Raw genomic sequence first — 56,848 nt, 5'->3', positions numbered from 1 at the left:
CGATCGTCCTCATCAAGACCAGCGTGGACCGGATTCCCGAGATCGCCGAGTCGATCGCCGCGCTCGAATCCGTGAGCGAGGTCTTCTCCGTCACCGGTACGTATGACTTGATCGCGATGGTGCGGGTGCGGCAGCACGAGGATCTGGCCGAGGTGATTCCTGGGCGGATCTCCAAGATCCCCGGGGTCGAGGGGACGGATACGCATGTGGCGTTCCGGACGTACTCCCAGCATGACCTGGAGGCTGCGTTCGCGATCGGGCTGGACTCCTAGCCGGCGCGCAGCCGCTTCCACAGGGTGACCAGCGCGCCCCAGTTCACGACCTCCCAGGCCGGTACCTCGGTGCGGTGCGGGTTGCCGTCTCCGTCCTTGCCCAGCAGCACAAGCCGGACGTCTCGTGGCCGCAGCCACCATGACGACGGCACGGGAAAGTCCGGCAGGTTGACGGCGGGATACGGCTCCCGCATCTCGGCCCAGCGGTACACCAGCAGCCCGCCCGGTACGAACACCCCGTGCGCGTCCGCCGTGAGCGGGCCGAAGGTGACCTGCCGGCCCTTCTCGATCCGGTCGAGCATCGCCGGTGCCTGGGCGGCGGCCACCCGCTTCCGGACGTGCTCGGCGGCGTACCGGATGCCCCGGTTCTCGAACGGCTCGGCGACCATCGGCCTCAGCTCGGTCCGCCGCTCGTCGAGCAGGAAGCCCTGTTCCGTCCCGTCGCCGAACCGCAGCAGGTGTCGATGGGCCAAGGTGTACCAAGCCCTGTCGTTCTGCTCGTTGCTGGTGACGATCACGTCGACGGTGGAGCGCCAGCGCGTCACGTCCGCCCAGCGACGGACCCGCACACCGGACCCGAGGACGAGCCCCTCCTCGTACAGGTAGACCCGCTTCCCGCCGAGGAGACGCGGCGCACGCCGCACGACCGCCTCGCCCAGCAGCTCGCCCAGGCCTTCGGCCGCCGCCGCTCCACTCACCCCAGGTGGAATCCCCACCCCTGGATGGTCACACGGCAGGCACGCAACGGCCGTCCTCCGTGCGGTAGTTCCACTTGGCGCCGTCGGTCACGAGCTCCCGTACGGCCGTGATGAAACGGTCCACGTGCTCGTCGGGAGTGCCCGCGCCGAAGCTCACGCGGATCGCGTTGAGGGACTTCTCGCCCGGCGCGGCCTCGGGGGCGCCGCACTCTCCCTGGGTCTGAGGGTCGGACCCCAGGAGGGTGCGGACGAGGGGGTGGGCGCAGAAGAGGCCGTCTCGGACTCCGATGCCGTACTCGGCGGAGAGGGCGGCGGCGAAGTGGGAGCTGTTCCAGCCGTCGACCACGAAGGAGATGACCCCGACTCGTGGGGCGTCGTCGCCGAACAGGGAGAGGACCTTGACCTCCGGGACCTCCGCCAAGCCCGCCCGTACCTTTTCGATCAGGTGCTGCTCTCGGGCCACCAGGGTGTCGAAGCCCGCCTCCGTGAGCGCCTTGCAGGCCGACGCGATGGAGTAGGCACCGATCACGTTGGGAGAGCCCGCTTCATGCCGCGCAGCGCTCTCGTGCCACTCCACGTCCACTCCCCCGTCCTCGCGCCGCGTGACCTTGCGGCTGGCGCCGCCACCCGCGAGGTAGGGGTCGGCCGCCTGGAGCCAGTCGGCGCGGCCGGCGAGGACGCCCGAGCCGAAGGGGGCGTAGAGCTTGTGGCCGGAGAAGGCGATCCAGTCGACGTCGAGGTCCTGGACGGACACCGGGTGATGCGGGGCGAGTTGGGCGGCGTCCAGGACGATACGGGCGCCGTGGGCGTGAGCCGCGGCGGCCAGTTCACGGACCGGCCACAGTTCGCCCGTGACGTTCGAAGCGCCGGTGACGCAGACCAGGGCCGGGCCCTGAGGGTCGCGGGCGGCAAGGGCCTGCTGCAGGGTGTCGACAGCCTGGCCCGGGGTGCGCGGGGCGTTGAGGTAGGTGACCCGGGCGTCCTTCCAGGGGAGCAGGGACGCGTGGTGCTCGGTCTCGAAGACGAAGACCTGGCAGTCGGCGGGGAGGGCCGCGGCGAGGAGGTTCAGGGAGTCCGTCGTGGAGCGGGTGAAGATCAGCTGGTCGTCGGGGCGGCAGTCCAGGAACTCCTCGACCGTCCTGCGTGCGTTCTCGAACAGGTCGGTGGAGAGCTGCGAGAGGTAGCCGGCGCCTCGGTGCACGCTGCCGTAGTACGGGGCGTAGGCCGCCACGTCGTCCCAGACGCGCTGGAGGGCGGGGGCGCTGGCCGCGTAGTCGAGCGCCGCGTAGGTGACTTCGCCGCCCGTGACGAGCGGGACGGTGACATCCCGGCCGAGAACGGGCAGCGGTGCACAAATGGTCTGGGTGGCGGCAACGGTGGAGACAGACATGGCGAACTCCCGTGAGAGGCAGGCGAATTCACTGCGCGAGCGGACAGGGCTTCGGCGCAGGAAAGGGTGAAGGGGGATGTGCGGAGTGGGGGCTTCGCGTCCTATCGCATTCGCTTGCTCACAGAGAGCTCCCTCGATGACCAGGACCCCTGGTGTCTTTCGAGGGGCCCGCGCTTGCCGCAGACCTCGCTGCCTACGGCCTGGTCTTCACCCGGGGCACCCCGCCACGGACGGAGGGTTGCCGGACAGTCGGCCGGGGCCTCATGACTGTCACTCATGACCTGGTCAGAAAACCTACGCGAGGTGATCGTCGTCCCGCAACCCGTGTCCGGATCGCGGGACGACGACCGCCCTACCGCTATGCGTTGCTGGCGGCCGCCCAGCGCTCCAGCGTGCGCTTCGCGGCCCCGGAGTCGATCGACTCCCGCGCCTTCTCCATCCCGGCCCTGATCCGGTCCGCCAGCGGCCCGTCCCCGGCCTCGAGCGCCACCAGGGCCGCCGCCGAGTTCAGGAGTACGGCGTCCCGTACCGGGCCCGTCTCGCCGTCCAGGAGACGGCGGGCCACGTCCGCGTTGTACTCGGGGTCGGCGCCGCGCAGGGCTTCCACGGGGACCAGTTCGAGGCCTACGTCCCGAGGGTCGAAGGCCTCCTCGGTGACCTTGCCCTCGCGGACGATCCACACCCGGGAGGTCGCCGTGGTCGTCAGCTCGTCGAGGCCGTCGTCTCCGCGGAACACCAGGGCGGAGGAGCCGCGTTCGGCCAGCACGCCCGCGATGAGCCCGGCCATGCGGGTGTCGAAGCAGCCGACCGCCGACGAGGTGACCTTGGCCGGGTTGGTGAGCGGACCGAGCAGGTTGAACGCGGTCGGCACCCCCAGGTCCCGCCGGACCGCGCCCGCGAACCGCATCGTGGGGTGGAACTTGGCCGCGAAGCAGAACGTGATCCCGGCCTCCTCCACCACCTGCGCGACCCGCTCGGGCGACAGCTCCAGGTTGATGCCGAGCCGCTCCAGCACATCGGAGGAACCACTCGCCGAGGACGAGGCGCGGTTGCCGTGCTTGACGACCTTCGCACCGGTGCCCGCGATCACGATGGCGGACATCGTCGAGATGTTGACCGTCTTGGCCCGGTCGCCGCCCGTACCGACGATGTCGACGGCCGGCCCGGGGATGTCCAGCGGCTTCGCGTGGGCGTACATCGTCTCGACGAGGCCGTTGATCTCCTCGACGGTCTCGCCCTTGGCCCGCAGCGCCACCAGGAAGCCCGCGATCTGGGCGTCGGCCGCCTCACCGCTCATGATGCGGTCCATCGCCCACGCCGTGTCGGCGGTGCTCAGGTCCTGTCCGGCCAGCAGCGCGCTCAGTACGTCGGGCCAGGAACGGGCCGCCGCGGTGTCGCCTCCAGCGGGGGTCACAGCGCTCATACGGCCGCTCCTGAGTGTCGTAGAAGGATGGTTCAAATACGCGTCCCCACCCTATCCAGGGCGGGGCACGGCGAAGGGCCCCGTCCGGTGTTCGGACGGGGCCCTTCGACTGTGGCGTGGCGACGCCTCAGCGATCAGTGGTGGCCGTGGCCGCTCGTGATCTCCTTGTACTCCTCGACGGTGGGCTTGGGGATCTGGGACTCCTCGCCGTAGTACGCCTCGCTCAGCTTGGCGCGCAGCTTCTCGGAGCCCTTCACCTTGCGCTCGACACCGTTCTCGTCGACGGTCGCCCCGATCGCGGCCGGCACGTACTGCTCGTGCGCGGTGAGCGTGTGCAGCGCGTCCTGGCTGAGCGGCTCGTGGATCTCGACGAACTCACCGTGCGGCAGGCGCTTGATGATGCCCGACTCGCGGCCGTGCAGCACCTTGTCCCGGTCGCGGCGCTGGAGGCCGAGGCAGACCCGCTTGGTGGCGATGAAGACCAGCACCGGCACCACGAAGAAGCCGACGCGCACAGCCCAGGTGATCGAGTTGATCGACAGATGGAAGTGCGTGGCCCAGATGTCGTTGCCGCCACCGACGAGCAGGACGAAGTACCACGAGATCCACGCGGCACCGAAGGCCGTGCGGGTCGGGACGTTGCGCGGGCGGTCCAGGATGTGGTGCTCGCGCTTGTCGCCGGTGACCCAGGCCTCGATGAACGGGTAGACCGCGATCGCGACCAGGACCAGCGGGAAGATGATCAGCGGGATGAACACGCCCAGGACGAGCGTGTGACCCCAGAAGTTGATCTCCCAGCCCGGCATGAAGCGGATCAGGCCCTCGGAGAAGCCCATGTACCAGTCGGGCTGAGCGCCCGTGGACACCATGTCCGGACGGTACGGGCCCATGGCCCAGATCGGGTTGATCGAGGCGATCGCCGCGACGGCCGCGATGACACCGAAGACCAGGAAGAAGAAGCCTCCGGCCTTGGCCATGTAGACCGGCAGCAGCGGCATGCCGACGACGTTGTTGTTCGTCTTTCCGGGGCCCGCGAACTGCGTGTGCTTGTGGTAGAAGACCAGGATCAGGTGGCCGACCACCAGGCCGAGCATGATGCCCGGCAGCAGCAGGATGTGGATCGAGTAGAACCGTGCGACGAAGTCGCCGCCCGGGAACTCGCCGCCGAAGAGGAAGAACGACAGGTACGTGCCGACGATCGGCACGGACAGGACCGCGCCCTCCATGAAGCGGACACCGGTGCCGGAGAGCAGGTCGTCCGGGAGCGAGTAACCGGTGAAGCCGGTGAACATGCCCAGGACGAACAGCAGGAAGCCGAACAGCCAGTTGACCTCACGCGGCTTGCGGAACGCGCCCGTGAAGAACACCCGCATCATGTGCACGAACATGGCGGCGAGGAAGATCAGCGCCGCCCAGTGGTGGATCTGCCGGATCAGCAGACCACCGCGCACATCGAAGGAGATGTGCATGGTCGAGTTGAACGCCTCCGACATCAGCTGCCCCTGGAGCGGGACATAGCTGCCGTGGTACGTCACCTCGTTCATCGACGGGTGGAAGAACAGCGTCAGATACACACCCGTGAGGATGATGATGATGAAGCTGTAGAGGCAGACCTCGCCCAACATGAACGACCAGTGGTCGGGGAAGATCTTGCGCATGTTGGACTTGGCGAGGGAGTAGATCCCGAGCCGTCCGTCCGCCCAGTCGGCGATCTTCTCGCCGGCCGGTGCCTTCTCGCGCGAGCGCCCCGGCGCGCCGGCGCCTGATGGGCTCGTGGAGTTGTTCGCCGTAGTACTCATCCGCGCTCCCAGAATGCAGGACCGACGGGCTCCTCGAAGTCGCCGAGCGCCTGGAGGTAGCCCTCGTCGCTCACGCCGATGCGCAGCTGCGGCAGGGCGTGACCGGCCGGGCCGAAGATCACTCGGGCACCGTCGGAGAGGTCGAAGGTGGACTGGTGGCACGGGCACAGCACGTGGTGCGTCTGCTGCTCGTACAGGGAGATCGGGCATCCCACGTGGGTGCAGATCTTCGAGAAGGCCACGATGCCCTCGTGCGCCCACTCCAGCTCGCGCTTGTCCTTGATGTTGTCCGGCTGGAGCCGGACGATCATCAGCGCCGCCTTGGCGATCTCGGTCTGGAACTCCTCGTCGGTCTCCTCCAGGCCCTCGGGCTTGGCGAAGGTGAGCGAGCCGACGGCCACGTCCGAGGGACGCAGCGGCAGGTTCGTGTTCATGTTGACGAGCAGCTTGCCCTTGGACCAGATGGTGTGGCGGAGCTTCGTCCCCGGCAGCGGGCCCAGGTCGCGCAGCAGCATGACGCCGGAGAGCGGGAACAGGGCCAGCGCGCCGAACATCGTGTTGCGGATCAGCTTGCGACGGCCGAGCGCCGACTCCTTGGCACCGTCCTTGAAGTCGGCCATGACCTTGGCCTTGACCTCGGGGGGTGCCTCGATCGCGTGCCGCTCGTCGGCGATCTCCACGTCGGACATCAGGGTGCGGGCCCAGTGGACCGCGCCCGCGCCGATGGTGAAGAGCGCTCCGCCGAGGGTCAGACCCAGCGCGAAGTTGAGCGCGTTGATGTGACCGATCGGGAAGACGAAGATCGCCTTGTCGTGCGGGATCGCCACGTAGGAGGCGATGAAGCCGACCGTGAGGAGCATCGACAGCGTGAACAGGAAGGCCACGACGCGCTCGGACCGCTTGGCGGCCCGCTCGTCGATGTCCTGGACACGGTGCTCGTGCGGCGGCAGCCCCGGGTCGGCGAACGGGTTCTGCTCGTCCGCTACCGACACCGCGCCGTGCGCGTCCTGCTCAGCGGGCAGGTTCTCTTCTGGAATGTCTTGGCTACTCATGACTTCTTGGCCTTTGCGGTCCGAGCGGCGACCCAGACGGCTACCGCGATCAGCGCGCCCAGACCGAAGATCCAGGCGAAGAGACCCTCACTGACCGGACCGAGACCGCCCAGCTCAAGCCCGCCGGGGCTCTCGGTGTTGTCGCCGTTGACCGCGTTGAGGTACGCGATGATGTCCTTCTTGTTCTTCGACGACAGCGTGGTGTCGGGGAAGGAAGGCATGTTCTGCGGGCCGGTCTGCATGGCCTCGTAGATGTGCTTCGGGGCAACGCCTTCGAGGCTCGGCGCGAACTTGCCGTGCGTCAGCGCGCCGCCCTTGCCGGTGAAGTTGTGGCACTGGGCGCAGTTGGTGCGGAACAGCTCGCCACCCTTGGCGATGTCCGAACCGGCGGGCCCGTACTCGTTCTTCGTCGGGATGACCGGGCCGGCGCCCAGCGAGGCGATGTACGCCGCGAGCTGGTCGATCTCGGCCTGGGAGTAGATGACCTTCTTGGCCGGGATCTGAGCGCCCGGCTGCTGCGCCGGCATCCGGCCGGTGCCGACCTGGAAGTCGACCGCCGCAGCGCCGACACCCACCAGGCTCGGACCGTCGGAACTGCCCTGACCGCCGGTGCCGTGGCAGCTGGCGCAGCCGACGGCGAACAGCTTCTTGCCCTCGTCGATGGCGAGGGACTGGGCGGACTCGTCGGCCTGCGCCTTGCTCGCGGGCGCGAACGCGGCGTACAGCCCCCCAGTTGCCGCCAGCGCGAAGAGTAGGACGACGACCGCCGCCAGCGGATGGCGTCGTCGGGTGGAGAGCTTTTTCACGGATTACCCCGGTGTCAGGATCTTCTGCGTCGATGCTTCTGGAATGTGCGCTTCTTGGCTGCGCGCGGGATCGGGCCCGACTACTTGATCAAGTAGATCGTGGCGAAGAGGCCGATCCAGACGACATCGACGAAGTGCCAGTAGTAGGACACGACGATGGCCGCGGTCGCCTGTTCGTGAGTGAACCTCTTCGCCGCGTAGGTACGTCCGAGGACGAACAGGAAGGCGATGAGGCCGCCCGTCACGTGCATGCCGTGGAAACCGGTGGTCAGGTAGAACACCGAGCCGTACGGGTCGGAGGACAGCGAGATGCCGTCCTTCTTCACCAGCTCCGTGTACTCGAAGATCTGACCGCCGATGAAGATCGCACCCATCACGAACGTGATGATGAACCAGCCCCTGAGCTTCTTCACATCCCCGCGCTCGGCCGCGAAGACGCCGAGCTGGCAGGTGAGGGAGGAGAGCACCAGGATCGTGGTGTTGGTCGCGGAGAACGGAATGTTGAGATGGCTCGCCATCTCCTTCCAGTGGTCCGGACCGGTCACCGATCGCAGGGTGAAGTACATCGCGAAGAGGGCCGCGAAGAACATCAGCTCGGAACTCAGCCAGATGATGGTTCCGACGCTGGTGAGGTTCGGCCGGTTGACCGACGGGTGCGCGTGCCCGGTTTCTACTGTCGTTGCTGTCGCCACGACCGACATTATGTCGGTCGCTTATCCCGCCCTCACTCCGGGGGGTGCCGTTCGGAGTGTTCGCAGCGTGTGTACTGCCCGTATGGCCCATCGCAGGGGTGTTCCAACAGGTGTTGACGGGGTGTTCAAGGGAGTAGCATCCGCGCAACGGACCTTGGGAGGAAGAATGCAGGCGACCGCCACGGTGCTGGTCTACAGCGATGACTCCAACACCCGCGAGCAGGTGCGGTTGGCCTCCGGCAAGCGGCCGGCGTCCGACGTGCCGTTGGTCGAGTTCCTCGAGTGCGCTACGCCTGCGGCGGTTCTGAAGGAACTGGACCGGGGTGGGATCGATGTCTGTGTGTTCGACGGGGAGTCCTCGCCTATGGGGGGCATGGGGTTGTGCCGCCAGGTGAAGGACGAGATCTTCAACTGCCCGCCGGTGCTGGTGCTCATCGGGCGGCCGCAGGATGCGTGGCTCGCCACGTGGAGCCGCGCTGAGGCCGCGGTGACCCTTCCGGTGGATCCGGTTGAGTTCGCGGCCTCTCTTGCCTCTCTGTTGCGTGAGAAGCGGGCGTTGAGCGCCTAGTGGGGTGGGGCGCCGGGTTCTTGGCGACTGCGGGTCCGTTGTGGCTGGTCGCGCAGTTCCCCGCGCCCCTGGGTGGGTCACCTCTAGGTGGGTCACACTGACTCGGGGCGAAGCCTCGCCGCATCCTCCGGCCTCGGCCCATCCGGCGTTCCGCCCACCAACGCGCTGCCGCCTCGCCAGTTCTTCCAGCCGAGGTTCCAGTCGCCGAAGCCGTTGCCGAAGGGTTCCATGTCGTCGCCGTTGGAGTTGACGACCTTGACGACGTCACCCTCGTGGATGGTGTCGAAGAACCACTCGGCGTTGCTGGTGCTCATCCCGGTGCAGCCGTGGCTGACGTTCGCGGAGCCCTGGGAGCCCACCGACCAGGGCGCGGCGTGGACGTACTCGCCGCTCCAGGTGACGCGGGTCGCGTAGTACACGGGGAGGTCGTACGAGTCCGAGGAGCCCTCGGAGATGCCGACGGTGGTTCCGCGCATCCGTACGAAGTACTCCTTGCCCAGTACGACCTTGACGCCGTTTCGGGTCTCGAAGCCGGGCTTGCCGGTGGTGACGGGGATCTCGTTGATCTCCTCGCCGTTCCTGTAGACCGTCATCTCGTGGGACGCGGCGTCCGTCACGGCGACGATCTTGTCGCCCGTGGTGAGCTTGAGGGCCTTCGAACTGCCGCCCCACAGGCGGTCGCTGATCTTCACGCCGTCGAGGTTGCTGTGCACCTGGACGGTGGCGTGGGCGGGCCAGTAGTCCTTGGGGCGGTAGTGGAGTTCCTTGTCGTCGACCCAGTGCCAGGCGCCCTCCACGGCGGGCACGGAGTCCACCCTGAGGGCGCGTTCCACGATGGCCCGCTGTGCCTTGTCCTTGACGGGCGTGTTCAGTTCGGCGGTGACCGGCTGGCCGACGCCGTACTGGCCCGCGTCCGGACCGAACTTCACGGTCAGGCTCTTCTTGGTGGTCGGCCTGCTGGTGTCGAAGGTGAGGACCTTGCGGCCGGGGGCGCCGTCCTCGTCCTCCGTGCTCACGCTGACCGTGTAGTGGGCGTTGGCGGCCAGCGGGGAGGTGCTGTGCCAGCGAGTGCCGTCGGCGGCGAGTTCGCCCGTGACATAGCGTCCCGTGGCGTCCACGGCGGTGACGTCCGTGATGCGGCCGTCGTCACCGGAGGCGGTGACGGCCAGGGGCTTGTCGGGGTCGACCTTCTTGCCCTTGCCGGACGGGCCGTTGAAGGAGATCTGCCCCGCCGCGTCGTACGGCTTGGCCGACAGCGGGTTGCCGCCGTCGGACCCGCAGGCGGTGACGCCCGCGCCGAGGGAGATCACCAGCAGGGTGCAGCTGACGACGGTGCGGGTGCGCGGGCGCGCCGGTGTCGAGAGGGTGAGCGCGCGGAGGCCCGAAGGGCTGAGCACGGTCGCCCTCTCGACACCGGCTTTTGCGCCCCTAAAGAACACTTTGTGGCTCATGAGGCGAGGCTATGAAGCTTCGTCAGCCCCGGCGCGGTGAGTAACCCGGACGAGGGACCGGCGTTGCGGCAAAAGCACGAGCCCGGACCCTCCTGACGGAGTGTCCGGGCTCGCGAGTGCTCTGCGCGTGCTACTGGGTGCGGTCTTCACCGCGGTAGTACTCGAAGACCCAGCCGTACAGGCCGATCATGATGATCGGGGCGGAGAAGTACAGCAGCCACCAGCCGATCGCGATCGACAGGAAGGCCAGTGCGCCACCGACACCGAGGGCGAGGGGCTGCCAGCTGTGCGGGCTGAAGAAGCCCACCTCGCCGGCCTCGTCCGCGACGTCGGCCTCCTTGTTGTCCTGCGCGAGCGTGTCGATCCGCCGGGCCGTGAAGCCCAGGTAGAAGCCGACCATGATGCACAGGCCGAAGGCCATGAAGAGGGCCGTGGTACCGGCCGCCTCCTTGGACCAGACGCCGTAGACGATCGCCGTGGCGAGCACGAAGACGGCCAGCCACATGAACATCCTGCCCTGGACCTTCACTTGCCCGCCTCCTTGCCGCCAGTGAGGGCCTTGTCACCGTGATGCGCGTTCTCGAGCTGGTCGAGAGCGGCGATCTCCGGGTGGTGCAGGTCGAACGCCGGGGATTCGCTGCGGATCCGCGGCAGGGTGAGGAAGTTGTGCCGCGGCGGCGGGCAGGACGTCGCCCATTCGAGCGAACGGCCGTAGCCCCACGGGTCGTCGACCTCGACCTTCTTGCCGTACTTGGCCGTCTTCCACACGTTGTAGAGGAACGGCAGGATCGACAGGCCGAGCAGGAAGGAGCTGATCGTCGAGATCGTGTTCAGGGCGGTGAAGCCGTCGGCCGCGAGGTAGTCCGCGTAACGACGGGGCATGCCCTCGGCACCCAGCCAGTGCTGGACCAGGAAGGTGCCGTGGAAGCCGATGAACAGCGTCCAGAAGGTGATCTTGCCGAGACGCTCGTCGAGCATCTTGCCGGTCATCTTCGGCCACCAGAAGTGGAAGCCGGAGAACATCGCGAACACGACGGTGCCGAAGACCACGTAGTGGAAGTGGGCGACGACGAAGTACGAGTCCGAGACGTGGAAGTCCATCGGCGGCGAGGCCAGGATGACACCGGTCAGACCACCGAAGGTGAAGGTGATCAGGAAGCCGGTGGCCCAGAGCATCGGGGTCTCGAAGGACAGGGACCCCTTCCACATCGTTCCGATCCAGTTGAAGAACTTCACGCCTGTTGGCACAGCGATGAGGAACGTCATGAAGGAGAAGAACGGGAGGAGGACTCCGCCGGTGACGTACATGTGGTGGGCCCAGACGGTCACGGAGAGACCGGCGATGGAGATCGTCGCGGCGACCAGTCCCATGTAGCCGAACATCGGCTTGCGGGAGAAGACCGGGATGACCTCGGAGATGATGCCGAAGAACGGCAGCGCGATGATGTACACCTCTGGGTGGCCGAAGAACCAGAAGAGGTGCTGCCACAGCAACGCACCGCCGTTGGCGGCGTCGAAGACATGTGCCCCGAATTTCCGATCCGCCTCCAGCGCGAAGAGCGCGGCGGCGAGGACCGGGAAGGCCAGCAGAACGAGGACGGCGGTCAGCAGCACGTTCCACACGAAGATCGGCATGCGGAACATCGTCATGCCCGGTGCGCGCATGCAGATGATCGTGGTGATGAAGTTGACCGCACCGAGGATCGTGCCGAAGCCGGAGAAGGCCAGACCCATGATCCACATGTCGGCGCCGATGCCCGGCGAGCGGACCGCGTCCGACAGCGGGCTGTACGCGAACCAGCCGAAGTCGGCCGCACCCTGCGGGGTGAGGAAGCCACCGACCGCGATGGTCGAGCCGAACAGGTAGAGCCAGTAGGCGAACATGTTCAGCCGCGGGAACGCCACGTCGGGCGCGCCGATCTGCAGCGGCATGATCCAGTTCGTGAAACCGGCGAAGAGGGGCGTCGCGAACATCAGCAGCATGATCGTGCCGTGCATCGTGAACGCCTGGTTGAACTGCTCGTTCGACAGGATCTGGAGACCCGGCCGGGCCAGCTCGGCGCGCATCAGCAGCGCCATGACGCCGCCGATCAGGAAGAACGCGAACGACGTGACCAGATACAGCGTGCCGATCGTCTTGTGGTCGGTGGTGGTGAGCCACTTGATCACGACGTTACCGGGTTGCTTGCGCCTTACCGGCAGCTCGTCCGCGTAGTGGGACTCTGCTGCCGCGGCACCCTGAGGTTCGTTGAGGATGCTCACAGGTTGTTCGTCTCCCGGTTCTTCTCGTGGCTCGTCTGCGCGATGCCAGCGGGGATGTAACCGGTCTGCCCCTTCTTGGCGAGGTCCTTGAGGTGCTGCTGGTAACGCTCCGGCGAGACGACCTTCACGTTGAACAGCATCCGGGAGTGGTCGACGCCGCAGAGCTCGGCGCACTTGCCGAGGTAGGTGCCCTCCTTGTTGGGGGTCACCTGGAAGGAGTTGGTGTGGCCCGGGACGACGTCCATCTTCATCAGGAACGGCACCACCCAGAAGTCGTGGATGACGTCACGTGAGGTGAGGACGAAGCGGACCGTCTCGCCCTTGGGGAGCCAGAGGGTCGGACCCGGGTTGCCCGTCTGCGGGTTCTTCGTGGCGGGCGTACCGACGTCGTAGACTCCGCCGGCGTTCGCCGGGAACTCCTTCTTGAACCGGTCCGGAATGGCGGCCAGGTTCTTGTCGGTCGTCGCGTCGCCGCTGACACCGTCGACGTTCTCGATGTAGTTGAAGCCCCAGCTCCACTGGAAGCCCACGACGTTGACCGTCACGTCGGGCTTCTTGTCGAGGCTCAGGAGCTTCGTCTCGTCGCGGGCGGTGAAGTAGAACAACACCGAGACGATGATGAGCGGAACAACCGTGTACAGCGCCTCAATAGGCATGTTGTAACGGGTCTGCGGGGGGATCTCGACCTTGGTGCGGCTGCGCCGGTGGAACACGACGCTCCACATGATCAGGCCCCACACCAGGATGCCGACGGCGAGCGCGGCGGCCCAGGACCCCTGCCAGAGGGAGAGGATCCGCGGACCCTCTTCCGTGGTCGGGGTGGGGAAACCAAGGCGAGGAAAGTCCTTGGATGTGCAACCGGTCGCGGTCGCCAGGACCAGGCCCGCAGTCATTGCCTGCAGCAGCTTCCGCCGCATCGGGCGCCGCGGCGAGCGGTCGGAGCCGTTGGGACTCACGTAGCGCCTTCCCGAGAGTCTCGCCCGCGCGGATTGGCTGCGGCCTGCCTTCACGCGGGTCGGTCGCCGCCCTGCGTCGGGCAGGGGTTTGGATGTTTATGCGGACCAAACCCTAGCCGACGCCCTCCGGGGGTTCGCGGGGAGGGTGGCATACGCGCCGCCCGTTACTCCTTGCGCCTAATAGCTCGGGGGTTCAGGTGATTTGGGCGGGTGCGGGTGCGTTGTGGTTGCTCGCGCAGTTCCTCGCGCCCCTATGGAAAGCTCCCGTCCGCTTTAACGTTGGCGTGTGTCCTACTTTGATGCTGCCTCTTCCGCTCCACTCCATCCCGTCGCGCGACAGGCGCTGTTGGCGTCTCTGGACGAGGGGTGGGCGGATCCTGCCCGGTTGTATCGGGAGGGGCGTAAGGCGCGATTGCTGCTGGACGCTGCCCGCGAGGCTGCCGCCGAAGCCGTCGGGTGCCGACCCGATGAATTGGTGTTCACCTCGTCCGGGACCCGGGCCGTACACACCGGTATCTCGGGGGCGTTGGCGGGGCGGCGGCGCGTCGGGCGTCACCTGATCGTGTCAGCGGTTGAACACTCTTCCGTGCTCCATTCGGCCGAGGCACTGGTCGCGGAGGGCGGTTCGTCCACCGAGGTGCCCGTGGACCGTACGGGCGCGGTGAGTGTCGCGGCCTACGCCGATTCCCTCCGCTCGGACACCGCGCTGGCCTGTCTCCAGTCGGCCAACCACGAGGTGGGGACGGTCCAGCCGGTCGCCGAGGTGGCCGAGGCGTGCCGGGCGGTCGGGGTGCCGTTGCTGGTCGACGCGGCGCAGTCGCTGGGCTGGGGCCCGGTCGAGGGCGCGTGGTCGCTGCTCACGGCGAGCGCGCACAAGTGGGGCGGCCCGGCCGGGGTCGGTCTGCTGGCGGTCCGCAAGGGCGCGCGCTTCGCGCCCCAACGCCCCGTCGACGAACGGGAGTCGGGACGTGCCCCCGGCTTCGAGAACATCCCCGCCGTGGTGGCAGCGGCCGCCTCGCTCCGCGCGGTCCGCACGGAGGCGGCCCAGGAGGCGCTACGGCTGCGGGAACTGACGGAGCGGATCCGGACCCGGGTGCCGAAGCTGGTGCCGGGTGTGGATGTGGTCGGCGATCCGGTGCGGCGGCTGCCCGGGATCGTCACCTTCTCCTGTCTCTATGTCGACGGAGAGTCCCTCCTCCACGAACTGGACCGCGCCGGTTTCTCCGTCTCCTCCGGTTCGTCCTGCACGAGCAGCACGCTGACGCCCAGCCATGTGCTGAAGGCGATGGGCGTACTGAGTGAGGGAAATGTGCGGGTGTCGTTGCCACTGGGCGCGACGGAGGAGGACGTCGAGCGCTTCCTCGCCGTACTGCCGGGGGTGGTGGCGGGAGTACGGGAGAAGTTGGGAGCGCAGGCGCCGGTGACCGTCGTAGAGGACGACTCCCTCGTCGTGGACGCCCTCGGCAAGCGCTGCCCGATCCCGGTGATCGAGCTGGCGAAGGTCATCGGCGATGTGCCGATCGGCGGCACGGTCCGAGTCCTGTCCGACGACGAGGCAGCACGGCTGGACATCCCGGCGTGGTGCGAGATGCGGGGCCAGGAGTACGTAGGCGAGGAGAGGGTGCCCAAAGGCACGGCGTACATGATCCGCCGGGCAACCTAGGCACCCCTCTTTTAGGGGCGCGGGGAACTGCGCGACCAGCCCCCACACGCCCGCAGACGGCCAATCAGCCCAGATGTCCCCGCACCTCGGCCGCCGCATCATGCCCGTACGCCTTGGTGAACCGGTCCATGAAGTGCACCCGCCGCAGCTGATACTCCTGCGTACCCACGGTCTCGATGACCAGCGTCGCGAGCATGCACCCGACCTGCGCCGCCCGCTCCAGCGAAACCCCCCACGCCAGCCCCGAGAGGAACCCCGCCCGGAACGCGTCGCCGACACCCGTGGGGTCGGCCTTGCGCTCCTCCTCCGCGCAACCGACCTCGATCGGATCCGCACCGACGCTCTCGATCCGGACACCGCGCGAGCCGAGCGTGGTGACCCGGTACCCGACCTTCGCCAGGATCTCCTCGTCGCTCCAGCCGGTCTTGGACTCGATGAGTCCCTTCTCGTACTCGTTCGAGAAGAGGTACGCCGAACCGTCCAGCAGGATGCGGATGTCGTCGCCCTCCATGCGCGCGATCTGCTGCGAGAAGTCCGCGGCGAAGGGGATGGAACGGGTACGGCACTCCTCCGTGTGGCGGAGCATCGCCTCGGGGTCGTCCGCGCCGATCAGGACCAGGTCGAGGCCGCCCACCCGGTCGGCGACGGTCTTCAGCTCGATCTGGCGGGCCTCGCTCATGGCGCCGGTGTAGAAGGAGCCGATCTGGTTGTGGTCGGCGTCGGTGGTGCACACGAAGCGGGCGGTGTGCAGCGTCTCGGAGATACGCACCGAGCCGGTGTCGACGCCGTGCCGGTCGAGCCAGTCGCGGTACTCCGCGAAGTCGGAGCCGGCGGCGCCGACCAGGATCGGCGCGGTGCCGAGCTGGCCCATGCCGAACGCGATGTTGGCGCCGACACCGCCCCGGCGTACGTCGAGGTTGTCGACCAGGAAGGAGAGCGACACCGTGTGCAGCTGGTCCGCGACCAGCTGGTCGGCGAAGCGGCCGGGGAAGGTCATGAGGTGGTCGGTGGCGATGGAGCCGGTGACTGCGATGCGCACGGCGAGGACTCTCCTGAGGGAGGCTGCGTTGACACTTCACGCTACCCGGTCCGCGCGGCGGCTCTGAAGCGGCCAAAACTACCCGATAGTAGATCTTTCTTCGCGAGGTCATGCGTGCCTACGGTGCCGCTATGGCGAACCTCAAAGTCGACGGCCTCGTTCCGGTCCACGTTCCGGCCCATCTCGAAGGCGAGGGTGAGGCCGATCTCGCGTCGCTGCGCGGCGACTGCGCGCGGATGGCTCCGCACTGGACGGTTCCCGACCGGATCGTCTCCCTCCCGGTGTCCCCGTCGCTCATCCACGGGGTGACCGTGCCCTCGACGTCGGCCCGTCTGCTGGACGGCATGGCGGAGTACGGCGACTGAGCGGAGTCGTTCAGCAGGATCGGCGCGCTCGGGGGAACCGCGCGCTCCCCCGCTGCGTCCCATCGCTGTCCCCCGTAAAGGGGATGCGGGATACGACCCTTCTGCCTGCCCCTTTGACAGGGCCGGGTCAGGGTCAAGGGACAGTTGCGCAGCCGAAGGAGCGATGCGGTGAACACCGAGCGACCCGACAACGACGACACGACCGGCACGTCCGGTGACGTGCGGGGCGTGGGGGACGCCGCGAAGGGCTCCGCGGAGGGGCCCGAGGTCGACGACACCGGGGCCGGCGGGGAAGTGACCGGCGCCGAGACCGGCCGTAGGGAAGAGGCCGGTTCTACGGCGCCGGGCGCGGAGGCGGGTCGCAGCGAGCCGGACGAGACGGGGTCCACGGCATCCGGCGTAGAAGCCGACCCGTCGGAAGCAGCGGAAGAAGTCGAACCGACGGGGTCCGACACGGAGGCCGGCCGGCCGGAGGAGACCACTCTCGCGGCATCCGACTCCGGGACGGACGGACCGGAGGAAGCCGGCCTCGCGGCATCCGAAGCCGAGGCGGACGAGCAGCCGGAAGCCGCCGACCCCACGCCCCCCGAGCCCGCCCACCCGGAACAGCCCGTCTCCACCACCGACACCGACACCGACACCGACACCGAACTCTCCCTGCACGACCACTCCCCCGGAAGCGACGACAGGCGCCCCGCCCGATCCAGGTCGCCCCTCGTCATCGCCTCGGTGGCCGCCGCCGTGCTGCTCGTCGGAGGGGGCGGGGCGTATCTCGCGTCGTCGTCATCCGGTTCCGGCGGTTCGGGGGAAGGGACGGGATCCGCGGCGTCCGGTGCCGACGGGACTCCGCCGCTGCTCGCGCTCGACGGGTACTCCTCCGGGGGTACGAGTGGGATCGCGTCCGGGGAGCCGAATCCGTACGGGGAGACGTACCGGGCCGTGGGGAGTCTGCCCGACGGGCCGGACTCCGCCGCCGTGTACGCGCCGGAGGGTGAGGTCGGCAAGGACGCGGTGAGCCGGCTCGCGAAGGCGCTCGGGGTCGTGGGGACGCCGGTAGCCGAGGGGCAGCTCTGGAAGGTGGGCGGGCAGGACGGTACCGGGCCCAGTCTGCAGGTGAACAAGGCCGCGCCGGGCATGTGGACGTTCAACCGCTACGCACCCGGCACCGACGACTGCACCGGCAGCACCACATGCAGGAAGGACCCGGCCGCTCCCGCGGTCGACCCGGTGAGTGTCGCCGTCGCGAAGAAGGCCGCCGCTCCGATCCTCAAGGCCGTGGGCCAGGACGACGCGAAGGTCGACGCGAGCCAACTCATGGGCGCGCAGCGGGTGGTGAACGCCCAGCCGGTGATCGGCGGGCTGCCGACGTACGGGTGGACCACCGGGCTGACCGTCAGCGCCCAGGGTGAAGTGGTCGGCGGGAGCGGGGACTTGGCGGCGCCGGCGAAGGGTGACGTCTATCCCGTGCTGAGTGCGCAGAAGACGATCGACCTGATGAACGCGGCGCCGAGGACCGACCACCGCATGGGCATCGGCGGCTGCGCCAGCCCCGTACCGCTGAAGGACCGGCTGGAGGCGCCTTGCGGGTCGTCGACCACTTCGTCCGCCTCTGCTACGCCGACGCAGGCGTCGACCACCGTCGAGCACGCGGTGTTCGGGCTGGCCGTGCACTCCGTGGACGGGCAGCAGACGCTGGTGCCGTCCTGGCTGTTCGAGGCGCGGCAGCCGGGCGGGCAGGACAGCTTCACGCTGACGTATCCGGCGATCGACCCGAAGTATCTGGCCTCGGCCAACACGCCCACCCCTACGGCGAGTTCGACGTCCACCGCGGCGCCGCACGACATCAAGGCGGACGGCTACACGACCGACGGGAAGAGCCTCACCGTGGCCTTCACCGGCGGGGTGTGCGCGGACTACAAGGCGTCGGCCGTGGAGAGTTCGGACAAGGTGACGGTCACGGTGACCGACACGCCCTGGCCGGACAAGGTCTGCGTCATGATCGCCAAGATCTACCACCAGACCGTGCAGCTGAAGGCGCCGGTCGGTGACCGGACGGTCGTCGGGCCGGACGGCGCGAAGATCCCCGTGGAGAAGAAGGTCGAGGTGGGGGCAGGACCCTCACTGGCCCGGTAGCAAGGCCCGGTAGCCACGACCGCGCGGGCGGCGGAAAAGCCCGAAGGCGGCGGCCCTGTCGGAGGGGGCCGCCGCCTTCGCTCTGCTCAGTCGCCCAACAGGGCACTGGCGGGTTTAGCTGAACGAGTCGCCGCAGGCGCAGGAGCCCGTCGCGTTCGGGTTGTCGATCGTGAAGCCCTGCTTCTCGATGGTGTCGACGAAGTCGATGGAGGCGCCGCCCAGGTACGGGGCGCTCATGCGGTCGGTGACGACCTTGACACCGCCGAAGTCCTTGACGACGTCGCCGTCCAGGGAGCGCTCGTCGAAGAAGAGCTGGTAACGCAGGCCGGAGCAGCCGCCGGGCTGGACGGCGACACGCAGGGCCAGATCCTCACGGCCTTCCTGGTCGAGCAGGGCCTTGACCTTCGCCGCGGCGGCGTCGGACAGAAGGATGCCGTCGGTGACGGTGCTGGTCTCGTCCGATACGGACATCTACATCTCTCCCGGGTTGTACGGAGACTGCTTGCCGACATTTCAACCGGCGTGGCCGCGGATTCATTCCGGGCCGGGTGGCGTTCTTTTCGCCTGTATCTCTTCTGCTCTCACTTCCATGCTCGCACACACCCGCAGGGCCCCTCACTGGACGCGTACCGGGATTGATGTCACATCGACGTTATCGGCATCGTCAAACTGACGTGAAGAAGTTATGATAGATAACGTCAATTCGACGAAAAGGGCCGTCCTCCCAACAGGCCGGCCCGGTCCGCAGAACAGAAAGGGTGCGTGTCGTGACCACCGCCCAGACCCAGGAGCTCGACGTTCAGCCGACGCCCCTCGCCCTGCTCCTCCTCGGCCGTGAGGCCGACCCGAGGAGCGAGCGCGGCGTCGAGTGCCCCGGCGACCTGCCCTCGCCGTCCGACCCCGACCTGGTCGAGCGGGCCCGCGCGGCCAAGGAGAAGCTCGGCGACAAGGTCTTCGTGCTCGGCCACCACTACCAGCGCGACGAGGTCATCCAGTTCGCCGACGTCACGGGCGACTCCTTCAAGCTGGCCCGGGACGCGGCCGCGCGCCCGGAGGCCGAGTACATCGTGTTCTGCGGTGTGCACTTCATGGCGGAGTCCGCGGACATCCTGACCGGCGACGACCAGAAGGTCGTCCTCCCCGATCTCGCCGCCGGCTGCTCGATGGCCGACATGGCCACCGCCGAGCAGGTCGCCGAGTGCTGGGACGTGCTGACCGAGGCCGGGATAGCCGAGCAGGTCGTGCCCGTGTCGTACATGAACTCGTCCGCCGACATCAAGGCGTTCACGGGCAAGCACGGCGGCACGATCTGCACCTCCTCGAACGCCGAGCGGGCCCTGGACTGGGCCTTCGAGCAGGGCGAGAAGGTCCTGTTCCTCCCCGACCAGCACCTGGGCCGCAACACGGCGGTCCGCGACCTTGGCCTGAGCCTCGACGACTGCGTCCTCTACAACCCGCACAAGCCCAACGGGGGCCTCACCGTTGAGCAGTTGAGGGCCGCGAAGATGATCCTGTGGCGCGGCCACTGCTCGGTGCACGGCCGCTTCTCGCTGGAGTCGGTGGAGGACGTGCGGGCCCGGATCCCGGGTGTCAACGTCCTCGTCCACCCGGAGTGCAAGCACGAGGTCGTGAGCGCGGCGGACTACGTCGGGTCAACGGAGTACATCATCAAGGCACTTGAGGCGGCCCCGGCCGGTTCGAAGTGGGCCATCGGCACCGAGCTGAATCTCGTACGACGGCTCGCGAACCGTTTCGCTCCCGAGGGCAAGGAGATCGTCTTCCTCGACAAGACGGTCTGCTTCTGCTCGACCATGAACCGCATCGACCTCCCCCACCTGGTCTGGACCCTGGAGTCCCTCGCCGAGGGCAACCTGGTCAACCGCATCGAGGTGGACAAGGAGACGGAGGCGTTCGCCAAGCTGGCGCTGGAGCGGATGCTGGCGCTTCCGTAGCTCTGCCGGGTTATTCCACCCGCGGCCGGACCAGGCCCGACTCGTAGGCGATGACGACGAGTTGGGCCCGGTCGCGGGCGCCGAGTTTGGACATGGCCCTGTTGACGTGGGTCTTCACCGTCAGGGGGCTGACCTCCAGGCGTTCGGCGATCTCGTCGTTCGAGAGGCCGCCGGCGACCTGGACCAGGACTTCGCGTTCGCGGACGGTGAGGGCTTCGAGGCGTTCGGCGCGGGCGGGGTCGCGGTCGTCGTCCAGGTCGCCCTGGGCGAGGAAGCGGGCGATCAGGCCCTTGGTCGCCACGGGGGACAACAGGGCCTCTCCGGCCGCCGCGACCCTGATCGCGCTCAGGAGTTCCTCCGGCTCGGAGCCTTTCCCCAGGAAGCCGGACGCGCCCGCGCGCAGGGACTGGACCACGTAGTCGTCGACCTCGAAGGTCGTCAGTATGACCACGCGGACGTGGGCCAGGGACGGGTCGGCGCTGATCATGCGGGTCGCGGCGAGGCCGTCCGTGCCGGGCATCCGGATGTCCATCAGCACGACGTCGGCCCGTTCCTCCTTCGCCAGCCGTACGGCCTGTGCGCCGTCCGAGGCCTCTCCTACGACCTCCATGTCGGGCTCCGAGTCGACGAGTACACGGAAGGCGCTGCGCAGCAGGGCCTGGTCGTCGGCGAGCAGGACACGGATCGTCGTCATACGGGGTCCCCCGAGGCGCGTGGGCGGGTCTTGACCGGCAGGATCGCATGGACGCGGAAACCGCCTCCGTAGCGGGGACCGGTGGTGAGGGTGCCGCGCAGGGCGGTGACGCGCTCGCGCATGCCGAGCAGGCCGTGGCCGCCGCCGGAGTCGGGGTCGTGGTCCTCGCCGGAGCCGTTGTCGAGGACGGTGACCTCCACGTTCGGGCCCACCCGTACGACACTCACCTCGGCCTTCGCCTCCGTACCGGCGTGCTTCTGCACGTTGGTGAGGGCTTCCTGGATGACGCGGTAGGCGGCCAGGTCGACGGCTGCGGGGAGGGTGGTGCCGTTGTCGGCGCGGGCGACCTCGACCTGGAGGCCGGCGTTGCGGAAGGTACCGGCGAGTTCTTCGAGGCGGTCGAGGCCCGGGGCGGGTTCGGTGGGGGCCTCGGGGTCGCCGGACTGGCGCAACAGGCCGACGGTGGCGCGGAGTTCGTTGAGCGCGGAGCGGCTGGCCTCGCGTACGTGCGCGAGGGCCTCCTTGGCCTGGTCCGGGCGCTTGTCCATGACGTGTGCGGCGACTCCGGCCTGGACGTTGACCAGGGCGATGTGGTGCGCGACCACGTCGTGCAGGTCGCGGGCGATGCGGAGGCGTTCCTCGGCGACCCGGCGGCGGGCCTCCTCCTCGCGGGTGCGCTCGGCCCGTTCGGCGCGCTCGCGTATGGCGTGCACGAATTCCTTACGGCTGCGTACGGCGTCGCCGGCGGCGGCCGCCATGCCGGTCCAGGCGAAGATGCCGAGGTTCTCCTGGGCGTACCACGGGAGGGGGCCGCCGAGCATCGCGGCGCCGGTCAGCACGGTCATCGTGAGCAGGGCGACGCGCCAGGTCGTCGAGCGGTCGGTGGTGACGGCGACGGTGAACAGGGCGACCACCGCCGACATCGCGACCGGGGCGCGCGGGTCGCTGGTGACGCTCTCGATGAGGGAGGCGGTGGCGGTGACGGCGAGCACCAGCATGGGGGCGCGGCGGCGTTTGACCAGCGCGGCGGCGCCGACCGCCATCAGGATCAGGCTGAGGGGGGCGGGGGTGCGGAGGCCCCAGCTCACGCCGTTGTCCCCGTGGGGGTCCACGAAGGATCCGGCGACCATGCAGACGAGCACCGCGGCGGCGAGGGCCGCGTCCAGGGCGGAGGGGTGCGCCTTCGCTTGGCAGCGGGCGCGGTCCAGGGTGCGGGTCCCTGCCGGGGGCGGAACGGGGGCCAACGGTACGTCTCCTTGTGAGTGACCGGTGCTGGGGTGACCCCGTACTGGGGGCTGCCGCCCCCAGACCCCCGCTTCGGCCTGAACGGCCTCGTCCTCAAACGCCGGACGGGCTGAAATTACTGGCCTGTGCTGAAAAGCTTCCGCCCCTCCAAGCACCGCCCACCCCGGAACTACCCCGGGATCAACCCGTCGTCGCTCAGCAGGTCCCGGACCTCCTCCAGGGTCGCGTCCTCTGCCGGGAGGATCAGCTCGGACGGTTCCAGGGAGTCGTCCGGCAGCGGCTCGCCCAGTTCTCGGACCTTTGCCAGGAGGGCCTGGAGGGTTTGGCGGAAGGCTGGGCCGTCGCCGTTCTGGACCTCCGTGAGGAGGATGGTGTCCAACTTGTTCAGCTCGGTGAGGTGGCCGTCGGCCAGCCTCACCTGCCCCTCCCCCATGATCCGTACGATCATGTCGCCCTCCTCAGGCGTGGGCCTACTGCTTGTCGAAACGCGGGGTGTCCTGCGGCTGCGAGGACGACTGCGACTGGGACTGGTCCTTGCCGCCTTCGATCGCCTGCTGGGAAGCAGATGAGCCGCCGGCCAGCTCCGCCTTCATGCGCTGGAGTTCCAGCTCTACATCCGTACCACCGGACAGGCGTTCCAGCTCGGCCTGGATGTCGTCCTTGGCCATGCCGGTCGGGTCGTCCAGGGCGCCGGAGGCGAGGAGCTCGTCGATCGCGCCGGCGCGGGCCTGGAGCTGCTGGGTCTTGTCCTCGGCCCGCTGGATCGCCAGGCCCACGTCGCCCATCTCCTCGGAGATGCCGCTGAAGGCCTCGCCGATCCGGGTCTGTGCCTGGGCCGCCGTGTACGTGGCCTTGATGGTCTCCTTCTTCGTACGGAAGGCGTCCACCTTGGCCTGGAGGCGCTGGGCCGCGAGGGTGAGCTTCTCCTCCTCGCCCTGGAGCGTGGTGTGCTGCGTCTCCAGGTCCGTCACCTGCTGCTGGAGCGCGGCCCGGCGCGAGAGCGCCTCGCGGGCCAGGTCCTCGCGGCCGAGGGCGAGCGCCTTGCGGCCCTGGTCCTCCAGCTTCGAGGACTGCGACTGCAGCTGGTTGAGCTGGAGCTCCAGACGCTTGCGGGAGGTGGCGACGTCGGCCACTCCCCGGCGCACCTTCTGAAGCAGCTCCAGCTGCTTCTGGTACGAGTAATCGAGGGTTTCGCGCGGGTCCTCGGCCCGGTCAAGGGCCTTGTTCGCCTTCGCGCGGAAGATCATCCCCATACGCTTCATGACACCGCTCATGGGCTTCGCGCGCCCCCTTCTGACGGACTCCAGATCCAGCGACTGCAACAGAACCCACAGTACGGGCCCTGCATCCATTACCGCACTGTTCGGGGACGGATGCGCTCATCCCCAAGGACGACTGAGCCCGGTTCTGCTCCGGCGTAAGGAGTAGGTGCTCCCCTGGCAAGACCCGTCCCCGACGTCCTTCTCTGTCCCCCTACAGACGAGCGGTGTTGCCGGATCGTTCCCCACAGGGCTGGGGTCCAACCCCATTCACCCCTTACCCTTGGGTTTTGTGTTCCGTAGCCGCGCCAAGGAAGAGAAGGCAGCGCCCACCGACAAGGTGTCGCTGACCGACTCCACAATGCCCCGAGACCCTCAGGCCCCGAAGGGTCGGCCCACGCCCAAGCGCAGTGAGTCACAGACTCAGCGCCGCAGTGTCGCCAACACCTCGATGACGCGCAAGGACGCCTCCAAGCGTCAGCGCGACGAGCGGCGCACGGCGATGGAGAGGCAGCGCCAGGCGCTGTCCGGCCGTGGCAACGAGCGGGATCTGCCCCTCCGTGACAGGGGTCCGATCCGCAAGTTCGGGCGTGACTACATCGACTCGCGCATCAACATCGCCGAGTTCTTCCTGCCGCTGGCCGTGGTGATCCTCGTGCTCAGCGTGGTGCAGATCCCCGCGCTGCAGAACATCGCGCTGCTGCTGTGGCTCGTGGTGATCGTGCTGATCGTGGTCGACTCCTTCTGGAGCGTGTTCCGGCTGCGCAAGCTGCTCGCCGAGCGCTTCCCGGGCCAGGACACGAAGGGCACGGTCTGGTACTCCATGATGCGCTCCCTCCAGATGCGTCGACTCCGGCTGCCGAAGCCGCAGGTCAAGCGCGGAGAGCGGCCCTGAGCGCGGACTCCTTCTCCGGGGGCGCGGCCGATGCCTGGCTGAGCGGGCTGGGCGGGCTGCGGGATGTCGTACGACAGGAGCTGGTGGCTCGGCAGCTCGACGAGCAGATAGCCGGCCGGTATCCGGTCGGGCAGCGGCTGCGGGTGCTCGACGTCGGGATGGGCCAGGGCACGCAGGCGCTGCGGCTGGCCCGGGCCGGGCACCAGGTGACCGGGCTCGAACAGGAACCGAAGATGGTCGCCGCGGCCCGTGAGGCGCTGTCCGGCGAGCCCGAGGGCATCCGGGAGCGGGTGCGGATCATCGAGGGCGACGGCCGGGACACGGGCGTGCACTTCCTGCCGGGCAGCTTCGATGTCGTTCTCTGCCATGGCGTACTCATGTACGTGTCCGAGCCCGATCCGCTGCTCGCCGGGCTGGCGCGGATGCTGGCGCCGGGTGGGCTCCTGTCTCTTCTCGTGCGGAACGCCGACGCGCTGGCCATGCGGCCCGGGCTGTCCTGGAACTGGGCGGGCGCGCTGGGCGCGTTCGATTCGACCGCGTACCGCAATCGGCTGGGCCTCGATGTGCGGGCCGACCGGCTGGGCACCCTGACGGCCACGCTCGCGGGGATCGGGGCGCCCTTGCAGGCCTGGTACGGCGTGCGGGTCTTCACCGACACCGCTCCGGCGGGCGTGGAGATCCCGGCGGACGTCGAGTCGCTGCTGGCCGCCGAGGAGCGGGCCGGGCGGACGGATCCGTACCGGGCGGTGGCCGCGCTGCTGCATCTGTGCGGTGTGCGGGGCTGAGGGCGCGGCCCTCTCCCTGGTCCCCCTAGGGGCCCGTTCGGGTCAGCAGTACAAGCCGGACATTCACCCCAAAGAGACACTCGCGGTATGGACTCCTCCCATACCCGTACTCGTATCCGTGCTCGTGTCCGTGCCCTGCGGCCGGTCGCTCTCCTCGCCGGTCTCGCCTGTTCGCTCGCGCTGGTCGCCGGATGTTCCGGCTCCGGGTCGTCCTCGTCGGCCTCCTCGAAGAAGGACGGCTCGACCACGCAGGCCGCCGAGGCCGCCGTACCGATGGCGAGTGACGACCTGCAGAGCGACTACCTGAAGGTGATCAAGGAGGTCCTGCCGTCGGTCGTGCAGATCCAGGCCAGCAGTGATCTGGGGTCGGGGGTCGTGTACGACGACCAAGGGCACATCGTCACCAACGCGCACGTCGTCGGGGACGAGAAGACCTTCAAGGTGACCACCGCCAACAGCGAGGACGTGCTCACCGCCAAGCTCGTCTACTCGTATCCCGAGCAGGACCTGGCCGTCGTCAAGCTGGACAAGGTGCCGGACGGGCTGAAGGCGGCGACCTTCGCGGACTCCTCCAAGGTCGAGGTGGGGCAGATCGTCCTCGCCATGGGCTCGCCGCTGGGACTGTCGTCCAGCGTGACGCAGGGCATCGTGTCGGCGACCGGACGGACCGTCAGCGAAGGCAGTTCCGGGGGCGGTACGGGCGCGACCATCGCCAACATGGTGCAGACCTCGGCCGCGATCAACCCCGGCAACAGCGGGGGCGCGCTGGTGAATCTGAACGGGCAGGTCATCGGCATCCCGACCCTTGCCGCCACCGATCCCGACCTCGGGGGCAGTGCGGCGCCGGGGATCGGGTTCGCGATCCCGTCCTCGATGGTGAAGACCGTTGCCGACCAGATCGTGAAGGACGGCAAGGTCACCGACTCGGGGCGGGCGGCCCTCGGCATCACCGGACGTACGGTCGTCGACGACAGTTACCAGGCCGCCGGGGTCGCCGTCGTCGAGGTGAAGAGCGGCGGGGCCGCCGACAAGGCCGGTATCCAGGCGGGCGACATCATCACGAAGCTCGGTGACACGGGCATCACCACGATCACCTCGTTGTCGGAGGCGCTGGCGTCCGACAAGCCGGGGCAGAAGACGTCGGTGACGTACACGCGGAACGGGGCGTCGAAGAAGGTCGATGTGACGCTGGGCGAGCAGTAGCCCGGCTCAGTTCAGTTCAGGAACGAGGTGGGGGCGGCCGGAGAAGTACCGGCCGCCCCCACCTCTTTGGCCTACGACGGGCTACGCGTCCTCGGCATGCAGGCTCATCGGGCCGTAGATCTGCGTGCCGTCCTCGAAGAGGAAGACCTGGTCCGCGCCGCCCGCGACGAGTTCTTTCCAGATCTCGCCGAGCCAGGACTCCGCGTCGCCCTGTGTGGTGAACTCCTCCGGCGTGACCGCGGGTTCGACCTCGGTCCCGTCGGACTTCTCGAACCGCCAGATCCATGCCGCCATCTACGCCTCCAAAGTCTGAGCGCGTGCAGAACAGAAGCCGGATCTTGGTCCGGCTTCTGTGTGCAGCGTATTCGCTCCGCTGGGTTAGTGGGGGGTGAGCTGCGGATATTCGGTCGGGTGCGGGCCGGTGGGGCTTCTCGCGCAGTTCTCCGCGCCCCTGGGTGGGACCAGGGCGCGCATGTTCACCGGTGAACGGTGAAAATCGTCCCGTGGAACTGACTCTGCTCGGTACTGGTGCCCCGGCTGGACTCCCGCGGCCTGACTGTCCCTGTGCGGCCTGTGCCGTGTCGCTCGGGGTCGATGCGCGGGCCGCCACCGCCGTGCTCGTGGACGGGACGCTGCTGCTCGATCTGACGCCCGGGGCGGCCTTCGCCGCTGCTCGGGCCGGGCACTCGCTCGGCGGTGTGCGGCAGGTGTTGTTGTCGCATCCGCATGATGGGCCGGCGGTGGAGGTGCCTGCCGGGCTGCCGCAGCCGGGGCGGGTGCCGGACGGGCGGGAGCTGGCGTTGTTGACGGGGCATCGGGTGCGGGCGGTGGCGATGGACGCGCCCGGTACCGGGTACGCCGTCACCGGGCCCGACGGGCAGCGGGCGCTGTATCTGCCGCCGGGGGGTGCGCCGGCCGGGCTCGAGGAGGGGGCCGTGCCGTCGTACGACATGGTGCTCGCGGATGTCGTGGGGCGGCCGGATGCTCTTGCGAAGCTGCGGGCCGTCGGGGCGATGGGGCCCGCCACCGACGTCATCGCCGTCCATCTCGATCACGATGTGGCGCCGGGGGCCGAGTTGGCGCGGCGGCTGGCCGCCGTGGGGGCGCGGGCCGTGCCGGACGGGACGACGTTGACCGTGGGGGTGTACGAGGACGTGCCCGATGTGCCGCGGCGGACGCTGGTGCTGGGCGGGGCGCGGTCCGGGAAGTCGGTCGAGGCCGAGCGGAGGTTGGAGGCGTTTCCGGACGTGCTGTACGTCGCCACCGGCGGCTCGCGCAACGGGGACACCGAGTGGGCCTCCCGGGTCTCCGCGCACCGGGAGCGGCGGCCGGGGTCGTGGCGTACGGCGGAGACGTGTGACCTGGTGCCGTTGCTGGCGGAGGACGGGCCGCCGTTGCTCATCGACTGTCTGTCGCTGTGGCTGACGGACGCCATGGACTCCGTGGGGGCCTGGGACGACACGGAGTGGGGGGACGGCGGGGAGAAGCGACTCCGCGAGCGGGTACGGGAGTTGACCGCTGCCGTGCGGGCCACCCGGCGGACCCTGGTCGCCGTGTCCAACGAGGTCGGTTCGGGGATCGTGCCGGCGACCGCGTCCGGGCGCCGGTACCGGGACGAGCTGGGGCGGTTGAACGCCGCGGTCGCCGGTGAGTGCGAGCACGTGTTGCTGGTGGTCGCCGGGCAGGCGCTCGCCCTGCGCGGCTAGGGCTGCTGTTTTCTGCGGGCGATCAGGCGCTGCGGGGGCGGGAGCCGGTCCTGGAAGCCCCGGTGTTCGGTGACCAACTCGCAGTCATGGGGCTCCAGTTGGGCGCGGAGGGCGTCCGGGGGGCCTTCCAGGAGGAGGAGGCCGCCGGGGCGCAGGACCGTGAGGGCGGCGCCGAGTTCGGCGTCGGGGTCGGGGGCCGGGGAGCGGTCGCGCAGGAGGGTGACCACGTCGTAGCGGGACTGGAGGGCGGTCGTGATGTGGGAGTCCGTGAGGTGGCCGGCGTAGGCCTCCTCGATGCGTTCGGCGGCGCGGGCGCGGACGACTCGGGGGGTGGGGTCGACGCCGTCGAAGGCGGTGTACGGGAAGAGGGCCTTCGCCGTTTCCGGGAAGTGGGCGTCGCCGGTGCCGACGTCGAGCCAGCTCTCCGGTTCGGGGAGGAGCCGGAGGATCGCGCGGGCCAGCGCGCGGTGGCGGCGGCGTGCGTCGAGGGTGCTGACGCGCGTGCTGACGCGGGTGCGCAGGCTGTTCATGGGCGGCTCCCGGAGACGTACGGCAAAACGGTGCAAACCGATACGTACGGGATCTAGATCTTGAGGGCAAGGACGTCCGGGGCGCGTGGTGGCCATGTGGCGCTGTCGCGTTCGATCGCTGCCGGTACTGTTCGGCGAATGAGCTCGCTTAATCTCGACGACTTCACCGATCTGATCGAGCGCCCCGACGGCGGTGTGCGCCGTGACGCAGAGGCGCGCCGCGAACGTCAGATCGTGCCGCCCGGGTCGCTGGGCCGACTCGACGACCTGGGTGAGTGGCTGGCGGCGGCGCAGGGCGCCGTGCCCGTGCGGCCGGTCGAACGGCCGCGTGTGGTGTTGTTCGCGGGCGACCACGGGATCGCCGAACTCGGTGTGTCGGCCCGACCGGCGGGCAGCGCCAGGGAGTTGGTGCGGTCGGTGCTGGAGGGCGGCAGCCCGGCGGCGGTGCTCGCGCGGCGGCTCGGGGTGCCGGTGCGGATCGTGGACATGGGCCTGGACTGCGATCCCGGTTCACTGCCGGACGCGGTCGTGAAGCACCGCGTACGGCGGGGCAGCGGGCGTATCGACATCGAGGACGCGCTGACGCTGGAGGAGGCGACGGCCGCGTTCGAGGCGGGGGTCGCCGTAGCGAACGAGGAGGCCGACTCCGGTACGGATCTGGTGGTCCTCGGTGATGTGAGCGTCGGCGGTACGACGCCTGCCTCCGTGCTGATCGCGGCACTGTGCGGGACCGACGCGTCCGTCGTCACCGGGCGGGGTGGCCTCGCGATCGACGACCTGGCGTGGATGCGCAAGTGCGCGGCGATCCGGGACGCGCTGCGGCGGGCCCGGCCGGTGCTGGGCGACCAGTTGCAACTGCTCGCGACGGTGGGCGGCGCCGACCTCGCCGCGATGACCGGGTTCCTGCTGCAGAGCGCCGTACGGAAGCTGCCGGTGATCCTGGACGGCGTCGTCGCCGCCGCGTGCGCGCTGGTGGGCCAGCGGGTCGCGTTCCGGGCACCGGACTGGTGGCTCGCCGGCCAGAACAGCGGCGAACCGGGCCAGGCGAAGGCCCTGGACCGGATGGCCCTGGAGCCCCTCCTCGACCACGGCGTGACCGTCGGCGAAGGCGCGGGCGCACTGCTCGCGCTGCCGCTGGTACAGGCCGCGGCGGCGCTGGCGGCCGAACTCCCCCTGAAACCGGAGGAGTTGGAGGAGGCGGAGGAAGCGTCGACGGAGGCGGAAAAGTCGGCGGAGTCTTCCGTGGCGCCTGAAGCGGCGGCCGAGCCGGAGCGGGCCGAGGAGCCGGAAGCAGTCGTGGGTCCGGAGAAGGCCGACGATCCGGCCGAGGTCGAGAAGCCGACCGACGCGTAGCAGCCGGCCGGGATCGAGAACCCGACCGGGACCGAGAAGCCGGCCGCTGTACGGCAGCCTGCCGGGGTCGACAAGTCGGTCGGCCCGGGCCAAGGAGTCCGAGGAGTGACCGGGGCGTGATCGTTGTGGCGGCGGATAAGAACCGTTCGTCGCGACAACACCCATATGATCCTCCTTCATGGGAGATGTCCGGGTCGGGCCCGTTCAGGAACGTCATAGCTCAGGCGCCTCGCGGCGGGCCGCGGCCTTCGCCGTCTGGTATCTGCGGGCCGTCGCGTTCATCAACTTCCTCAGCGCCGCGTGGGTTTCGCTGGGGCAGGACGTACGACGGCACAACCAGGAGAACTTCTTCACCCCGTACCTGCTGACGGCAGGCTTCGCGTCCGGGGTGTTCACGGCGTTCCTCGCCATCACCATGCGGCGCCGCAAACGCGCCGCGTGGATCCTGAACCTGGTGGTCAGCGGGCTGTTCCTCGCGCTGTTCGGGTTCGCGATGTCGTTCCAGGAGATCCGCCGGTACCCGCAGAACTGGATCTCCCTGGTGCTGACCGCGGCCTTCGTCGGCGCACTCCTCGTGGGGCGGCGGGAGTTCTACGCCAAGGGCGACCGGTCCAACCCCCGGCTCGCCGCCGTCGTCGCCGTCGGCGGCACCCTGGCCGCCTCGCTGCTCGCCGCGCTGCTGGTGACGGTCACCAACCAGGCGCACGACGCGTCCCGTTCGACGTTCGTGGAGCGCTGGCGCTACGGCGCGTTCCGGCTGGTGTCCATCGCCGCGCCGGAGAATCGCTTCCCCGGCATCTGGACCCCGAACTGGGTCAACGTCGTCATCAACGTCCTCAGCACGGTCCTGGTCCTCGCCGTGTTCTACGCCGCGTTCCGCTCCCGGCGCGCCGTCGACCCGCTCACCGAGGACGACGAGAAGAAGCTGCGGGCGCTGCTGGAGCGGCAGGGCGAGCGGGACTCGCTCGGGTACTTCGCGCTGCGCCGGGAGAAGAGCGTGGTGTGGTCGCCGACCGGCAAGGCGGCCGTCGCGTACCGGGTCGTCGGCGGGGTCTCGCTGGCCTCGGGCGACCCGATCGGCGACCCGGAGGCGTGGCCCGGCGCGATCGAGCCGTGGCTCGCGGAAGCCCGCGTTCACGGATGGATTCCGGCCGTCATGGGCGCGAGCGAGGAAGCCGGCACCGTCTACGCACGGCACGGCCTCGACGCCCTCGAACTCGGGGACGAAGCCCTCGTCGAGGTCGCCGAGTTCACGCTGGAAGGGCGCGCCATGCGGACCGTGCGGCAGGCCTTCAACCGGGTGAAGCGGGCCGGGTACACCGTGCGGATCCGGCGGCACGAGGACATCCCGGCCGACGAGATGGCGTACCTGCTGAAGCGCGCCGACGACTGGCGGGACGGGGCCACCGAGCGCGGGTTCAGCATGGCGCTGGGGCGGCTCGGCGACCCGGACGACGGGCGCTGCGTGATGCTCGAATGCACCGACGGGGAGGGCGAGTTGAGGGCGGTGCTGTCCTTCGTGCCCTGGGGTCCGCACGGGCTGTCGCTGGACCTGATGCGGCGCGACCGCGACTCCGACAACGGGCTCATGGAGTTCATGGTGATCGAACTCCTCCGCCGCGCCCAGGAGATCGGCATCACCCAGGTCTCGCTCAACTTCGCCATGTTCCGCTCGGTCTTCGAACGGGGGGCGCGGATCGGCGCCGGGCCGGTGCTGCGGCTGTGGAGGTCACTCCTCAGCTTCTTCTCGCGCTGGTGGCAGATCGAGTCGCTGTACCGCGCCAACGCCAAGTACCGGCCCATCTGGGAACCCCGGTTCCTGCTCTTCGAGAAGAGCGCGGACCTGCTGCGCATCGGCCTCGCGGCGGCGCGCGCGGAAGGCTTCCTGGAGGCGCCGGGCCTGCCGAAGTGGCTGCACCGCAAGCACCTGGAGACCCACAGATGAACCGCCTCGCCCGCTGGGCCCGCGCCGAATGGGGACTGCTCTACGTCACCGTGCGCGAGCCGCTGCTGAAGCGGCGCCGGCGGGCGATCCCGATGACGATCGGGGCGGTGCTGCTGACGGCGCTGCTGCAGTTCGTGCAGAACCAGTCCTGGGGCTACCAGTTCGTGCAGGACACGGGCGCGGTACGGGCCGTCGATCCGCTGTGGCTGGCCCTCCTCCGCACCCCGCTGTCCCTCTTCGTCCCGGCCCTGGACCTCCCCGTGTGGGGCGCCCTCGCCCAGATCCTCTTCGTGTTCGGCATCGCGGAGATCTGCCTCGGCCGCTGGCGCACGCTGGTCATCGCCTACGCCGCGACGCTCGCCGGCACGCTGTACGCGCGGCTGGGCATCTGGCTCGGCTTCGACAACCCCTTCGGGCTGCCCAGTTCGGACCGGCTGGTCGTGGACACGGGTCCGTCCGCGGCGGTGGTCGGCCTCGCGGTGTTCGTCGCGTGGCGCTACGGCGCGTATGCGACGGCGCTGGCGGTGACCGGGGCGATGGTGATCGAGGTGATGCTGAAGGGCAACCTCGCGGGCAAGGAACACCTGGCGGCGATCATCGCAGTGGGGCTGCTGTGTCTGGCTTCGGCGGTGCGGCACCGGCGGGGTGGCTTTGGGCCGGCGTCGGGTAGGCGGTCACGGTGAGGCCGCCCCGGCTGCGCCAGGGACCCTTCTCCCGCAAAGTGTGACAGTTTTTCGGAAAGTGACACACTTTCCGCGACATGGGTCCCTCCCCCGGCGATCCGCCCCCTCCTCCTCACCGCCGCCCGGGAATCCGTACCGGCTCCGGATCCGGCTTGCCCCCGATCCAGTCCTGGAAAGCACGGCGGGGCCCCGCCCAGCGGCGGTCGTGGTGGTAGGCGCGGAGGGTGGAACGGGCTCGGGCCCGGTGGCGGCGGTTGCGGTAGAAGCGCTTCGCCCAGGGGGAACCCGGGCGGGCCAGGCGGATCGCGCCGACGACGGCGACCAGCGGGACGAGGATGCCGAAGACCGCGGTGCGGGCCTTGCCCTTGCTCAGCGCGATGAGGGAGAACAGAAAGTTCACGGCGACGCTGACGATCACGCCGGCGCGGTCGTGGAGTTCGGAGGCGGTGAGGTCGTTGACGCCGAAGGGTGAGAAGCCGGCCAGGACGAAGCCGACCAGGGCCGCCGTGAGTACCACCGCCTCGACGCTCTTGCGGCCCGCCTCGGTCCAGTACACGTCGTCGAGGTAGAGGATCAGCGCGAACTCGTCCAGGACCAGGCCCGCGCCCATGCCGAAGACGATCGCGAACACCGCCGATCCGACGCCGTAGCGGGTGCTTGCCACCGCGCCGAAGCCGCCGATCACGGTGAGGACCACACCCGGGACGACGTGGTGGATGTGCACGTCGCCGGCCTTGATGTTGCCGAAGGGGCCCTTGCCGGCGCGGATCAGGCGGGTGATGACCCGGGTGATGAGGAAGGTCAGGACGAAGGCGGTCAGCGCGAGGAGGAGCGGGAGTTTGCCCGGCTCGACGATGTTGCGGTGCAGCCAATGTCCCATATGCGCACTTTAGTCACGGCCGCGGTGGGCGCCCTCCTGACCGCCGGGTAATCTGCGCCGGTGTCCAAGACCTCGCCCCTCGACGGCCTCCGCTTCGCGTTCGGCACGCTGACTGTTCTCCCGGTCGGGGTGACCCGCTGGGATCGGGGTGCCGCGCGCGCCGGGATGCTGGTGGCGCCGGTCGTCGGGGTGGTCGTCGGGGGGTGTGCGGCGGGGGTCGGGCTGCTGTTTCTGTTCCTGGGGGCGGGGCCGTTGCTTGCCGCCGTCGGGAGCGTTGCCGTGCCTGCCGTTCTTACGCGGGGGCTGCATCTGGATGGGCTTGCGGACACTGCCGATGGGCTTGGTAGCGGGAAACCGGCCGAGGATGCGCTGCGGATCATGAAGCAGTCGGACATCGGGCCGTTCGGGGTGCTCGCTCTTGTTTTCGTGGTTCTGGGGCAGGTGGCTGCGCTCTCCCAGCTCTACGGCGACTCGTGGGCCCGGGGTGCGGTCGGGGCCCTTGTTTCGGCGGTCGCCGCACGGCTTGCGCTGACGCTTGCCGCGCGGGTGGGGGTGCCTGCGGCTCGGCCGGAGGGGTTGGGGGCGGCGGTCGCCGGTGTGGTGCCGGTTCGCTGGGCGCTGGGCCTGGGGGTGGGGGTCGTGGTCGTGGGTTGGGCGTTCGGGGTGGCACTGGGGATCTATGGGATCGGCCCCGCGTTTGTTATGGCCCTGGTTGTCGCTGAGTTTCTTCTGCGGCACTGTCGGCGGCGGTTTGGTGGGGTTACCGGGGACGTGTTCGGAGGGCTTGCGGAGACTGCGGCTACGGCCGCGTTCGTGGTGCTTTCGTTTGGTGGGTGAGTGCCGGTTCGTCGTGGCTGGTCGCGCCCACGCGGCGGTAGCCGCATATCAAATACAGCCCCGCGCCCCTAAGGGAACTGCCCTCAGGCTTGTTCAACAGGAACGACGCCATGCTCCCAGTTCGTACTTCTTCTCCAGTGAACTCAGCTTCAGGCGGCGGGAGTCGGCGCAGAAGCGGGTCGTCGGGAGGTCGTACTCGACGTGGAAGACCGCCTTGTTCGCCTTGATGAACGGGGTCAGGGTGTCGCACTCGTCGTACTGGGCGCACTGTTCGTTGACCGCGAAGTCGAAGTCGGTCACCAGGGCGGGGATTTGGTCCAGGTCGTTCTTCAGGCCGACTGCCATGCCCCGGTCGTGGGCGAGTTTCGCGATGAGGCGGTTGTAGCGGAGTTGGTCGGCTGCTTTGAGGGGGAAGCCGGTGTCGTTCTCGTAGCCGTCCATGTTGTCGGGTTCCACCGCGTCGAAGCCCTTGTCGCGGCACATGTCCAGGCGGGCCGCCATCAAGGGTTCGAGGACGTCCGTGTTGCGGATGTCGAGCCAGCGTTCGCCCTTCCAGCCGTTGCCCTTGCCCAGGACCGCCTTGGGGAACTTCTTCGCGTCGGGGCGGAAGTCCTCCCAGGCGCCGGTCGAGATGTAGCAGATGACCTTGCGGCCCTTGGCGTGCAGCGCGGTCACCGTCGCCTTGGAGTGGTCGAAGCCGTCGATGTCGTAGACCGGGACGTCGACGGAGGTGTCCAGGCGGCCGCTCAGTTGCCACTGCCAGGCCACCCCCGGGCGGGGCTGCCAGCGCTTCCCTGTGGTCTGTGTGGGGGTCGGCTTGTCGTCGGGGGTGGAGGTGCAGCCCGCGAGCAGCAGCAGGAGGAGCAGGGTTAGCGGCAGGGTGGGGCGTCTCACTGAACGGGCTCCAGGGTGTGGGGCAAAGTACCCCACGGATGATCTCCCACGCCCGGTACCGCGCAGTGCACCGAGGCCCCCCTGGCTCGGGCCTCCGCTTCGAACTCGGCGTCGGGCGGGACGCCGTAGACGAGGTGGCCGAAGCGGATTCCTGTGGTGCCTCGCCAGGACTGGCGCGGTAGTTGGCGGTACGTCGTCCAGGGGCCCTCGAAGGTCACCAGGACGTCGGCTATGCGGGCGTACGACGGGTGCGGGGTCGTGCCATGGTTCAGGACGAGCGTGGCGCAGCCTGTGCCCCAGGCGGCGGTGGCAATGCGTTGGTAGTGCCTGAACTCCTGCTGGTCTGCCGCCACTTGGTCCAGGAAGGCACCGTCCGTGTCGTACCAGTCCCGGTAGTGGGTCAGGTCCTTCACTACGTCTGCGTACGGGCGGCGGCCGTAGTCCGTGTCCGTGTAGCCGAGCAACCTCACCTCCGCCGCGCGGAGTTGGGCCGCCACCTCGGCGAAGGCCGGGTCCGGGGCTTCGCCGGGGCCGCTGGCCGGGTTGAGGACCACGGCGTAGAGGCGGGGGGCCGCCGCCACGATCGCGGCCCATTCCGCGGGGCGGACGGTCGGGTGTTCGTAGTACGGGACCAGGAGTTGGCTCATCGGTGTGCCGTAACCCTGCCCAACAGGGCGCAGATCAGGGCCGCTTGGACCAGGGCCGCGGTGCCGTTCACGTACAGGGCGATCCAGTGCGGGCCTGCTGCGTGGGTGAGGAGGGCCAGCGTTTGGGCCGCTGCTGCCGTACAGCAGGTCGCTGCCGCGCCCAGGACCGCGCCGAAGGACTGCAGGAGCAGGCCCGTCCACAGGACCGTGCCGAGGAGGAGCAGGGCGGCGAGGCTTACTCCGCCGGGGGCTGGGGTGTGGGGCCAGAGGGTGGTGGCCAGGAGGGTCAGGGCGGAGAGGGCTGCCAGGTAGGCGGTCAGGCACAGGGTGAGGGTTTGGCCTGTTGTGCGCCAGAAGGCCTTGGGGGTGCGGCTGTTGCGTAGGCCGGTGAGGCTGCCGCTGCGGAAGCGGTACAGGAGCCATTCGGCTGGGCCCATGCTCAGGGTCAGGGCGACTGCGGCGACCGCGCTGCCGCTCAGGGCGGCGTAGAGGACGAGGGCGCCGCTGCCCAGGCCGAACAACGCGAAGGGGAGGGAGCCTGTAAGTCGGGGCGCCATTGTGGTTTTTTGTCTACGGGTGCGTTGTGGCTGGTCGCGCCCACGCGGCGGTAGCCGCACATTGAATACAGCACCGCGCCCCTTGAAGCCGATCCCGTCAGGCCTTATTTCAAGTAGAGCGAGTGTCGTCACCGCCAGCAGGGAGCCCAGCAGCAAGGTCAGTCTCAGCGCGTCCGGAATCGGCTGAAGCATGGCCACGACCGCGACCGCCGTCATCGGCAACAAGGTTGCCAGCAGGGCCCGTTCGCGGCCCATGACCAGGAGGACCGTGGCTGCGCCCAGGTAGCAGGACTGGCCTGCCGCGAAGGCCACGGCCGCCGGGTGGGCCGTGCCCGCTACCGCGAGGGCTACCGCGGCGCCCAGGAGTGCGCCCAAGGGGGCGCCGGTGAGGAGGCTGTGGCGGGCTGCCGGTTTGTCGCCCAGGCCCAGCCAGGAGTACGCGCGGTGGGCCAGGCCCTGGTTCCAGGTCCAGCCGACCAGGGCGCTTGCCAGGAGGGGGACGGTGCCTGCGAGGAGGGGGGCGCCCAGGACGTAGCCGAAGCCGGGGAGGGCGAAGACCACGCCTCTCAACAGGCAGCCGAGCAGACCTACTTGCCAGGGGTCGTGGACCGGGCCGTCCGGTTCCGGGAAGCGGCGGGCTACGCGTTCGTACAACTCCTCCGCCAGGGCGAAGGAGTTCTTGACGCCGTAGCGCTCGCGTATCTGGTCGTCCGACATGCCGTCGGACTCCAGGAGGGCCGCTATCTCGTCGGGGTGCACGGCCGCGGCGACGAACTCGTCCAGGCGGTCGGCCAGTTCGTCGATCGGGTCCGGCTCGGCCCAGCTCGGTGAGGGGCGTTGCCTGGGGATGCCGGGGACGGTGTCCGAACTCGCCCCCGGCGGCAGCCAGATGGAACCGGTCACCAGTCCGTCCCGTCCGTGGCGACGGCCTTGTACCACGGATCGCGCAGTTCCGCGGTCCAGTCGGCGACGGTCTCGACCGTGGGCTCGTACACCTCGGGGCGGCCCGCGAGCTCCTGGTAAATAGTCCGGAAATTGTCCACCGAGCGACGCAACGTGAAGCGCTCAATGACCCTCTGGCGGGACAACTCCCCCAATTTCAGGCGGCGTTCGTCGTCGCGGAGGAGGGTGAGGGCGGCGGCCGCCATCTTCTCCGGCTCGCGCGGGGGGACCACGAGGCCGGTGTCGCCGACGGCCTCGCTGACCCCGCCGACGTCGGTCGAGACGGTCGTACGGCCGCAGGACATGGCCTCGATGATCGAGAAGGGGAAGCCTTCGGAGATCGAGGAGAGCATGACTACGTGACCTGCCGCGTAGGCGCGCCAGACCTCGCTGATGCGGCCCTCGAAGGTGACGCCGTCGGTGACGCCCAACTCGGCGGCGAGCTTCTCGAGTCTGGTGCGGTAGGCCTCGCCGCCGGCCGGGACGGGGCCGAAGAGGCGCAGCCTGGTTTCGGGCATTTCCGCGCGGACGGCCGCATACGCGCGTAGAAGTGTTTCAAGGTCCTTGATCGGGTCCACGCGGCCGCACCAGGAGAGCGTGGGGATCTCCGGTTCGGGGCCCGCGTGCGGGAAGGCGGCCGGGTCGACGCCGTTGTAGACCGTGCGGATCTTGTCGGCGTCGGCGCCGCCGCGCTCCTCCCAGCGGCGGTTGTACTGGTTGCACGGGGTGATCAGGTCGGCGGCCTTGTAGCCGAGGGAGTTCAGCTCGCGGTAGAAGCCGAGCATGAACGCCTTCACGGGCCAGCGCTGGCCGTCGCGGCGGTAGCCGAGGTAGCGCTCGCGCAGGTAGATGCCGTGCTCGGTGAGGAGGAAGGGCACTCCGTCGAGCTTCTTGGCGGCGAGCGCGGGCAGGGTCGCGAGGCCGCTGCTGACGGCGTGGGCGACACAGTCCTCGGGGATGCGGACGCCGAGCGGGCGAAGTGCGTGCTCCAGCAGGTCCGTTGCGGTGAGCGCGTCGTGAACTGTGGGGCGGGCGGCGGCCGTTGCCAGGTGCGGCATCGTCCATATCCACATCAGCGAGCGCAGCGCGGTCTCGGTGCGCAGGGCCGCCGACAGGCGTCCCTGGCGGGCGAGTCGGGCCAGCTCGTAGAGGCTCTCGCCGAAGTCGCAGTGCGCCTCGGGGTCGAGGAAGGAGAGCAGGAACCGCTCGTAGGAGTCGACGAAGCGGCGGCGGGCGGCGCCGTACAGGCCGTGCCTGTGGCGGCCCGGGCGCGGTCCCCAGGTCGGGACGGACGTGTGCCGGTAGGCGTTGGACGGCAGCTCCCAGGTCACGGGTTCGCGACCGCTGCCGGTGAGCGACAGGATGTGGAAGTCCACCTCCGGCATGCCCTTGACGAGCTGGTCGCACCAGGTGCTGACCCCGCCGTGGACGTGCGGATAGGTGCCTTCGGTGAGCATGGTGACATGACGGCCTGTGCGCATCATGCGAGTTCCCCCCTGCGGAACTGTTGACGGCTCTGGGGCGTACCCCGACCGGTCTGTGGGGGGCCGGGGTACGCGTGATGGCTGGCTGCGCTGCGTGTCGTGGGGTCAGGCGGGCAGGTTCAGCGTGAGAGCGGTCTGCGTAAGCTCCGGCGTGGTCCAGGCCGAGCGCTCTCCCGCGTACGGCGTCCCGAACGCGGTGGTGCCGAGGGGAAGTTGCTTGGTGGTCCCTTCCGGTGCGGTCAACGGGATCTGGATCCCTGTGGGGGCGTTGACGGTGACGGTGGTGCCGATCCGGTACGCCTCGACGTCGCCGTTCGTGACGGCGGTCTGCCAGGCGGTGCGGTTCTGCAGTTCGGTGCCGATCGCGCTCTCCCGCAGGTTCTCCAGCGGGGTGTTGTCGGCGAACAGCGCCTGGTAGCCGGCGAGCACCTGGTCCAGGACCGGGTAGAGGACGCGGTCCTCGGCCAGGTTGGACTGGTGCGCGTAGTGCGGGAGCGGGTCGTTGCTGATGGCGTGGCCGAGGTCGGTGGCCGCCTCCTGCGGGACGATGTAGTCGTCGTAGCCGGTGGCGGTGTCCAACGGGGCTGCCAGGCAGGTGGAGTCGGGGTTGTTCTCGCAGACTCCGCTGCCGCCGTCGGCCGTGGAGGTGTAGATCCAGTTGTACTCGTCGGCCATCTCGGCCTTGGTGCCCGCGTTGTAGTACACGTTCATCGGGTAGCGCGGCACGGTGAGCGAGTCGCCGACGGCCCGCTGGTCGCTCTCGCGGGAGTGGTCGGAGGCCGTCCACGTGATGCCGTTGTCGGCGAGGGCGCCGGCCAGGTTCGGGTTGTCGTCGGGCTGCTGCGGCAGCGTCTTCAGACCCGAGTGCTCACCGGTGACCAGCTCGTCCCGCTCGACCGGAAGGCCGTTCGCCAGAGCCCAGTCGTAGTTGTTGGCGATCTCCGCGGAGATGTCGGCCCGGCTCATGTACTGGGTCGAGCCGTCGGCGTTCTTCGTGCAGCTCCACGGCACGGACGTCAAGTCCTGGACGCAGCCCAGGAATTCGTGCGTGTACGTGTGGTTGATCCAGCGGAAGTCGGCCTTGTCGGCGAGGAGTTGGTCGGTCAGGGCGTCCGTGCCGCCGTTCTCGCTCTTCCAGTCCTCGCCCAGGCCCGCGTTGAAGGCCAGGTCGAAGGTGAAGGCGTGGTCCTGCTCCCACTGGGCCGCGTACGCCGCGTCGGCCGCGGTCATCCGGATCGGCACACTGTCCGAGCCCTCGCCCGCGGCGCAGTCGTAGTCGCCGGGCGTGCAGTTGAGCTCGGTGTCCCAGCGGTCGTCGGGGGCGAAGACGTCGTCGACATGCACGGAGAAATAGTTGCGCGCCTGGCCCAGGTGTACGCCCTGAGTCAGCCATTCGACGATGCCGCGCGCCAACACCCGGAACTGCTGCTGGTATTGGTTGTACGCGAAGGTCAGCACCAGTTCACGGCGTCCGTCGTGGGCGTACTCGCCGACCAGGCTGCCGCGCCCGGTACCGCCCGGTACGGCGGTGTCGACATAGCTCGTGAAACCGGTCCGAGGCGTGGCCACGAAGCCGTAACTCTCCTGTACGGACGCGGAGTTGTCCTCGAACGTGAGCGGTCCGTCAAGATAGCCGAAATAGCCCGCCTTGCCGTCGGACGTGACATCTGCCTCATGCCCGTCGAGTGCCCCGGAGTAGGCCGCGTAGTCGAGACCGACCTCCGGGTGCGCCCAGGTGTAGGCGTCGACCTGAGGGATGCCGTACGTCGTCTCGTAGCCGTCCAGCGCGGTCTGTTCCGCCGAACTCGTCCCGAACGGCGCCTCGTTGGGCAGGACGACACCCTGGTACTTCGCGCGGGGCGTGCCGTCGACCGTGTCGCTGAGGAAGGCCGCGTCGATCGTGGGGCGGCCCGAGTCGTTCAGGTTCACAGTCGTGTACGGAATGCCCTCGCTCTTCAGCTGGGCGGCGATGGCCTGGACGGGACTGTCTCCGTTGTCCACGACGAGTACCTTGAGATCGATGCGAGGCTCGTCCGCGGCCGATGCGCCGGGTGCCTCCAGGCCCAGCACCAGCAGTCCCGCGGCCGCCAGTACAGCGGCCCCGGTTCTCCATCCGCGCGTTCTGTGCGCCATGTCGTCCCTCCCCCAAGCGATCCTCCCTGTGGTCGTCTCGCGGAGGATCCGTGGAAATCATGCAAATCGATGAGCATGTCGCCCACATGAACCCCACGAGTGTGGCGCAGGACATCCAGGGTCAGGATCGAGAAGTGGCCACTCCGCTTCCGGTAGGTGAACCCCTCGCGGGAAGAGGTGAACCCCCCGCGGGAATGAGCCGTCATACACACGCGCGTACGCTCGTCCTGGGCGCTCCACCAGCCCCCTATGCCCACCACCGCCGCAGGTCGGAAATAGGGTCGGCTGTCGGGCCCGGTCGACCCACCCCGATCGACCACAGGAACTTCACATCGGAAGCGAGAATTCACCACTGTGACTGCTCTCACTCTCAGCACCGCCGCGGCGCCCGGCCTGCGGGCCGACGCGATCGTGATCGGTGTCGGCAAGGGCGGCAAGGGCCCGGTCGTCGCACCGGGCGCCGACGCCGTGGACAAGGCGTACGACGGCAGGCTCGCCGGCGTCCTGGAGACCCTGGGCGCCTCCGGTGCCGAGGGCGAGATCACGAAGCTGCCCGCACCGGCCGGCTTCAAGACCCCGCTCGTGCTCGCGGTGGGACTCGGCACTGAGCCCGAGGAGGGCGAGGCGTACGGCGCCGAGGCGCTGCGCCGGGCCGCCGGTGCCGCCGCCCGCGCGCTCACCGGCGCCAAGAAGGCCGTCTTCGCGCTCCCCCTCGCCGACGCCGCCGACGCCGGCGCGATCGCCGAGGGCGCGCTGCTCGGCGCGTACTCCTTCGACGCGTACAAGGGCGGCGCCAAGGACGCCAAGGGCAAGGCCCCGCTCGGCGAGGTCGCCCTGCTCGGCGGCAAGCCGCGCGACAAGGAGTACAAGGCGGCCGTGGAGCGTGCGCTCGCGGTCACCGAGGAGCTCAACCGCGCCCGCGACCTGATCAACACCCCGCCGAACGACCTCGACCCCGAGGCCTTCGCCGCCGTCGCGCAGACCGCGGCGAAGGAGCACGGCATCAAGGTGCAGGTGCTCGACGAGAAGGCCCTGGAGAAGGGCGGCTACGGCGGCATCCTCGGCGTCGGCGCCGGTTCCGCGGCCGGTCCGCGGCTGGTGAAGCTGTCGTACACGCACGCCGACGCCACCAAGCACCTCGCGTTCGTCGGCAAGGGCATCACGTACGACTCGGGCGGCATCTCGCTCAAGCCGGCCGGGCACAACGAGACGATGAAGTGCGACATGAGCGGTGCGGCCGCCGTGTTCGCGGCCGTCGTCGCCGCCGCGCGTCTGGGCCTCGCGGTCAATGTCACCGGCTGGCTGGCGCTCGCCGAGAACATGCCGTCGGGCTCCGCGACCCGTCCTGGTGACGTGCTGCGGATGTACAGCGGCAAGACCGTCGAGGTCCTCAACACGGACGCGGAGGGCCGCCTTGTTCTCGCGGACGCTCTGTGGGCCGCGTCCGCCGAGAAGCCGGACGCGATCGTGGACGTGGCGACGCTGACCGGGGCGATGGTTCTGGCTCTCGGGAGCCGGACGTTCGGTGTGATGGCGAACGACGACGCGTTCCGCGCGGCGATCGTGGACGCGGCCGAGGAGGTCGGTGAGCCGTCGTGGCCGATGCCGTTGCCTGAGCACCTGCGTAAGGGGATGGACTCCCCCACCGCCGACATCGCGAACATGGGTGAGCGGATGGGTGGCGGGCTCGTCGCCGGGCTGTTCCTGCGGGAGTTCGTGGGTGAGGGGATCACCTGGGCCCACGTCGACATCGCGGGGCCCGCGTTCAACGAGGGCGGGCCGTTCGGTTACACGCCCAAGGGTGGGACCGGGTCTGCGGTGCGGACGTTGGTGCGGCTTGCGGAGCTGACTGCGGCCGGGGATCTGGGCTGACGTTCGCCTAGTAGCTCGATGCCTTGGGTGCGTGGGCGACTGCGGGACGGTCTGTGGCCGGTCGCGCAGTTCCCCGCGCCCCTAAGGTGTCGCCCCTTAGGTATCTCATCGAAGAACCGTCTCTCATGTGAGCGTGTGGTGTCTCACACCCGGGCCCGGCGTCTCGTTGGGCCCCGACAAGTGCGAAGATGGGCTCGGCAGGACAGGGCCCCCACCACAGGGCCGAAGAAAGAGCGGCCGGACACCAGCCGCCGACCGGTCGTCGCCGACCGGCGTGGCGCACATGCATGGAGGACGTGACGTGGCGAACGACGCCAGCACCGTTTTCGACCTAGTGATCCTCGGCGGTGGTAGTGGCGGGTACGCCGCGGCGCTGCGCGGGGCCCAGCTGGGTCTGGACGTCGCCCTGATCGAGAAGGACAAGGTCGGCGGCACCTGCCTGCACCGAGGTTGCATCCCCACCAAGGCCCTGCTCCACGCGGGCGAGATCGCCGACCAGGCCCGCGAGAGCGAGCAGTTCGGCGTCAAGGCCACCTTCGAGGGCATCGACGTACCCGCCGTCCACAAGTACAAGGACGGCGTGATCTCGGGCCTGTACAAGGGACTCCAGGGTCTGATCGCATCCCGCAAGGTGCACTACATCGAGGGTGAGGGGCGGCTCTCCTCCCCCACCTCCGTCGACGTCAACGGCCAGCGCATCCAGGGCCGCCACGTCCTGCTGGCGACCGGCTCCGTGCCGAAGTCGCTGCCGGGCCTGGAGATCGACGGCAACCGGATCATCTCCTCGGACCACGCCCTCGTCCTGGACCGCGTCCCGGAGTCCGCGATCATCCTGGGCGGCGGTGTCATCGGCGTGGAGTTCGCCTCCGCGTGGAAGTCCTTCGGCGCCGACGTGACGATCATCGAGGGCCTGAAGCACCTCGCCCCCCTTGAGGACGAGAACTCCTCCAAGCTTCTTGAGCGCGCGTTCCGCAAGCGCGGCATCAAGTTCAACCTGGGCACCTTCTTCTCGAAGGCCGAGTACACCGAGAACGGTGTCAAGGTCACCCTCGCCGACGGCAAGGAGTTCGAGGCCGAGGTGCTGCTCGTCGCCGTCGGCCGCGGGCCCGTCTCCGCCGGTCTCGGCTACGAGGAGCAGGGCGTCGCGATCGACCGCGGTTACGTCACGGTCGACGAGTACATGCGGACGAACGTCCCGACCATCTCCGCCGTCGGTGACCTGGTCCCGACGCTCCAGCTCGCGCACGTCGGCTTCGCCGAGGGCATCCTGGTGGCGGAGCGTCTGGCCGGTCTGAAGACCGTTCCGATCGACTACGACGGTGTCCCCCGGGTGACGTACTGCCACCCCGAGGTCGCCTCCGTGGGCATCACCGAGGCCAAGGCCAAGGAGATCTACGGCGCGGACAAGGTCGTCGCTCTGAAGTACAACCTCGCGGGCAACGGCAAGAGCAAGATCCTCAACACCTCGGGCGAGATCAAGCTCGTCCAGGTGAAGGACGGTGCCGTGGTCGGCGTCCACATGGTCGGCGACCGCATGGGCGAGCAGGTCGGCGAAGCCCAGCTGATCTACAACTGGGAAGCGCTGCCCGCCGAGGTCGCCCAGCTGATCCACGCCCACCCGACGCAGAACGAGGCGCTCGGCGAGGCCCACCTGGCACTGGCCGGCAAGCCTCTCCACTCCCACGACTGACCCCCTCGGTCGGACGACGACACAGACTTCCGCAATTCGTAAGGAGCAACCGAAACCATGGCGGTTTCCGTAACCCTTCCGGCGCTCGGTGAAAGCGTCACCGAGGGCACTGTCACCCGCTGGCTGAAGGCCGAGGGCGAGCGAGTAGAGGCCGACGAGCCGCTGCTCGAGGTGTCGACCGACAAGGTCGACACCGAGATCCCCTCCCCCGTCGCCGGTGTGCTGGCCTCCATCAAGGTGGCCGAGGACGAGACCGTCGAGGTCGGCGCCGAGCTGGCCGTGATCGACGACGGTACCGGCGCCCCCGCCGCTGCCCCGGCCCCGGCCGCCGAGCCCGAGGCGGCTCCGGCCCCCGAGCCCGCTCCGGCCCCGGTCGCCGAGGCCCCCGCGGCTCCGGCGCCCGCCCCGGCGGCCCCCGCCGAGGCGCCTGCCGCTCCGGCCGGTGGCGCCTCCGGCACCGACGTCGTGCTGCCCGCACTGGGCGAGTCGGTCACCGAGGGCACCGTCACCCGTTGGCTGAAGGAGGTCGGCGAGGAGGTCGCGGAGGACGAGCCCCTCCTGGAGGTCTCGACCGACAAGGTCGACACCGAGATCCCCTCCCCGGTCGCCGGCGTCCTGCTGGAGATCCTGGTCGGCGAGGACGAGACCGCCGAGGTCGGCGCCAAGCTCGCCGTCGTCGGCGCCCCGGGTGCCGCTCCGGCGGCTGCCCCGGCCCCCGCCGCCCCGGCGCCCGCTCCGGCGGCCGCCGCTCCGGCTCCGGCCCCCGCGCCGGTGGCCCCCGCGGCTCCGGTCGCACCGCCCGCCCCGGCTCCGGCTCCGGCGCCCGCTCCGGTCGCCGCCGCTCCGGCGCCGGTCGCCCCCGCAGCTCCGGCCCCCGCGCCGGTCGCCGCTCCGGCTCCGGTGGCCCCGGCCGCTCCGGCCCCCGCCGCGGCGCAGGCGACGGACGACGGCGCGTACGTCACCCCGCTGGTGCGCAAGCTCGCGTCCGAGAACGGCGTGGACCTGTCCACCGTCAAGGGCACCGGCGTCGGCGGCCGTATCCGCAAGCAGGACGTCATCGCCGCCGCCGAGGCAGCGAAGGCCGCCGCTGCGGCCCCGGCTCCGGCCGCAGCCGCCGCACCGGCCGCCACCGCCAAGAAGGCCCCCGTCCTGGAGGCCTCCCCGCTCCGCGGCCAGACCGTCAAGATGCCCCGCATCCGCAAGGTCATCGGCGACAACATGGTCAAGGCGCTGCACGAGCAGGCGCAGCTGTCCTCGGTCGTCGAGGTCGACGTCACGCGGCTGATGCGGCTGCGCGGCCAGGCGAAGGACTCCTTCGCCGCCCGTGAGGGCGTCAAGCTCTCCCCGATGCCGTTCTTCGTGAAGGCGGCGGCCCAGGCGCTGAAGGCCCACCCGGCCATCAACGCCCGGATCAACGTCGAGGACGGCACGATCACCTACTTCGACACCGAGAACGTCGGTATCGCGGTGGACTCCGAGAAGGGCCTGATGACCCCGGTCATCAAGCACGCGGGCGACCTGAACATCGCCGGTATCGCCAAGGCCACCGCCGAGCTCGCGGGCAAGGTCCGGGCGAACAAGATCACCCCGGACGAGCTGTCCGGCGCGACCTTCACCATCTCCAACACCGGTTCGCGCGGCGCCCTGTTCGACACGATCATCGTGCCCCCGAACCAGGTCGCGATCCTCGGCATCGGCGCCACGGTCAAGCGCCCGGCGGTCATCGAGACCGAGGACGGCACGGTCATCGGCGTCCGCGACATGACGTACCTGACTCTCTCCTACGACCACCGCCTGGTGGACGGCGCGGACGCCGCCCGCTATCTGACGGCGGTCAAGGCGATCCTGGAGGCAGGCGAGTTCGAGGTCGAGCTCGGCCTGTAGCCGGCTCGCCAGCCACCTGGCCTGTTTGTTCGTACGGTGCCCCCGTTCCGGAGCTTTCCGGGCGGGGGCACCGCGCGTTTCCCGCACGGGCAGCGGCAGGGCGTACGTCGTGTCCAGGCAGCCCGGTGAGGTGGGTTCCCGCTGCGCCGCCCGCCGGACCACGGCCCCGGGCTGCGCCCGCAACGCTCGCTGGGGAGCCTGCGCGGCGGTAGCGGGTCGCGCCCGGGGGCATGCCGTCGAGCGTCCCGGCGTACGATCCCGTCGGGTGCCGGCGCCGGTGTGGCCGCCGGGCGTACAGCCGACCCCGGCCGACTCGGCCCAACTCCCGGGCGCCGTCCGGTCTCACGAAGACGCGGGTGCCGCCGGGGGCGGGATGTCGGCGATGATCCGTAGCCGCGCGGTGCCCGTCCGGCCGCACACCGGAGTGAGCGCCGGTCGACAACCGGTCACCCTCACCGTCATCAGCCCGGGACCACGGGCCCCGCTTCGAACACCCCAGTTCATCGCGCCCCCCGACGCCCCGAAGGGCACCCGCGCACTCCGCCCACCAGCATGTAAGTCTCGTCTCACCTGCATGAAAGCGCCCCCGTGCGCCCCTCCCGAGCGGGCGTGCGGCCTTATTGTCTAAACGTCAAACGCCCTTAAGGAGCTCTCATGACCGCGCCCGTCGTCCACTCGCTGCGCGAACAGATCCGCGAGCACATCGTGGAGGGGATCGTGAGCGGTCGCTGGAAGCCGGGCGAGCGGATCGTGGAGCGGCGGATCGCGACCGAGCTCGAGGTCAGTCAGACGCCGGTGCGGGAGGCGTTGCGCGAGCTGGAGTCGCTGCGGCTGATCGAGTCCGCGCCGAACAAGGGCGTACGCGTACGGAACCTGACCGCGGCCGACCTGGAGGAGAGCTACCCGGTGCGGGCCGGTCTCGAAGCGATCGCCGCTGAGCTGGCGGCCGAGAAGCTGGCCCAGGACTGCTCGGCGCTCGAACCGCATGTCGCCGCGCTCTACGAGGCCGACCGGGACGCGGACGGGACCGGCCAGGTCCGCCACACCGTCGGCTTCCACCGCGAACTGGTCCGCGCCGCCGGCAACTCCGTGCTGCTGCACACCTGGGAGGGTCTCGGCATCGAGGTGTTCACCGCCCTGTCGATCCGCTGGCTGGGGACGGTCCAGCAGTCGTACGCGGAGGAGCACGAGGAGCTGGTGGCCGCGTTCCGGCGCCGGGATCCGCGGATCGCGGAGCTGGTGAAGGCGCACGTTCTGGGCTGCGCCCCGCGCCCGTGACGCAGCCGAGCGCAGCCATGCTCACCTGCGAAAACTCCCCGGAAATCAGCCAAAATCACGGCACCCGGTGCCCCCACAAAAGGCACGCCGTGCCGACTTTCTCGTAATCAAGATATTTTGCCCGGGAACCTTTGATCGATCATCGATCAGGGAGTTACAGTCACCGACGGGCTCCTACAAGGGCCCGCCGCCCTGTCCTGCCAAAGACCAAGGGCACCCCCGAAATCCCCTTGCCGATGAGGGAACCCCCCTTCGACCGAGGAAGGCGGCGTTATGACCGACCCCTACGCCATCCAGCCGAGCGAGCTCGACCAGCTCCCGGACCGCGACCCCGAGGAGACCGCCGAATGGCAGGCCTCCCTGGACGCCGTCGCGAAGGCTGCCGGCCCGCACCGTGCCGCGTACCTGATGCGCCGCACGCTGGAGCGCGCGGAGGGCAACGGCGTCGCGCTGCCCAAGCTGCTTGAGACGGACTACGTCAACACCATCCCGACCGCCGCCGAGCCGTCCGCGCCCGGCGACGAGGCGCTGGAGCGCCGGATCACCGCGTGGAACCGCTGGAACGCGGCGGCGATGGTGACCCGTGGCGCGAAACACGGCGTCGGCGGCCACATCGCGACCTTCGCGTCCGCGGCCTGGCTGTACGAGACGGGCTTCAACCACTTCTTCAAGGGCAAGGAGGCGGACGGCTCCGGCGACCAGCTCTACATCCAGGGCCACGCCTCCCCCGGCATCTACGCCCGCGCCTTCCTCGACGGCCGCCTCACCGAGGCGCACCTCGACAACTTCCGCCAGGAGGCCGGCGGCAACGGCCTCCCGTCGTACCCGCACCCGCGCCGCCTGCCCTGGCTCTGGGAGTTCCCGACGGTGTCGATGGGCCTCGGCCCGCTGTCGGCGATCTACCAGGCGCGCTTCAACCGCTACCTCACCGCGCGCGGCATCAAGGACGTCTCCGAGTCGCACGTCTGGGCGTTCCTCGGCGACGGCGAGATGGACGAGCCCGAGTCGACGGCGGCACTCGCACTGGCGAGCCGCGAGGGTCTGGACAATCTCACCTTCGTCATCAACTGCAACCTGCAGCGCCTCGACGGCCCGGTCCGCGCGAACTTCAAGATCGTGCAGGAGCTGGAGGCCCAGTTCCGCGGCGCCGGCTGGAACGTCATCAAGTCGCTGTGGGGCAACGCCTGGGACGAGCTGTTCCAGCTCGACACCACGGGTGCGCTCGTACGCCGCCTGCGCGAGGTACCGGACGCCCAGGTGCAGACGTACCAGACGCGCGACGCGGCCTACATCCGCGAGGACTTCTTCGGCAAGGACCCGGCGCTCGTCGAGCTCGCGAAGCTGCTCAGCGACGACAAGATCCTCGAGTGTTTCCACCTCTCGCGCGGTGGTCACGAGGCGAGCAAGGTCTACGCCGCGTACAAGGCGGCCGTAGAGCACAAGGGCGGCCCGACGGTCATCCTGGCGCAGACGGTCAAGGGCCACACGCTCGGTGCGGGCTTCGCGTCGAAGAACGCCAACCACCAGATGAAGAAGCTGTCGACGGACGAGTTCAAGCAGATGCGTGACCTGCTCGAACTCCCCATCAAGGACAGCGACTTCATCGACGGGGTCGTTCCTTACGGCCACCCCGGCGCCGACTCCCCCGAGGTCCGTTACCTCCAGGAGCGCCGCGCGGCCCTCGGCGGCCCGGCCCCGGCCCGCCGCACGCACGCGCTCGCTCCGCTGCCCTCCGCCGCCGACAAGACGTTCGCGTCCTTCGACAAGGGCTCGGGCAGCCAGAACGTCGCTACGACGATGGCGTTCGTACGGCTCGTCAAGGACCTGGTCCGCGACAAGGAGACCGGCAAGCGCTGGGTGCCGATCGTCCCCGACGAGGCGCGCACCTTCGGCATGGAGAGCCTGTTCCCCTCCCTCGGGATCTACTCCCCCAAGGGCCAGACGTACGAGCCCGTCGACCGCGACCAGCTCATGTACTACAAGGAAGCCAAGAACGGCCAGATCCTCAACGAGGGGATCACCGAGGCCGGTTCGATGGCGGACTTCATCGCCGCGTCGACGTCGTACGCGACGCACGGCGAAGCGATGATCCCCTTCTACATCTTCTACTCGATGTTCGGCTGGCAGCGCACGGCCGACCAGATGTGGCAGCTCGGCGACCAGCTCGGCCGCGGGTTCCTGGTCGGAGCGACGGCGGGCCGTACGACCCTCACGGGCGAGGGCCTTCAGCACGCGGACGGTCACTCCCCCGTGATCGCGGCGACGAACCCGGCGGCGCTGTCGTACGACCCGGCGTTCGCGTACGAGGTCGCGGCGATCGTCAAGGACGGCATCCGCCGCATGTACGGCGAGGCGGCCCCGGGCGAGGACTCGAACGTCTTCTACTACCTCACCGTCTACAACGAGCCGATCCCCCAGCCCGCCAAGCCGGCCGGCCTCGGCATCGACGAGGGCATCGTCAAGGGCCTGTACCGCTTCAACACGGCGGAGTCTGCTGGGCTTTCGCCTGCTGCCAACGCGGCGCGGATCCAGCTGCTGGGCTCCGGTACGGCGATTCACTGGACGTTGAAGGCGCAGCAGTTGCTCGCGGAGGAATGGGGTGTGGCGGCCGACGTGTGGTCGGCCACGTCCTGGACGGAGCTGCGGCGCGACGCTCTGGACGCGGATGCGGCGTTGCTGCGGGGCGAGGAGCGGGTGCCGTACGTCCGTCAGGCGCTTCAGGGTGCCGAGGGGCCTGTGCTCGCGGTCTCCGACTACATGCGCCAGGTTCCCGACCAGATCGCGCAGTGGGTCGAGCAGGACTGGTCCTCGCTGGGTGCGGACGGGTTCGGTCTGTCGGACACGCGTGACGCGGCTCGGCGGTACTTCGGTGTCGACGCGGAGTCGATCGTGGTCGCGGCGCTGGCGCAGCTGGCGCGGCGTGGGGAAGTGAAGGCTACGGCGGTGAAGGAGGCGCGGGAGCGGTACGGCCTGTAGGGGAGTTTTTTCGCCCCCGCCGCCCCTACCCGTCCCATCCTCCTGGGGCTCCGCCCCAGACCCCGCTCCTCAAACGCCGGAGAGGCTGAAAATCAGCCTCTCCGGCGTTGAGCATTCAAGCGCCCGGCCGCACCACTCAGCCCGTCCGGCGTTTGAGGACGAGGCCGTTCAGGCCGAAGCGGGGGTCTGGGGGCGGCAGCCCCCAGTGATGGGACGGGTAGGGGCGGCGGGGGCGAGATCCCTCATCATGAAGTCATGCGCGCTGCCCGTCTCATCAAAATGGTGCTGCTGCTTCAGTCCCGGCCCTCGATGACCGCCGCCGAACTGGCCAGCGAGCTGGAGGTCTCCGAGCGGACCATCACCCGGGACGCGCAGGCACTGTCGGAGGCGGGCGTCCCGGTGTACGCGGATCGAGGGCGGGCCGGCGGGTACCGGCTCGTCGGCGGGTATCGGACGCGGCTCACCGGGCTGGGCCGTAGCGAGGCCGAGGCGCTCTTCCTGAGCGGAGTCCCGGGGGCGTTGCGCGAGATGGGGTTGGAGGATGCCGCGTCGGCCGCGCGGTTGAAGGTGTCCGCGGCCTTGATGCCCTCCCTGTCGGATGCCTCGCACGCGGCAGCCCAGCGGTTCCACCTCGACGCCCCCGGCTGGTTCACCGAGCCCAAGACACCCGAACTGCTCCCCGCCGTAGCGGACGCGGTCTGGGACGACCGGAGGCTGGTCGCACGGTACCGGCGCGACGACTCCGACGTCGAACGGGAACTGGAGCCATACGGACTCGTCCTCAAGGCGGGCGTCTGGTACCTGTGCGCGCGGGTCACCGCCGGCCTCGATTCCTACCGGGTGTACCGCATCGACCGGTTCACGGCGGTCGAGCCGAGCGCCGAACGCTTCGTACGGGACCCGGATTTCGATCTTCCGGGGTTCTGGGACGAGCGAGCCGAACAGTTCGCACGGTCGATCCTGCGGGCCGAGGTCGTGGTGCGGGTGTCGGCGGACGGGGTGCGGAGACTGCCGTACGCCGTCGATCCGGCCGCCGCGAGGGAGGCCCTGGAGATCGCGGGCGAGCCGGACCCCGACGACGGGTGGGTGACGGTGACCCTCCCGGTGGAGTCCGAGGAGGTCGCCCACAGCCAGCTCGCGGGACTCGGCCCGGACGTGGAGGTCCTGGCCCCGGAGAGCCTGCGGGCACGCTTCACGAACGACGCGCTACGGCTGGCCGCGCTGTACAGAACATGACCGCCACCCATGAGGACGACCGCACCGCCCCCTCACGACCCCGCCCATAACGATCTGCCCCGCTCCAGGTGACAATCCGCTGCACTCCACGTGCGCGCACCCCCTCCAGGCCCGATGCTTGACCCGTGATGGACGAGACGGAGTTCTGGGAGTTGGTGGACGCCACCCGCGAGGCCGCCGAGGGCGACCCCGAGGAGCAGGCCGACCTGCTCGTCGACCGGCTTCTGCTGTTGGACCCGGAGCTGGTCCTGGACTTCGCCCGGCATTTCGAGGCCCGTTACAACCGCGCGTACACGTGGGACCTGTGGGGTGCCGCGTGGGTGCTGCTCGACGGCGCGAGCGACGACGCGTTCGACTTCTTCCGGTGCTGGCTGATCGGTCAGGGCCGTGAGGTGTACGAGAGTGCCGTGCACGACCCCGACTCGCTGGCCGAGCTCATCGACGACTTCGACGACGAGATCGACGGCGACGGTGAGGAACTGGGGTACGCGGCGGACGAGGCGTACGAGCAGTTGACCGGTGCCGTCGCCCCCGACCTGGGGATTCCACCGGCGCCGGCCGAGCCGCTCGGGGCTCCGCTCAACCTGGAGAACGAGGCCGTGCTCGCGGAACGTTTCCCGAAACTGCGGGAGAGGTTCCGGCAGGATTGAGGGGGGGTACGGCGAGGAGTGCCCACCCCTCGACCGAGTCGATGGGCTCGATCGACCGGATCCCGGATCCCAGTGAGGTCACCGTGGCTCGAATACCGTACCCGGAGCGTTCCGCCGAGGCCGTGGACGCGCTTCCCACTCCGTTGAACGCGTTCCGCATGTTCTCCCACGCCCCGGATCTGACGGGTCCGGCGATCGACCTGGGCATGGGCGTGCTGGGGTCGTCGATACCGGTGCGGTTGCGCGAGCTGGTGGTGATGTCGGTGGCGGCGCGCACGGACTGCGCCTACGGGCTCGTCCAGCACCGCCCGATCGCGCTCCACGCGGGGGTCACCGCCGACCAGTTGGCGGCGGTCGTCGAACTCCGGCCCGAGGAGGGCGAGTTCGACGACGTCGAGTCGGCGCTGCTGACGGCGACGGAGGAGCTGATGACCCGACACACGCTCACGGACGGCACGTTGGGCACACTCCGCAAGCATCTGACTGACCGTCAAGTGGTCGAGCTGATCACGACGGTCGGGTACTACACGATGCTGGCCGGTCTCCTGAACGGGCTGGGCGTGGACATCGATCCGGCGGGCGAGCAGTACCTGGGGCTTGGCCGTCGTTAGGACGTGTCCCGCTTCCCCTATTTCATCCGTTTCCCCCGCTCTCCCGTAACGGCGTGTCGACTCACCTGTCACAGGGGCGTCTTGATGCAACCCCGCCCGCAACGCCCGCCCGGCTACGGATCTCCTATGAAGCGACAGCACCAACACCCGCTCCGCGCCGGCGAGTTGGGTAACGACACCGCTTCCCAGGAGCACCGATGCGCGTCAAGAAGATGTCCGCCCTCGCTCTCGTCGTCGCCGCTGCCGGTCTCTCGCTCAGTGCGTGCAACGGCAGCGACGGATCGAGCGCTTCCGCCAACACCAGCGCGTCCAGCACCGCGAGCGGCTCCACCGGCGGCCAGGGCTCGACCTCGGGTTCCTCCTCGTCCGGCTCCTCGTCCGGCTCCTCCAGCGGCTCCGGCAAGGGCAGCGAGCCCACTACTCAGCCGCAGGCCGCGACGTCGGTCTCCAGGTGCAAGGCCGACAACCTCGCGTTCAGCGCCTCCGCCACGGGGGTCAAGGACCAGATAGTCGTCAACCTGAAGAACAACGGTGCCGGCAAGTGCAGCATGCACGGCTTCCCGGGCGTTCAGCTCATCGGCCCCGACGGCCTGGGCGACACCGGGCCCGACGCCGCTCGCACCGACGTCTCGGGGTCCACCGTCACCATCGGGTCCGGCGAGGAGACACGCTTCCTGCTGCACTTCATCCCGGACACCAGCGGCTCCGGCAAGACCTACACCCGGCTCTCCGTCACCCCGCCCGACGAGAAGGTATCGGAGATCGTGAATCTCAACGATCTGGCCTTCACCATCTCCGCCTCCAGCGGCAACGCGCCCGACGTCTACGTCGACCCGGTCGGCTACCACGTCGGCTACGGCAAGTGAGCCCAGCAGCGTCCTGAGTCGCTCAACGATCCCTGCCACCTGCGCCCGGCGGTTCGCCGCCCGCAGTCACTCCCGGAGTGGTCATGTTCCCGATCGTCCGCCCGCGTTCGATGTTCCTGCTCGGTGCCGCCGGCATCGTCGTGCTGACCGCCACGTTGGTCGGCACCCTGTTGCTGGTCGGCAAGGACGCCGAGGGCACGGAACTCAACGACCCGGATCCGCAAGCCGTCAGCGAGGTCGCCGTCTGCTCGGACGTGAAGGCCCACGCGTGGCTCACGATGAACGTCGGGACCGTCGCCAAGCCCGACAACAAGAACGTCGACTACGACATCGCCGCCACCGGCCACGACCACGACCCGTTCGGCATCACCGCGGCCAAGGGCTGCGAGAGCGCCTTCGGAGCCTTCGGAACCCGAGCGGAGTTCAAGACCCCTGGCCTGAACAAGGGCCGCCCGTTCTATGTGACGACCCCGGCCGACCGCCAACACGTCCTGGTCCTCCGCCTCACCCAGCACGCGGACGGCACGGTCACCAGCACCCAGAAGCTGGTCACCGCCCGCTGACGGCCACAGCTCCCTACGCGGCGGTACGGCGGCGGGTCGAGTCCGTCGAGATGTAGGCCTGTGTCTGGTCGGCGCGTACCGCGTGGTGCATCGGGGCCGCGTTGGCCTGGTCGAGTGCGGAGGCCGTGACGGCGGCCGGGCCGAGGATCACGGTCGCGACCGCGCAGACCACCGCCCAGGGGCCGCGGGCGGACTTGGCCCAACCGGCCGACTTCTCCGTGGTGTTGGTGTGACTGCTGTTCATTTTCCCCACCTCCAGTCAGTGCGTGTGCATGACGATAGGGAGCTTGCCTCGGGGGACTCGGTGAGTTGCCTGCGAGAAACCTGTGAGGGTGCGGCGGCCGTGGTCAGGCGCGTAGGGCCGCCCGTACGAGGGCGATCCCGTTGAACGACACCGGAGTCGGACCCGCTGTCGAAGGCGTCGTCGGGACCAGTCCCGCACAGCTGCGGCAGATGCCCGTACGCACACCTCGCGGCAACGGGTCGCGGCACTCGCCACACTCCGCCAGGGTCTCAACTGGCTTGCGTGGAGCGGTAGTTGCTGCCGGAGTCCTGGCTTCCAGGCGGTACTGGACGAGGGCGGCCGGGGAGCGCACGGGGTGGGGCAGGTCGGCGGTGAGGGCCTGGTACAGGTCGGCCTCCGTCGCACCGCTCGCCTGCCAGCGGGCGACGAGGGGCGCGAGCCGTTCGATCTCACCGGCGCCGAGGCGGAGGGCCGGGGTACGGTCGCCGAGGCGGGCAAGGAAGTTCGCGGCGCCGGTCTCCAACTCGCCTGACGGCACGGGCTGGTTGGGGGTGTTTTCCTCGGTGTTCTCGCCCAAGGGGTATGCGCCGAGGGCCTGGTCGGTCCCGCCCCCGACCGGCGGGTCCTGGTCACTCGGACCGAACGCGGCGGTGATCTCCTCTGGTGTCGTCAACGCCACGTTGGACACGAGGACTTGGGTGGTCCACTGGCCGGTCTCGGGGTTCTGGCTGCGCCGGGTGTGGAGGTAGCCCTCTTCTTCCAGTTGCCGCCGGGCCTTGCGGACGGCGAGGCGGCCTTCCGGCATCTTTTCGCCGATGGACTGGACGGTCTCTCTCGAACCCTCGGGGAGGGAGAGCGCCCACTGGAGGAGTCGAACGGCGGTCCCGTTGAGGCGGGGGTGCCGGATGATCTCGTTGGGGGTCTGGGAGAAGAAACGGGCAGGCGGGATAGCATGCTTCAGCATCGCGGTGGACTCCAGATTCCACTCGTCGGTGTAGGCCCTCAGATTGGTGTTGGCGCACCGCTGAGGGCCGCTCCGTGTAGGCACACGGAGGGTGAGAACGTGACTACTGTAGCGCCGACTTTGCGGCCAAGTTTACGAAACTCGACCATTCGTCCAGCGAGAACGCCCCTTGCCGGATCCCGCCAGAGGGGACCCTTCCCGCGAAAGTGTGACAGTTCGGCGCAGAGTGTCACACTTCTGTGGGGTACCTCCTGGGGGTGGGGGGGGCCGCGGGCTACGCCCCGGCGGCGAAGCCCACGAACGCCGTCCACTCACCCAGCGGAAACGCCAGCGTGGAACCGGACTTGGCCTTCGAGTCACGGATGTGGACCGTGGGTTGGGCTGGTTCCAGGGCTACTTCGAGGCAATCGCCGCCGGCATCACCGCTGTGGGATGGCTTCCGCCACTCCAGGGCGGCTTCGAGGCATTGCCCACCGGCATCCCCGCTGTAGCTGGACTTGAACCACTTCAGATCTGCGGTGCTCATAGCTCGCCCACCAACCCCTCGATCAGCTTCGCGGACTCCCCGGGCGGGAGCGCCTGAGACCGGATCATGCCAAACCGCTGGAACATCGCGCTGACTTCTTCGCGATCTTCGATCACCAGACCCCCTGCCTGGCCTTCAACGTAGCCGACCCATTCCCGCCTGGGAGTCTCCAGCAGCGTCCATGCACCGTTGAACCCTGCGTGCGCCTCGATGTCCGTCGGCATCACCTGAATCGAGATGTTCCGCTTCTCACCGAGGTCCAGCAACCGCTCCAACTGCCCCTTGAGAACCGCCC

At 69.4% G+C, this 56,848-nt stretch carries 53 protein-coding genes and 1 riboswitch (2 of these 54 only partly in view); of the genes, 24 read left to right on the top strand and 29 right to left on the bottom strand.

The genetic code is table 11. The features are described 5' to 3' along the window. Window positions 1-272: the 3' portion of an Lrp/AsnC family transcriptional regulator gene (locus OG504_RS37995; protein ID WP_019062383.1), read on the top strand. Its footprint begins 10 nt before the window's first position; only the last 272 of its 282 coding nucleotides appear in the window; its start codon lies beyond the left edge, outside the window; it ends in the stop codon at window positions 270-272. Here OG504_RS37995 and OG504_RS37990 read toward each other — a convergent pair. The 7 genes from OG504_RS37990 to OG504_RS37960 form a co-directional block, all read right to left on the bottom strand. Further along, window positions 269-988 (bottom strand): hypothetical protein, encoded by a 720-nt coding sequence (locus OG504_RS37990; RefSeq protein ID WP_405993857.1) that lies wholly within the window; start codon window positions 986-988, stop codon window positions 269-271. The two genes, OG504_RS37995 and OG504_RS37990, sit on opposite strands and share 4 nt — an antisense overlap. Before the next feature lie 10 nt (window positions 989-998). Next, window positions 999-2,360, bottom strand: a complete 1,362-nt coding sequence (locus OG504_RS37985; protein WP_405993856.1) for an aminotransferase class V-fold PLP-dependent enzyme — start codon at window positions 2,358-2,360, stop codon at window positions 999-1,001. 165 nt (window positions 2,361-2,525) lie between these two features. Next, a riboswitch (SAM riboswitch) is annotated at window positions 2,526-2,642 on the bottom strand. Window positions 2,643-2,718: 76 nt separating this feature from the next. Continuing rightward, window positions 2,719-3,783, bottom strand: a complete 1,065-nt coding sequence (gene trpD, locus OG504_RS37980; RefSeq protein WP_405993855.1) for an anthranilate phosphoribosyltransferase — start codon at window positions 3,781-3,783, stop codon at window positions 2,719-2,721. 134 nt (window positions 3,784-3,917) lie between these two features. Continuing rightward, entirely contained in the window at window positions 3,918-5,582 is a 1,665-nt protein-coding gene (locus tag OG504_RS37975) for a cytochrome bc complex cytochrome b subunit (RefSeq protein ID WP_405993854.1), read from the bottom strand. Then, the gene (locus OG504_RS37970; RefSeq protein ID WP_405993853.1) at window positions 5,579-6,634 is read right to left on the bottom strand and encodes a Rieske 2Fe-2S domain-containing protein; all 1,056 of its coding nucleotides are present in this window, start codon (window positions 6,632-6,634) and stop codon (window positions 5,579-5,581) included. The genes OG504_RS37975 and OG504_RS37970 overlap by 4 nt, the downstream gene beginning before the upstream one ends. Then, window positions 6,631-7,440: a c-type cytochrome gene (locus OG504_RS37965; protein WP_365309806.1), complete on the bottom strand. Its 810-nt coding sequence runs from the start codon at window positions 7,438-7,440 to the stop codon at window positions 6,631-6,633. Before OG504_RS37965 ends, OG504_RS37970 begins: the two co-directional genes overlap by 4 nt. Before the next feature lie 80 nt (window positions 7,441-7,520). Next, window positions 7,521-8,141, bottom strand: a complete 621-nt coding sequence (locus OG504_RS37960) for a heme-copper oxidase subunit III (protein WP_019062389.1) — start codon at window positions 8,139-8,141, stop codon at window positions 7,521-7,523. Between the two features lie 157 nt (window positions 8,142-8,298). Here OG504_RS37960 and OG504_RS37955 point away from each other — a divergent pair, with 157 nt between their 5' ends. Then, a complete protein-coding gene (locus OG504_RS37955) occupies window positions 8,299-8,700 on the top strand; it encodes a hypothetical protein (RefSeq protein WP_405993852.1) in 402 nt (133 codons plus the stop codon). A gap of 92 nt (window positions 8,701-8,792) precedes the next feature. Here OG504_RS37955 and OG504_RS37950 read toward each other — a convergent pair whose 3' ends face one another. The 4 genes from OG504_RS37950 to coxB form a co-directional block, all read right to left on the bottom strand. Next, the gene (locus tag OG504_RS37950) at window positions 8,793-10,097 is read right to left on the bottom strand and encodes an Ig-like domain-containing protein (protein WP_405993851.1); all 1,305 of its coding nucleotides are present in this window, start codon (window positions 10,095-10,097) and stop codon (window positions 8,793-8,795) included. A 184-nt stretch (window positions 10,098-10,281) separates the two neighbouring features. After that, a complete protein-coding gene (locus tag OG504_RS37945) occupies window positions 10,282-10,680 on the bottom strand; it encodes a cytochrome c oxidase subunit 4 (RefSeq protein ID WP_033284401.1) in 399 nt (132 codons plus the stop codon). Further along, window positions 10,677-12,413, bottom strand: coding sequence for a cytochrome c oxidase subunit I (gene ctaD / locus OG504_RS37940; protein ID WP_318015828.1), 1,737 nt, complete (start codon window positions 12,411-12,413; stop codon window positions 10,677-10,679). The genes OG504_RS37945 and ctaD overlap by 4 nt, the downstream gene beginning before the upstream one ends. Next, on the bottom strand, window positions 12,410-13,369 hold the full coding sequence (gene coxB, locus OG504_RS37935) for a cytochrome c oxidase subunit II (protein WP_033284151.1): 960 nt from the start codon (window positions 13,367-13,369) through the stop codon (window positions 12,410-12,412). Before coxB ends, ctaD begins: the two co-directional genes overlap by 4 nt. Window positions 13,370-13,655: 286 nt before the next feature. Between coxB and OG504_RS37930 the strand changes: the two genes are divergently transcribed. Continuing rightward, window positions 13,656-15,032, top strand: a complete 1,377-nt coding sequence (locus tag OG504_RS37930; RefSeq protein ID WP_405993850.1) for a cysteine desulfurase/sulfurtransferase TusA family protein — start codon at window positions 13,656-13,658, stop codon at window positions 15,030-15,032. Window positions 15,033-15,096: 64 nt separating this feature from the next. Here the strand turns inward: OG504_RS37930 and OG504_RS37925 are convergent, their stop codons facing one another. Continuing rightward, entirely contained in the window at window positions 15,097-16,071 is a 975-nt protein-coding gene (locus OG504_RS37925; RefSeq protein WP_405993849.1) for a carbohydrate kinase family protein, read from the bottom strand. Window positions 16,072-16,202: 131 nt separating this feature from the next. Here OG504_RS37925 and OG504_RS37920 point away from each other — a divergent pair, with 131 nt between their 5' ends. Both OG504_RS37920 and OG504_RS37915 read left to right on the top strand, forming a co-directional pair. Then, window positions 16,203-16,436, top strand: coding sequence for a hypothetical protein (locus OG504_RS37920; protein ID WP_405993848.1), 234 nt, complete (start codon window positions 16,203-16,205; stop codon window positions 16,434-16,436). Between the two features lie 168 nt (window positions 16,437-16,604). Then, window positions 16,605-18,569, top strand: coding sequence for a hypothetical protein (locus OG504_RS37915; RefSeq protein ID WP_405993847.1), 1,965 nt, complete (start codon window positions 16,605-16,607; stop codon window positions 18,567-18,569). Between the two features lie 114 nt (window positions 18,570-18,683). Here OG504_RS37915 and OG504_RS37910 read toward each other — a convergent pair whose 3' ends face one another. Next, window positions 18,684-19,040: an iron-sulfur cluster assembly accessory protein gene (locus OG504_RS37910; protein ID WP_019065032.1), complete on the bottom strand. Its 357-nt coding sequence runs from the start codon at window positions 19,038-19,040 to the stop codon at window positions 18,684-18,686. Between the two features lie 296 nt (window positions 19,041-19,336). Here OG504_RS37910 and nadA point away from each other — a divergent pair, with 296 nt between their 5' ends. Next, complete coding sequence (nadA, locus tag OG504_RS37905; RefSeq protein WP_405993846.1) at window positions 19,337-20,521, top strand: quinolinate synthase NadA; 1,185 nt, start codon at window positions 19,337-19,339, stop codon at window positions 20,519-20,521. Window positions 20,522-20,531: 10 nt separating this feature from the next. On the opposite strand, the gene OG504_RS37900 is transcribed toward nadA, so the two are convergent. The 4 genes from OG504_RS37900 to OG504_RS37885 form a co-directional block, all read right to left on the bottom strand. Beyond that, complete coding sequence (locus tag OG504_RS37900) at window positions 20,532-21,215, bottom strand: response regulator transcription factor (RefSeq protein ID WP_033284156.1); 684 nt, start codon at window positions 21,213-21,215, stop codon at window positions 20,532-20,534. Then, window positions 21,212-22,459 (bottom strand): sensor histidine kinase, encoded by a 1,248-nt coding sequence (locus OG504_RS37895; protein WP_405993845.1) that lies wholly within the window; start codon window positions 22,457-22,459, stop codon window positions 21,212-21,214. Before OG504_RS37895 ends, OG504_RS37900 begins: the two co-directional genes overlap by 4 nt. Window positions 22,460-22,629: 170 nt before the next feature. Next, window positions 22,630-22,908 carry a PspA-associated protein PspAA gene (locus tag OG504_RS37890; RefSeq protein ID WP_327404665.1) on the bottom strand — a complete coding sequence of 93 codons (279 nt, stop codon included), beginning with the start codon at window positions 22,906-22,908 and terminating at the stop codon, window positions 22,630-22,632. A 22-nt stretch (window positions 22,909-22,930) separates the two neighbouring features. Continuing rightward, the gene (locus OG504_RS37885) at window positions 22,931-23,734 is read right to left on the bottom strand and encodes a PspA/IM30 family protein (RefSeq protein ID WP_327404664.1); all 804 of its coding nucleotides are present in this window, start codon (window positions 23,732-23,734) and stop codon (window positions 22,931-22,933) included. Window positions 23,735-23,972: 238 nt separating this feature from the next. On the opposite strand from OG504_RS37885, the gene OG504_RS37880 reads away from it, so the two are divergent. From OG504_RS37880 to OG504_RS37870, 3 genes are all read left to right on the top strand, one after another. Continuing rightward, window positions 23,973-24,614 carry a DUF3043 domain-containing protein gene (locus tag OG504_RS37880; RefSeq protein WP_405996541.1) on the top strand — a complete coding sequence of 214 codons (642 nt, stop codon included), beginning with the start codon at window positions 23,973-23,975 and terminating at the stop codon, window positions 24,612-24,614. 83 nt (window positions 24,615-24,697) lie between these two features. Then, entirely contained in the window at window positions 24,698-25,399 is a 702-nt protein-coding gene (locus tag OG504_RS37875) for a class I SAM-dependent methyltransferase (RefSeq protein ID WP_405993844.1), read from the top strand. A gap of 87 nt (window positions 25,400-25,486) precedes the next feature. Then, window positions 25,487-26,602 (top strand): S1C family serine protease, encoded by a 1,116-nt coding sequence (locus OG504_RS37870; protein ID WP_405993843.1) that lies wholly within the window; start codon window positions 25,487-25,489, stop codon window positions 26,600-26,602. Between the two features lie 81 nt (window positions 26,603-26,683). Here the strand turns inward: OG504_RS37870 and OG504_RS37865 are convergent, their stop codons facing one another. Continuing rightward, the gene (locus OG504_RS37865; protein ID WP_033284163.1) at window positions 26,684-26,896 is read right to left on the bottom strand and encodes a hypothetical protein; all 213 of its coding nucleotides are present in this window, start codon (window positions 26,894-26,896) and stop codon (window positions 26,684-26,686) included. Between the two features lie 209 nt (window positions 26,897-27,105). On the opposite strand from OG504_RS37865, the gene OG504_RS37860 reads away from it, so the two are divergent. Continuing rightward, window positions 27,106-28,308, top strand: coding sequence for a bifunctional adenosylcobinamide kinase/adenosylcobinamide-phosphate guanylyltransferase (locus tag OG504_RS37860; RefSeq protein ID WP_405993842.1), 1,203 nt, complete (start codon window positions 27,106-27,108; stop codon window positions 28,306-28,308). Here OG504_RS37860 and OG504_RS37855 read toward each other — a convergent pair. Beyond that, window positions 28,305-28,838 carry a methyltransferase domain-containing protein gene (locus OG504_RS37855; protein WP_405993841.1) on the bottom strand — a complete coding sequence of 178 codons (534 nt, stop codon included), beginning with the start codon at window positions 28,836-28,838 and terminating at the stop codon, window positions 28,305-28,307. The two genes, OG504_RS37860 and OG504_RS37855, sit on opposite strands and share 4 nt — an antisense overlap. Window positions 28,839-28,976: 138 nt before the next feature. Here OG504_RS37855 and cobT point away from each other — a divergent pair, with 138 nt between their 5' ends. The 3 genes from cobT (at window position 28,977) to OG504_RS37840 (ending at window position 32,819) form a co-directional block, all read left to right on the top strand. Continuing rightward, complete coding sequence (cobT, locus tag OG504_RS37850) at window positions 28,977-30,191, top strand: nicotinate-nucleotide--dimethylbenzimidazole phosphoribosyltransferase (protein ID WP_405993840.1); 1,215 nt, start codon at window positions 28,977-28,979, stop codon at window positions 30,189-30,191. A gap of 178 nt (window positions 30,192-30,369) precedes the next feature. After that, the gene (locus tag OG504_RS37845) at window positions 30,370-32,136 is read left to right on the top strand and encodes a phosphatidylglycerol lysyltransferase domain-containing protein (RefSeq protein ID WP_405993839.1); all 1,767 of its coding nucleotides are present in this window, start codon (window positions 30,370-30,372) and stop codon (window positions 32,134-32,136) included. Beyond that, entirely contained in the window at window positions 32,133-32,819 is a 687-nt protein-coding gene (locus OG504_RS37840) for a hypothetical protein (RefSeq protein ID WP_405993838.1), read from the top strand. The genes OG504_RS37845 and OG504_RS37840 overlap by 4 nt, the downstream gene beginning before the upstream one ends. Before the next feature lie 112 nt (window positions 32,820-32,931). Here OG504_RS37840 and OG504_RS37835 read toward each other — a convergent pair whose 3' ends face one another. Beyond that, window positions 32,932-33,699 (bottom strand): hypothetical protein, encoded by a 768-nt coding sequence (locus OG504_RS37835; RefSeq protein ID WP_405993837.1) that lies wholly within the window; start codon window positions 33,697-33,699, stop codon window positions 32,932-32,934. Window positions 33,700-33,759: 60 nt separating this feature from the next. Between OG504_RS37835 and OG504_RS37830 the strand changes: the two genes are divergently transcribed. Further along, entirely contained in the window at window positions 33,760-34,536 is a 777-nt protein-coding gene (locus OG504_RS37830) for an adenosylcobinamide-GDP ribazoletransferase (protein ID WP_405993836.1), read from the top strand. A 93-nt stretch (window positions 34,537-34,629) separates the two neighbouring features. On the opposite strand, the gene OG504_RS37825 is transcribed toward OG504_RS37830, so the two are convergent. The 5 genes from OG504_RS37825 to OG504_RS37805 form a co-directional block, all read right to left on the bottom strand. Continuing rightward, entirely contained in the window at window positions 34,630-35,430 is an 801-nt protein-coding gene (locus tag OG504_RS37825; protein ID WP_405993835.1) for an endo alpha-1,4 polygalactosaminidase, read from the bottom strand. Continuing rightward, window positions 35,427-36,077, bottom strand: a complete 651-nt coding sequence (locus tag OG504_RS37820; protein ID WP_405993834.1) for a spherulation-specific family 4 protein — start codon at window positions 36,075-36,077, stop codon at window positions 35,427-35,429. Before OG504_RS37820 ends, OG504_RS37825 begins: the two co-directional genes overlap by 4 nt. Next, window positions 36,074-37,537, bottom strand: a complete 1,464-nt coding sequence (locus OG504_RS37815) for a hypothetical protein (protein ID WP_405993833.1) — start codon at window positions 37,535-37,537, stop codon at window positions 36,074-36,076. Before OG504_RS37815 ends, OG504_RS37820 begins: the two co-directional genes overlap by 4 nt. Further along, entirely contained in the window at window positions 37,534-39,060 is a 1,527-nt protein-coding gene (gene pelF, locus OG504_RS37810) for a GT4 family glycosyltransferase PelF (RefSeq protein WP_405993832.1), read from the bottom strand. The genes OG504_RS37815 and pelF overlap by 4 nt, the downstream gene beginning before the upstream one ends. 105 nt (window positions 39,061-39,165) lie before the next feature. Next, the gene (locus OG504_RS37805; protein ID WP_405993831.1) at window positions 39,166-41,193 is read right to left on the bottom strand and encodes a hypothetical protein; all 2,028 of its coding nucleotides are present in this window, start codon (window positions 41,191-41,193) and stop codon (window positions 39,166-39,168) included. A 354-nt stretch (window positions 41,194-41,547) separates the two neighbouring features. Between OG504_RS37805 and OG504_RS37800 the strand changes: the two genes are divergently transcribed. The 10 genes from OG504_RS37800 to OG504_RS37755 all read left to right on the top strand — a co-directional run bounded on the left by OG504_RS37800 (window position 41,548) and on the right by OG504_RS37755 (window position 54,819). Continuing rightward, on the top strand, window positions 41,548-43,065 hold the full coding sequence (locus OG504_RS37800; RefSeq protein ID WP_405993830.1) for a leucyl aminopeptidase: 1,518 nt from the start codon (window positions 41,548-41,550) through the stop codon (window positions 43,063-43,065). A 301-nt stretch (window positions 43,066-43,366) separates the two neighbouring features. Next, window positions 43,367-44,755, top strand: coding sequence for a dihydrolipoyl dehydrogenase (gene lpdA, locus OG504_RS37795; RefSeq protein WP_405993829.1), 1,389 nt, complete (start codon window positions 43,367-43,369; stop codon window positions 44,753-44,755). Between the two features lie 57 nt (window positions 44,756-44,812). Then, window positions 44,813-46,639 (top strand): 2-oxoglutarate dehydrogenase, E2 component, dihydrolipoamide succinyltransferase, encoded by a 1,827-nt coding sequence (sucB, locus tag OG504_RS37790; protein WP_405993828.1) that lies wholly within the window; start codon window positions 44,813-44,815, stop codon window positions 46,637-46,639. A gap of 654 nt (window positions 46,640-47,293) precedes the next feature. Beyond that, entirely contained in the window at window positions 47,294-47,917 is a 624-nt protein-coding gene (locus tag OG504_RS37785) for a GntR family transcriptional regulator (RefSeq protein ID WP_405839241.1), read from the top strand. A 273-nt stretch (window positions 47,918-48,190) separates the two neighbouring features. Next, window positions 48,191-50,893, top strand: a complete 2,703-nt coding sequence (gene aceE, locus OG504_RS37780; RefSeq protein ID WP_405993827.1) for a pyruvate dehydrogenase (acetyl-transferring), homodimeric type — start codon at window positions 48,191-48,193, stop codon at window positions 50,891-50,893. 255 nt (window positions 50,894-51,148) lie between these two features. Next, window positions 51,149-52,129 carry a helix-turn-helix transcriptional regulator gene (locus OG504_RS37775; protein WP_405993826.1) on the top strand — a complete coding sequence of 327 codons (981 nt, stop codon included), beginning with the start codon at window positions 51,149-51,151 and terminating at the stop codon, window positions 52,127-52,129. 128 nt (window positions 52,130-52,257) lie between these two features. Further along, window positions 52,258-52,779: a DUF4240 domain-containing protein gene (locus tag OG504_RS37770; RefSeq protein WP_405996540.1), complete on the top strand. Its 522-nt coding sequence runs from the start codon at window positions 52,258-52,260 to the stop codon at window positions 52,777-52,779. Window positions 52,780-52,862: 83 nt separating this feature from the next. Then, the gene (locus OG504_RS37765) at window positions 52,863-53,390 is read left to right on the top strand and encodes a carboxymuconolactone decarboxylase family protein (RefSeq protein WP_405993825.1); all 528 of its coding nucleotides are present in this window, start codon (window positions 52,863-52,865) and stop codon (window positions 53,388-53,390) included. 197 nt (window positions 53,391-53,587) lie between these two features. Continuing rightward, window positions 53,588-54,256, top strand: coding sequence for a DUF4232 domain-containing protein (locus OG504_RS37760; RefSeq protein WP_405993824.1), 669 nt, complete (start codon window positions 53,588-53,590; stop codon window positions 54,254-54,256). An 83-nt stretch (window positions 54,257-54,339) separates the two neighbouring features. Further along, window positions 54,340-54,819 (top strand): hypothetical protein, encoded by a 480-nt coding sequence (locus OG504_RS37755; protein WP_405993823.1) that lies wholly within the window; start codon window positions 54,340-54,342, stop codon window positions 54,817-54,819. Between the two features lie 13 nt (window positions 54,820-54,832). Here OG504_RS37755 and OG504_RS37750 read toward each other — a convergent pair whose 3' ends face one another. The 4 genes from OG504_RS37750 to OG504_RS37735 form a co-directional block, all read right to left on the bottom strand. Next, window positions 54,833-55,063 (bottom strand): hypothetical protein, encoded by a 231-nt coding sequence (locus OG504_RS37750; RefSeq protein WP_019065394.1) that lies wholly within the window; start codon window positions 55,061-55,063, stop codon window positions 54,833-54,835. Between the two features lie 103 nt (window positions 55,064-55,166). Next, window positions 55,167-56,027: a hypothetical protein gene (locus OG504_RS37745; RefSeq protein ID WP_405993822.1), complete on the bottom strand. Its 861-nt coding sequence runs from the start codon at window positions 56,025-56,027 to the stop codon at window positions 55,167-55,169. A 274-nt stretch (window positions 56,028-56,301) separates the two neighbouring features. Continuing rightward, complete coding sequence (locus OG504_RS37740) at window positions 56,302-56,553, bottom strand: DUF397 domain-containing protein (protein ID WP_405993821.1); 252 nt, start codon at window positions 56,551-56,553, stop codon at window positions 56,302-56,304. Further along, window positions 56,550-56,848 carry the end of a helix-turn-helix transcriptional regulator gene (locus tag OG504_RS37735; protein WP_405993820.1) on the bottom strand. The gene runs 484 nt beyond the window's last position, so 299 of the gene's 783 nt are visible here — the last part of the coding sequence; its start codon lies off the right edge, out of view; its stop codon occupies window positions 56,550-56,552. The genes OG504_RS37740 and OG504_RS37735 overlap by 4 nt, the downstream gene beginning before the upstream one ends.

It is taken from the genome of Streptomyces sp. NBC_00986, from assembly GCF_045162565.1.
Classification (GTDB): domain Bacteria; phylum Actinomycetota; class Actinomycetes; order Streptomycetales; family Streptomycetaceae; genus Streptomyces.
Note: the sequence above shows the minus strand (reverse complement) of the source record. Positions and strands in the feature narration are given on the sequence as shown.

Excerpts from the sequence above, each read along its gene's own strand:
- OG504_RS37985 (WP_405993856.1), bottom strand. The coding sequence starts at position 2,360 with ATGTCTGTCTCCACCGTTGCCGCCACCCAGACCATTTGTGCACCGCTG.
- trpD (WP_405993855.1), bottom strand. The coding sequence starts at position 3,783 with ATGAGCGCTGTGACCCCCGCTGGAGGCGACACCGCGGCGGCCCGTTCC.
- OG504_RS37975 (WP_405993854.1), bottom strand. The coding sequence starts at position 5,582 with ATGAGTACTACGGCGAACAACTCCACGAGCCCATCAGGCGCCGGCGCG.
- OG504_RS37970 (WP_405993853.1), bottom strand. The coding sequence starts at position 6,634 with ATGAGTAGCCAAGACATTCCAGAAGAGAACCTGCCCGCTGAGCAGGAC.
- OG504_RS37960 (WP_019062389.1), bottom strand. The coding sequence starts at position 8,141 with ATGTCGGTCGTGGCGACAGCAACGACAGTAGAAACCGGGCACGCGCAC.
- OG504_RS37955 (WP_405993852.1), top strand. The coding sequence starts at position 8,299 with ATGCAGGCGACCGCCACGGTGCTGGTCTACAGCGATGACTCCAACACC.
- OG504_RS37920 (WP_405993848.1), top strand. The coding sequence starts at position 16,203 with ATGGCGAACCTCAAAGTCGACGGCCTCGTTCCGGTCCACGTTCCGGCC.
- OG504_RS37910 (WP_019065032.1), bottom strand. The coding sequence starts at position 19,040 with ATGTCCGTATCGGACGAGACCAGCACCGTCACCGACGGCATCCTTCTG.
- OG504_RS37900 (WP_033284156.1), bottom strand. The coding sequence starts at position 21,215 with ATGACGACGATCCGTGTCCTGCTCGCCGACGACCAGGCCCTGCTGCGC.
- OG504_RS37890 (WP_327404665.1), bottom strand. The coding sequence starts at position 22,908 with ATGATCGTACGGATCATGGGGGAGGGGCAGGTGAGGCTGGCCGACGGC.
- OG504_RS37885 (WP_327404664.1), bottom strand. The coding sequence starts at position 23,734 with ATGAGCGGTGTCATGAAGCGTATGGGGATGATCTTCCGCGCGAAGGCG.
- OG504_RS37870 (WP_405993843.1), top strand. The coding sequence starts at position 25,487 with ATGGACTCCTCCCATACCCGTACTCGTATCCGTGCTCGTGTCCGTGCC.
- OG504_RS37865 (WP_033284163.1), bottom strand. The coding sequence starts at position 26,896 with ATGGCGGCATGGATCTGGCGGTTCGAGAAGTCCGACGGGACCGAGGTC.
- OG504_RS37855 (WP_405993841.1), bottom strand. The coding sequence starts at position 28,838 with ATGAACAGCCTGCGCACCCGCGTCAGCACGCGCGTCAGCACCCTCGAC.
- cobT (WP_405993840.1), top strand. The coding sequence starts at position 28,977 with ATGAGCTCGCTTAATCTCGACGACTTCACCGATCTGATCGAGCGCCCC.
- OG504_RS37845 (WP_405993839.1), top strand. The coding sequence starts at position 30,370 with ATGGGAGATGTCCGGGTCGGGCCCGTTCAGGAACGTCATAGCTCAGGC.
- OG504_RS37840 (WP_405993838.1), top strand. The coding sequence starts at position 32,133 with ATGAACCGCCTCGCCCGCTGGGCCCGCGCCGAATGGGGACTGCTCTAC.
- OG504_RS37835 (WP_405993837.1), bottom strand. The coding sequence starts at position 33,699 with ATGGGACATTGGCTGCACCGCAACATCGTCGAGCCGGGCAAACTCCCG.
- OG504_RS37820 (WP_405993834.1), bottom strand. The coding sequence starts at position 36,077 with ATGAGCCAACTCCTGGTCCCGTACTACGAACACCCGACCGTCCGCCCC.
- pelF (WP_405993832.1), bottom strand. The coding sequence starts at position 39,060 with ATGATGCGCACAGGCCGTCATGTCACCATGCTCACCGAAGGCACCTAT.
- OG504_RS37805 (WP_405993831.1), bottom strand. The coding sequence starts at position 41,193 with ATGGCGCACAGAACGCGCGGATGGAGAACCGGGGCCGCTGTACTGGCG.
- sucB (WP_405993828.1), top strand. The coding sequence starts at position 44,813 with ATGGCGGTTTCCGTAACCCTTCCGGCGCTCGGTGAAAGCGTCACCGAG.
- OG504_RS37785 (WP_405839241.1), top strand. The coding sequence starts at position 47,294 with ATGACCGCGCCCGTCGTCCACTCGCTGCGCGAACAGATCCGCGAGCAC.
- aceE (WP_405993827.1), top strand. The coding sequence starts at position 48,191 with ATGACCGACCCCTACGCCATCCAGCCGAGCGAGCTCGACCAGCTCCCG.
- OG504_RS37775 (WP_405993826.1), top strand. The coding sequence starts at position 51,149 with ATGCGCGCTGCCCGTCTCATCAAAATGGTGCTGCTGCTTCAGTCCCGG.
- OG504_RS37770 (WP_405996540.1), top strand. The coding sequence starts at position 52,258 with ATGGACGAGACGGAGTTCTGGGAGTTGGTGGACGCCACCCGCGAGGCC.
- OG504_RS37760 (WP_405993824.1), top strand. The coding sequence starts at position 53,588 with ATGCGCGTCAAGAAGATGTCCGCCCTCGCTCTCGTCGTCGCCGCTGCC.
- OG504_RS37755 (WP_405993823.1), top strand. The coding sequence starts at position 54,340 with ATGTTCCCGATCGTCCGCCCGCGTTCGATGTTCCTGCTCGGTGCCGCC.
- OG504_RS37750 (WP_019065394.1), bottom strand. The coding sequence starts at position 55,063 with ATGAACAGCAGTCACACCAACACCACGGAGAAGTCGGCCGGTTGGGCC.
- OG504_RS37745 (WP_405993822.1), bottom strand. The coding sequence starts at position 56,027 with ATGCTGAAGCATGCTATCCCGCCTGCCCGTTTCTTCTCCCAGACCCCC.
- OG504_RS37740 (WP_405993821.1), bottom strand. The coding sequence starts at position 56,553 with ATGAGCACCGCAGATCTGAAGTGGTTCAAGTCCAGCTACAGCGGGGAT.